44 protein-coding genes (2 of these 44 cut by a window edge) are annotated in these 57,671 nt (G+C 36.5%); 35 read left to right on the top strand and 9 right to left on the bottom strand.

Annotation, left to right across the window (positions count from 1 at the left end):
• On the top strand, positions 1 to 1,089 hold the 3' portion of the coding sequence (bglB, locus tag J5J05_RS07350) for a beta-galactosidase BglB (RefSeq protein WP_208560035.1). The gene continues 18 nt to the left of window position 1, outside the view; the window shows 1,089 of its 1,107 coding nt (coding positions 19-1,107); its start codon lies beyond the left edge, outside the window; it ends in the stop codon at positions 1,087 to 1,089.
• Positions 1,090 to 1,205: 116 nt separating this feature from the next.
• Here bglB and J5J05_RS07345 read toward each other — a convergent pair whose 3' ends face one another.
• Positions 1,206 to 2,192: an AraC family transcriptional regulator gene (locus J5J05_RS07345; RefSeq protein ID WP_208560034.1), complete on the bottom strand. Its 987-nt coding sequence runs from the start codon at positions 2,190 to 2,192 to the stop codon at positions 1,206 to 1,208.
• 253 nt (positions 2,193 to 2,445) lie between these two features.
• Between J5J05_RS07345 and J5J05_RS07340 the strand changes: the two genes are divergently transcribed.
• The 10 genes from J5J05_RS07340 to J5J05_RS07295 all read left to right on the top strand — a co-directional run bounded on the left by J5J05_RS07340 (position 2,446) and on the right by J5J05_RS07295 (position 13,628).
• Positions 2,446 to 3,441 (top strand): TRAP transporter substrate-binding protein, encoded by a 996-nt coding sequence (locus J5J05_RS07340; protein WP_208560033.1) that lies wholly within the window; start codon positions 2,446 to 2,448, stop codon positions 3,439 to 3,441.
• 16 nt (positions 3,442 to 3,457) lie between these two features.
• On the top strand, positions 3,458 to 3,985 hold the full coding sequence (locus J5J05_RS07335; protein WP_208560032.1) for a TRAP transporter small permease: 528 nt from the start codon (positions 3,458 to 3,460) through the stop codon (positions 3,983 to 3,985).
• Positions 3,975 to 5,264 (top strand): TRAP transporter large permease, encoded by a 1,290-nt coding sequence (locus J5J05_RS07330; RefSeq protein ID WP_208560031.1) that lies wholly within the window; start codon positions 3,975 to 3,977, stop codon positions 5,262 to 5,264. Before J5J05_RS07335 ends, J5J05_RS07330 begins: the two co-directional genes overlap by 11 nt.
• Positions 5,265 to 5,302: 38 nt before the next feature.
• Positions 5,303 to 6,712 (top strand): rhamnulokinase, encoded by a 1,410-nt coding sequence (gene rhaB, locus J5J05_RS07325; RefSeq protein ID WP_208560030.1) that lies wholly within the window; start codon positions 5,303 to 5,305, stop codon positions 6,710 to 6,712.
• 13 nt (positions 6,713 to 6,725) lie between these two features.
• A complete protein-coding gene (gene rhaA, locus J5J05_RS07320) occupies positions 6,726 to 7,985 on the top strand; it encodes an L-rhamnose isomerase (RefSeq protein WP_208560029.1) in 1,260 nt (419 codons plus the stop codon).
• A 26-nt stretch (positions 7,986 to 8,011) separates the two neighbouring features.
• Positions 8,012 to 8,833, top strand: coding sequence for a rhamnulose-1-phosphate aldolase (gene rhaD, locus J5J05_RS07315; protein ID WP_208560028.1), 822 nt, complete (start codon positions 8,012 to 8,014; stop codon positions 8,831 to 8,833).
• Between the two features lie 29 nt (positions 8,834 to 8,862).
• Complete coding sequence (rhaM, locus tag J5J05_RS07310) at positions 8,863 to 9,180, top strand: L-rhamnose mutarotase (RefSeq protein ID WP_208560027.1); 318 nt, start codon at positions 8,863 to 8,865, stop codon at positions 9,178 to 9,180.
• Between the two features lie 539 nt (positions 9,181 to 9,719).
• The gene (locus J5J05_RS07305) at positions 9,720 to 11,300 is read left to right on the top strand and encodes an extracellular solute-binding protein (protein WP_208560026.1); all 1,581 of its coding nucleotides are present in this window, start codon (positions 9,720 to 9,722) and stop codon (positions 11,298 to 11,300) included.
• A 222-nt stretch (positions 11,301 to 11,522) separates the two neighbouring features.
• Complete coding sequence (locus J5J05_RS07300; RefSeq protein WP_208560025.1) at positions 11,523 to 12,926, top strand: M24 family metallopeptidase; 1,404 nt, start codon at positions 11,523 to 11,525, stop codon at positions 12,924 to 12,926.
• Positions 12,927 to 12,938: 12 nt separating this feature from the next.
• Positions 12,939 to 13,628 (top strand): N-acetylmannosamine-6-phosphate 2-epimerase, encoded by a 690-nt coding sequence (locus J5J05_RS07295; protein ID WP_208560024.1) that lies wholly within the window; start codon positions 12,939 to 12,941, stop codon positions 13,626 to 13,628.
• 40 nt (positions 13,629 to 13,668) lie between these two features.
• Here the strand turns inward: J5J05_RS07295 and J5J05_RS07290 are convergent, their stop codons facing one another.
• A complete protein-coding gene (locus J5J05_RS07290; RefSeq protein ID WP_208560023.1) occupies positions 13,669 to 14,457 on the bottom strand; it encodes an AraC family transcriptional regulator in 789 nt (262 codons plus the stop codon).
• Positions 14,458 to 14,762: 305 nt separating this feature from the next.
• Here J5J05_RS07290 and J5J05_RS07285 point away from each other — a divergent pair, with 305 nt between their 5' ends.
• From J5J05_RS07285 to J5J05_RS07255, 7 genes are all read left to right on the top strand, one after another.
• Positions 14,763 to 15,599, top strand: a complete 837-nt coding sequence (locus J5J05_RS07285) for a hypothetical protein (protein WP_208560022.1) — start codon at positions 14,763 to 14,765, stop codon at positions 15,597 to 15,599.
• 34 nt (positions 15,600 to 15,633) lie between these two features.
• Positions 15,634 to 17,457: a DUF2264 domain-containing protein gene (locus J5J05_RS07280; RefSeq protein ID WP_208560021.1), complete on the top strand. Its 1,824-nt coding sequence runs from the start codon at positions 15,634 to 15,636 to the stop codon at positions 17,455 to 17,457.
• Positions 17,458 to 17,467: 10 nt separating this feature from the next.
• Positions 17,468 to 18,592 (top strand): glycoside hydrolase family 88 protein, encoded by a 1,125-nt coding sequence (locus J5J05_RS07275; protein WP_208560020.1) that lies wholly within the window; start codon positions 17,468 to 17,470, stop codon positions 18,590 to 18,592.
• Positions 18,593 to 18,811: 219 nt separating this feature from the next.
• On the top strand, positions 18,812 to 19,597 hold the full coding sequence (locus J5J05_RS07270; protein WP_208560019.1) for a glucose-1-dehydrogenase: 786 nt from the start codon (positions 18,812 to 18,814) through the stop codon (positions 19,595 to 19,597).
• 178 nt (positions 19,598 to 19,775) lie between these two features.
• The gene (locus J5J05_RS07265) at positions 19,776 to 20,624 is read left to right on the top strand and encodes an aldo/keto reductase (protein WP_208560018.1); all 849 of its coding nucleotides are present in this window, start codon (positions 19,776 to 19,778) and stop codon (positions 20,622 to 20,624) included.
• Positions 20,625 to 20,909: 285 nt separating this feature from the next.
• Positions 20,910 to 22,835, top strand: coding sequence for a beta-glucoside-specific PTS transporter subunit IIABC (locus J5J05_RS07260; RefSeq protein WP_208560017.1), 1,926 nt, complete (start codon positions 20,910 to 20,912; stop codon positions 22,833 to 22,835).
• Positions 22,828 to 24,231 carry a glycoside hydrolase family 1 protein gene (locus tag J5J05_RS07255; RefSeq protein ID WP_208560016.1) on the top strand — a complete coding sequence of 468 codons (1,404 nt, stop codon included), beginning with the start codon at positions 22,828 to 22,830 and terminating at the stop codon, positions 24,229 to 24,231. The genes J5J05_RS07260 and J5J05_RS07255 overlap by 8 nt, the downstream gene beginning before the upstream one ends.
• A 95-nt stretch (positions 24,232 to 24,326) precedes the next feature.
• Here the strand turns inward: J5J05_RS07255 and J5J05_RS07250 are convergent, their stop codons facing one another.
• From J5J05_RS07250 to J5J05_RS07230, 5 genes are all read right to left on the bottom strand, one after another.
• Positions 24,327 to 26,207, bottom strand: a complete 1,881-nt coding sequence (locus tag J5J05_RS07250; RefSeq protein ID WP_208560015.1) for a hypothetical protein — start codon at positions 26,205 to 26,207, stop codon at positions 24,327 to 24,329.
• A gap of 17 nt (positions 26,208 to 26,224) precedes the next feature.
• Positions 26,225 to 28,510, bottom strand: a complete 2,286-nt coding sequence (locus J5J05_RS07245; RefSeq protein ID WP_208560014.1) for a glycosyltransferase family 2 protein — start codon at positions 28,508 to 28,510, stop codon at positions 26,225 to 26,227.
• Positions 28,503 to 29,615: a bifunctional glycosyltransferase family 2/GtrA family protein gene (locus J5J05_RS07240; protein WP_208560013.1), complete on the bottom strand. Its 1,113-nt coding sequence runs from the start codon at positions 29,613 to 29,615 to the stop codon at positions 28,503 to 28,505. The genes J5J05_RS07245 and J5J05_RS07240 overlap by 8 nt, the downstream gene beginning before the upstream one ends.
• Before the next feature lie 442 nt (positions 29,616 to 30,057).
• Entirely contained in the window at positions 30,058 to 31,161 is a 1,104-nt protein-coding gene (locus J5J05_RS07235; RefSeq protein ID WP_208560012.1) for a glycosyltransferase, read from the bottom strand.
• Between the two features lie 126 nt (positions 31,162 to 31,287).
• Complete coding sequence (locus tag J5J05_RS07230) at positions 31,288 to 32,100, bottom strand: aldo/keto reductase (protein WP_244244659.1); 813 nt, start codon at positions 32,098 to 32,100, stop codon at positions 31,288 to 31,290.
• A 117-nt stretch (positions 32,101 to 32,217) separates the two neighbouring features.
• Here J5J05_RS07230 and J5J05_RS07225 point away from each other — a divergent pair, with 117 nt between their 5' ends.
• Positions 32,218 to 32,562, top strand: a complete 345-nt coding sequence (locus J5J05_RS07225) for a hypothetical protein (RefSeq protein WP_208560011.1) — start codon at positions 32,218 to 32,220, stop codon at positions 32,560 to 32,562.
• 339 nt (positions 32,563 to 32,901) lie between these two features.
• Here the strand turns inward: J5J05_RS07225 and J5J05_RS07220 are convergent, their stop codons facing one another.
• Positions 32,902 to 33,792 (bottom strand): SDR family oxidoreductase, encoded by an 891-nt coding sequence (locus J5J05_RS07220; protein WP_208560010.1) that lies wholly within the window; start codon positions 33,790 to 33,792, stop codon positions 32,902 to 32,904.
• A 513-nt stretch (positions 33,793 to 34,305) separates the two neighbouring features.
• Here J5J05_RS07220 and J5J05_RS07215 point away from each other — a divergent pair.
• From J5J05_RS07215 to J5J05_RS07205, 3 genes are read left to right on the top strand one after another with little or no spacing between them, the layout of a single operon-like run.
• The gene (locus J5J05_RS07215) at positions 34,306 to 36,240 is read left to right on the top strand and encodes an Ig-like domain-containing protein (protein WP_208560009.1); all 1,935 of its coding nucleotides are present in this window, start codon (positions 34,306 to 34,308) and stop codon (positions 36,238 to 36,240) included.
• Positions 36,241 to 36,288: 48 nt separating this feature from the next.
• Positions 36,289 to 36,900: a WxL domain-containing protein gene (locus tag J5J05_RS07210; RefSeq protein ID WP_208560008.1), complete on the top strand. Its 612-nt coding sequence runs from the start codon at positions 36,289 to 36,291 to the stop codon at positions 36,898 to 36,900.
• Complete coding sequence (locus tag J5J05_RS07205) at positions 36,893 to 37,933, top strand: WxLIP family cell surface protein (protein WP_208560007.1); 1,041 nt, start codon at positions 36,893 to 36,895, stop codon at positions 37,931 to 37,933. The genes J5J05_RS07210 and J5J05_RS07205 overlap by 8 nt, the downstream gene beginning before the upstream one ends.
• A 57-nt stretch (positions 37,934 to 37,990) precedes the next feature.
• Here J5J05_RS07205 and J5J05_RS07200 read toward each other — a convergent pair whose 3' ends face one another.
• Positions 37,991 to 39,793 (bottom strand): DUF4153 domain-containing protein, encoded by a 1,803-nt coding sequence (locus tag J5J05_RS07200; protein ID WP_208560006.1) that lies wholly within the window; start codon positions 39,791 to 39,793, stop codon positions 37,991 to 37,993.
• 260 nt (positions 39,794 to 40,053) lie between these two features.
• Between J5J05_RS07200 and lacZ the strand changes: the two genes are divergently transcribed.
• The 13 genes from lacZ to licT all read left to right on the top strand — a co-directional run.
• Positions 40,054 to 43,116 carry a beta-galactosidase, LacZ type gene (lacZ, locus tag J5J05_RS07195; RefSeq protein ID WP_208560005.1) on the top strand — a complete coding sequence of 1,021 codons (3,063 nt, stop codon included), beginning with the start codon at positions 40,054 to 40,056 and terminating at the stop codon, positions 43,114 to 43,116.
• A 30-nt stretch (positions 43,117 to 43,146) separates the two neighbouring features.
• Positions 43,147 to 44,448, top strand: a complete 1,302-nt coding sequence (locus J5J05_RS07190) for an ABC transporter substrate-binding protein (protein ID WP_208560004.1) — start codon at positions 43,147 to 43,149, stop codon at positions 44,446 to 44,448.
• Positions 44,449 to 44,527: 79 nt separating this feature from the next.
• Positions 44,528 to 45,436 (top strand): carbohydrate ABC transporter permease, encoded by a 909-nt coding sequence (locus tag J5J05_RS07185; protein ID WP_208560003.1) that lies wholly within the window; start codon positions 44,528 to 44,530, stop codon positions 45,434 to 45,436.
• Entirely contained in the window at positions 45,433 to 46,266 is an 834-nt protein-coding gene (locus tag J5J05_RS07180; RefSeq protein ID WP_244244658.1) for a carbohydrate ABC transporter permease, read from the top strand. Before J5J05_RS07185 ends, J5J05_RS07180 begins: the two co-directional genes overlap by 4 nt.
• A 13-nt stretch (positions 46,267 to 46,279) precedes the next feature.
• Positions 46,280 to 48,475 carry an alpha-galactosidase gene (locus J5J05_RS07175; protein ID WP_244244657.1) on the top strand — a complete coding sequence of 732 codons (2,196 nt, stop codon included), beginning with the start codon at positions 46,280 to 46,282 and terminating at the stop codon, positions 48,473 to 48,475.
• A 196-nt stretch (positions 48,476 to 48,671) separates the two neighbouring features.
• On the top strand, positions 48,672 to 49,760 hold the full coding sequence (locus J5J05_RS07170) for a glycerol dehydrogenase (protein WP_208560002.1): 1,089 nt from the start codon (positions 48,672 to 48,674) through the stop codon (positions 49,758 to 49,760).
• Positions 49,761 to 49,985: 225 nt separating this feature from the next.
• Positions 49,986 to 51,839, top strand: coding sequence for a beta-glucoside-specific PTS transporter subunit IIABC (locus J5J05_RS07165; protein WP_208560001.1), 1,854 nt, complete (start codon positions 49,986 to 49,988; stop codon positions 51,837 to 51,839).
• Between the two features lie 3 nt (positions 51,840 to 51,842).
• On the top strand, positions 51,843 to 53,300 hold the full coding sequence (locus tag J5J05_RS07160) for a glycoside hydrolase family 1 protein (RefSeq protein ID WP_208560000.1): 1,458 nt from the start codon (positions 51,843 to 51,845) through the stop codon (positions 53,298 to 53,300).
• Positions 53,301 to 53,338: 38 nt separating this feature from the next.
• Entirely contained in the window at positions 53,339 to 54,187 is an 849-nt protein-coding gene (locus tag J5J05_RS07155; protein ID WP_208559999.1) for a PRD domain-containing protein, read from the top strand.
• 119 nt (positions 54,188 to 54,306) lie between these two features.
• Positions 54,307 to 55,044: an SDR family NAD(P)-dependent oxidoreductase gene (locus J5J05_RS07150; protein WP_208559998.1), complete on the top strand. Its 738-nt coding sequence runs from the start codon at positions 54,307 to 54,309 to the stop codon at positions 55,042 to 55,044.
• A 162-nt stretch (positions 55,045 to 55,206) separates the two neighbouring features.
• On the top strand, positions 55,207 to 55,680 hold the full coding sequence (locus J5J05_RS07145) for a hypothetical protein (RefSeq protein ID WP_208559997.1): 474 nt from the start codon (positions 55,207 to 55,209) through the stop codon (positions 55,678 to 55,680).
• Positions 55,681 to 55,819: 139 nt separating this feature from the next.
• Positions 55,820 to 56,923, top strand: coding sequence for an NADH-dependent flavin oxidoreductase (locus tag J5J05_RS07140; protein WP_208559996.1), 1,104 nt, complete (start codon positions 55,820 to 55,822; stop codon positions 56,921 to 56,923).
• A gap of 218 nt (positions 56,924 to 57,141) precedes the next feature.
• Positions 57,142 to 57,671: the 5' portion of a BglG family transcription antiterminator LicT gene (licT, locus tag J5J05_RS07135; protein ID WP_208559995.1), read on the top strand. Its footprint extends 328 nt past the window's final position; the window shows 530 of its 858 coding nt (coding positions 1-530); it begins with the start codon at positions 57,142 to 57,144; its stop codon lies off the right edge, out of view.

Below are 57,671 nucleotides of genomic sequence, written 5' to 3'. Positions count from 1 at the left end.
ACTGAATTGAACAAAGAAATTATTGTTGAACAGATTGATCGACTAGCGCACAATCTGTCAAATATCAACGACGTAAACGGAGAGTTCTTATTTGAACTTGATGGGATGATGATTGATGATAAAAGCTGGCACGTATGGAATTGGCCTCAAGGTGTAGGACTCTATGGATTACATGCTTACTATAAACTGACAAAAAATAGCCAAGCTAAGGAAATATTAGATGAATGGTTTGAGCAACGATTATTGGAAGGCTCTCCTCCAAAAAATGTAAATACAATGGCGCCGTTGCTTACGATGGCCATGATCTATGAAGAAGAAAATAAAACAGAATTTAAGCCTTACTTAGAACAGTGGGCTGAATGGGTTATGTATGATATGCCACGTACGGACGAGAACGGCCTACAACATATGACCTATGGTCCACCGAACACAAATCAGTTATGGGCAGATACATTGATGATGACGGTACTGCCGTTAGCTAAAATTGGTCTATTATTAGATCGTCCAGATTACGTTGAAGAAGCGAAAAAACAATTCTTATTACACATCAAATATTTATCTGATCGAAAAACAGGTTTATGGTATCACGGTTGGACATTTGAAGGACACCATCACTTCGCAGAAGCCCTATGGGGACGGGGGAACTGTTGGGCAACGATTGCAATTCCAGAAATCATCGATATCCTGAATCTAAAAGCGGGAGATCATTTCTATGAATTTTTAGTAGAGACATTGAGAAGACAAGTGGAAGCATTACACGAGTATCAAGATGAGAGTGGCCTATGGCCAACGCTAATCAACGAAGCGGATTCCTATCTTGAAGCATCAGCCACAGCAGGATTCGTTTTCGGTATTTTGAAAGGTGTTCGTAAACGTTATTTATCAAAAGACCATCTACCAATGGCTGAAAAAGCCATTAAAGGTCTGTTGAATAACATTAATGAAGAAGGCGAGCTAGAAAAAGTTTCTATCGGTACAGCGCTTAAAGATGACTTGGATTATTACCGTAATGTTAAGATTACAACGATGCCATATGGCCAATCGCTGGCGATTCTTGCTTTATCTGAGTATCTTTACACGTATGCATAAATAAAAGATGAAGAAATGAGTATTTCAATAACTGACGTTTAGACTTGATTCAGCATGAATACGTGATTGAAAATCTGATTTTGATCGAGACAAATAAAAAAGCACAAGCCTTGCTCTTAAAGGTCTTGTGCTTTTGATTTTCGATAAGCTCCAGGGTTCACAGCATACATATCTCTGAAGATACGATAGAAGTAAGATTTGTTTTGAAGTCCAATTGCTTGGCAGATTTCTTCAATCGGCAAGTTTGTACTTTCAATCAAGAATTTAGCTCTTTTGAGTCGCTCTTCCGTAACGAGGCGGACGAATGTTTTGCCTGTTTTTTCTTTGATGATTTCAGATAAGTAATTGTTACTGTAATTTAATTGGCTAGCTAGTTGTTCTAAGGAAATCGTTTTAAAGTCTAGCTTAATTTTCTTGAGGACTTCAATGATGACCTTATTTGTGTGATCATCATTAGGTGTGACATCTAAGCGGTACTTTGTATTTCCAACAAGTTCCATAAATAAGATAGGTAAATAGTAACTAATGATTTCATTTGAAAATGTTGATTCAGTAAAATACTTGTTCAACATTTGGATCATAATGAATCTGATGGACTGATTATGACTACTTTCAAAGATAATATATTGACCTTTTGATTTTTCAGAAACTGCATGTACTAAAAATTGAAATAAACTACTATCTTGCGTGTTTAACTGACTAAGCCAGTTTAAGTCAAATCGGGTTTGCGGAAAGATAATATTGATCAGGATATCTTCATTTCTTAACGGTTCGATGGCATGCGTGGAGCCATAATCTAATAATAGTAGTTCGCCTTCTTTTAATATTTTTTGTTCGCCATTGATTGTCTGGCGACATTCTCCTTTAAGCATATAATTGACCTCTAGAAACTGGTGAGTGTGTTCAGGATATTTGGCGAAGCGATTGTGTTTACTTATGTATATCTGATCATTTTTTAAAAAGTATTGGTCTTTGAGAACCATTTTTCCATCCGTATAAAGAAAAGATTCTTCTGGAAGATCAATAATGAAATCACCATTCAAACGTTGTTTTTTTTCAATTGAATTGTAATTATATAAATACTGATAAACAATTTCCTGCATATTTAAAACCTCCTGTATCTTTAATTATAAATCAATTGTATACGATTTCAACTAATGCTATTGATTTTCTATCAAATGAAAATATCACGGAATTTCATCTGAGAATTGGTTACTTTATATCGAGGTTTTCGTCATTTAGGACACGATAGCTTACCTGTAAGATTATCATATAAAAGCGCTTTATTTTTATTGTCTATCTAATAACAAATCATCTTGACTAATAAAATTGGTCTGGATAAATGGAGGGAAAACTGTGTTAAAGAAAATAGGATTATGTTTACTTTTTTTAGCAGTCCCAGTTCTAAATGGCTGTAGTGCAACAAGTTCGGCTAAAGATGTAACGGTGTTTAGATTTGCTTATGCGAGTAATAGCCAACCCGTAAAAGATTCAATGGCATTGTTTGGGGAATTAGTAGAAGAAAAATCCAATGGCGAGATGGTCGTTGAATATTTTCCTGATAGCCAATTAGGTGGAGAAACAGATTTGATTCAACTGACCCAAACAGGGGCTATCGACTTTACAAAAGTCAGTGGTGCAGCATTAGAAGGATTCTCAGAGACCTATTCCATATTTGGTATACCTTACTTATTTGAAGACGAAGAAAGTTTCTTTAAGGTGATGGAAGATGAAAGTATTACAAAAGAAGTTTATGAGTCAACGAGTAATTTAGGCTTTAGTGGAATTACTTATTATGATGGTGGTCAGCGTAGTTTTTATATGGCGGATGGGCCTGTAGAATCACCTGATGATCTCGTTGGTAAAAGAATTCGTACAATGGAAAGTGAAACAGCTGTTAGAATGATGAGTTTATTAGGAGGATCAGCAGTTCCCATGGGAAGTGATGAAGTATATGCTTCGCTTCAATCTGGACTGATAGACGGTTCTGAAAATAATGAATTTGTTCTTGTGACAGCAGGACATGGTAACGTGGCAAACTATTACAGTTACGATCAGCATACTAGAATTCCTGACATCATTATCATGAATGACAAAACGAGGGAAAATCTTAAACCTGAACAACAAGAAATCATTATGTCCTCTGCTAAAGAATCAACAGAATATCAAAAAGAAGTATTCAACGAAGCCATTGAGAATGAAAAACAACAAGCAATTGAACAATATAATGTTCAATTTAACGAAGTAGATAAAGCTCCTTTCAGAGAACTAGTTAAACCGATTGCAGAAGACTTTGCGAATGATGAACGATTTTCTGAACTTTATCAAGCGATAATCGATGCTCAAAATTAATATAAGGAGATAAACTATGCAGACCTTTAAAAAGTATTTAAATAAATTTTTAGAAATGATATGTAGTGTTTTACTTTCTTTTATGTTACTGCTTGTGCTTTGGCAAGTTTTTACTAGGACCGTATTAAATAATCCTAGTACAGTGACAGAAGAAATTGTTCGATTTTCACTAGTTTGGCTATCAATGTTGGCAGGCGCTTATTCTGTCGGAAGAAATGCCCATGTAGTCGTGACATTTATTCAGGATAAATTTAATAGAAAGTTTCGTTTTTGGATTGCACAAGGTATTCATGCATTCTTTATGATTTTCTCAGTTACAGTCTTGATATATGGTGGTATTAGAGGTGTCATGATTTCCGTAGCACAAACGTCACCTTCACTAGGTATTTCAATGGCTGTCGTCTATCTAGCGGTACCCGTATCCGGTATTTTTTTCTTGTTATACAGTCTGATTAATTTAATTGACTTGAGAAGTGTCGGCGAATTAGTCGATGAGAATACAAGAACTGAACTTGAAAAGGATGTGAATAATCGTGGCATTTGAAGCTGGACTTATTTTAATCGTAACCTTTATGCTATTGCTGATTATTGGTGTTCCAATCGCCATCGCCATCGCTGTTTCTTCACTTTCTATTATCGTCTTGAATCTACCGCTTGATATCACGATGTTTACGGCGGCGCAAAAAATCGTAACGAGTTTAAATAGTTTCACACTGATTTCCATTCCGTTATTTATTATGTCCGGTATTATCATGAATAATGGTGGGATTGCCACGCGGCTCATAAAATTTTCTATGTTGCTAGTTGGTCGAATTCCAGGTGCGCTTGCGATTACGAATACGATTGGTAACGGATTATTTGGTTCGATGTCGAGTTCTGCCATTGCTGCTTCTACAGCAATTGGTGGTGTATTGGTACCGCAACAAATCGAATCTGGTTACGACCGAGGATATGCTGCAGCTGCAAATATTGCGTCAGCACCATCTGGTATGATCATTCCACCGAGTACAGCTTTTATCATGTATTCATTAGTTAGTGGGGCATCTATTTCTGCACTGTTTTTAGGTGGATATGTTGTCGGTGCACTTTGGATTCTGATTGTTTCATTGATTTGCTATATCTTAGCGAAGAAAAATAAATATCCAATTGTTGAAATAGAGCAGACAGAAAGCAAAGTGAAAATTATTCTGGATGCAGTACCAAGTTTATTGTTGATTTTTATCGTCATTGGCGGAATTTTGACTGGATTCTTTACAGCGATTGAAGCTTCAGCTGTCTGTGTAGCATACTCGTTGTTGCTATCAATGATTTATAGAACCATTAGTCTAAAAGACTTCCCTAATTTATTTAGACAAACGATCGAAACATCTGGAACGATCATGTTACTACTAGCAACATCTTCGTTAATGTCCTTTGGTATGGCATTGAATGGCATACCAGCTGCAGTTAGTGAACTTGTATTAGGCGTATCAGCTAATGCTTTCTTTACCTTATTGATAATCAATATTATTTTCTTATTTGTTGGTTGTTTTATGGACGTTGGACCAGCGATTTTGATTTTTACACCCATATTTTTACCGATTGTTCAAGAAATCGGAATCGACCCCGTTCACTTTGGCTTATTTGCGATCATGAACTTCTCAGTTGGTTCGATTACACCGCCAGTAGGAACAGGATTATACGTCGGAGCAAGTGTGGCACAAGTCAAGTTTGAGAAAGTGATCAAACCGCTGATACCATTCTATATCGCTATTTTAGGGTTACTTCTTGCCATCACTTATTTCCCAGACATAATTATGTGGTTCCCGAATTTATTAGGTTAATCAACTAAAAACAATTAATAAGATCCGAGGTGAAAACGTTGAACAATTATATTGCTGTTGATATCGGTGCTAGTAGCGGTCGTTTGATACTCAGTCGGTTAAATCAAGGGAAATTAGAAATAGAAGAGATTCATCGATTCGAAAATGGGTTTCAAAAAATCAACCATCATGATCGTTGGAATATTGATGCTTTAGTCAGAGAGATTTTTATAGGTCTCGAAAAAGCCAAAGCTATTGGGATAGACCAAACCTATTTAGGGGTCGATACATGGGCTGTAGATTACGTAATGGTCGACAAAGACGGTGAAAAAATAGCTGATCCTATCAGCTATCGAGATCGTCGTACGCAAAATAGCATTGAAGCACTGACAAGTCAGATACCAAAAGAGAAAATCTATGAAAAAACGGGCATACAGTTCCTAGAGTTAAATACATTGTATCAATTACACGCTGAAAACAGATCACTGTTAAACAAAGCTGATAAATTACTATTTATACCTGACTACATTGGCTTTGTGCTGACCGGTAAGCAAGTTACGGAAGTGACGAATGCTTCGACAACTCAAATGCTTAATCTAAGTAGTTCACTTTTTGATGAAGACTTACTCAATATCGTAAAAATTACCAAAGAACGATTTGCACCATTAGTTGATCCTGGTCAAAGGTTAGGTAAAGTGCTTGATAAATGGTCAGATCAGTTTGATATTCCAGCAGTTGAAGTGATAACGGTCGCCTCTCATGATACTGCAAGTGCAGTTGTTGGTGTTCCAGCAATTGAAGATAAATCATGGGCATATTTATCTAGTGGCACTTGGTCATTGATTGGGATAGAATCGACTGTTCCAATCAATTCTAAACAAGCCTTAGAACATAATTTCACAAATGAATGGGGTGCTTATGGTACGTATCGATTCCTGAAAAATATTATGGGACTCTGGATCATACAAGAAATAAAAAGGTGTCACCATGAAGACTTGTCATTTGCGGAATTGGCAGAACGAGCAGATCAAGTACCTTATTTCCAATCATTCATCCCAGTAAATGATCAACGTTTTGTGAACCCTGAAAATATGATCAATGAAATACGATCAGCCTGTTTGGAACTGAATCAACCGGTTCCACAAACGATCGGAGAGCTAGTGAATTGTGTCTATTCTAGTTTAGCTACAAGTTACGATAAAGAATTAAAGAATATCGAAGCGATTACTGGTAATAGCATTGAAACGCTCTATGTAGTTGGTGGAGGATCAAACGTTGGAAAATTAAATCAGTTGACAGCTGACTTGACGGGTAAAAATGTCCAAGCTGGTCCAGGAGAAGCAACGGCCATAGGGAATGTGATCGTACAAATGATTGCAACAGGAGAAATCAAAGATATAAAAGAAGGTCGAAAACTCCTATCAAATTCATTCGATATTAAAAGGTATGAACCAACAACAAGTCAATAAAGGAGAGAAGAAGATGAATACGGAGCAAGTGAGCAACAGATATGCTGAAGCCAGCGAGCGTTATAAAGAAAGAGGGGTAGATGTTGAAAAAGCACTTGAAAAATTACAATCAGTTAAAATTTCAATGCACTGTTGGCAAGGCGATGACGTTATTGGTTTTTTAAACCCAGATGGAGAACTGTCAGGTGGAATCATGTCGACGGGAGATTATGTTGGAAGGGCGCGTAACCCCGAAGAGTTAAGACAAGATATCGATAAAGCACTTTCGCTGATACCGGGTAAGCATAAGTTGAATTTGCACGCAATGTATGTCGATACAGATGAGGTCATCGATTTAAATGAAATTGAACCAAGACATTTTGAGAAGTGGGTCGGTTGGGCTAAAGAAAATGGATTAGGTCTTGATTTTAATCCCACTTTTTTCAATCATAAGATGTTCAAGGATGGTTATACGTTGGCACATCCTGATAAAAAAGTCAGAGATTTTTGGATTGAACATGGGAAGCGTTCTAGAAAAATCGCCGAGTACTTTGGGAAAGAGCTAGACCAAGTCAGTTTTAATAACTTTTGGGTTCCGGATGGCATGAAAGACAACCCAATCGATAGACTTTCACCTAGAAAACGGTTGATGGAATCTTATGATGAAATCTTCGAAGATAATGTCAATCCAGAATATACTATCGATACTGTTGAATCAAAACTTTTTGGCATTGGGGCAGAAGCCTACACAGTCGGTTCTCATGAATTTTATATGGGATATGGTATTTCAAGAAACAAAACGATTTTAATGGATGCCGGACACTACCATCCAACGGAAGTGATTTCCAATAAAATTTCTTCGCTTGCGCTCTTCAGTGATCAGTTGATGTTGCACGTCAGTCGTCCAGTTAGATGGGATAGTGATCATGTCGTCATTATGGATGATGAACTGCAAGAAATCATGAAAGAGATCGTTCGAAATGACTTATTGGATCGCACAGCGATTGGTCTTGATTTCTTTGATGCGACAATTAATCGAATCGCAGCATGGGTCGTTGGGGTCCGTAATGCCCAGAAAGCTTTGTTAAAAGCTTTGTTGGAACCGATTGAAGAGCTCAAAGAAGCTGAATTGGCATTTGATTTCACAAAACGCTTAGTGTATACGGAAGAAATGAAAGATTTACCTTTTGGAGATATATGGAACTATTTTTGTATGAAGAATAATGTACCAGTTGGCTTAGATTGGTACGATGACGTTAAAGCATACGAGCAAGAAGTATTGTCAAATCGTTGAAATTGTTAGTTGAAGGAGTTTGCTAAATGAAGAAAGCATCTATCAAAGAAAGTTATTTTGTAAAAGAAATGTCTGAAATCACGCAAATCATGTACAAACGAAACTGGGATGAAAGAAATGGTGGCAATATTACGTTGCTCCTTAAAGAATCGGAAGTTTCTCCCTATCTTGATATTACGAATATTAAACGAACGATCTCTGTTTCGTTTGATGCCAAGCCACTCGCTGGTAAATATTTCTTAGTTACAGGATCAGGTAAGTATTTTAAAAATGTTGAAAAAGATCCAGAAAATAATCTTGGCCTTATTCGTGTAGGTGAGAAAGGTGATGCAGTCGAACTGTTATGGGGATTTGAAGATGGATCAGTTCCTACAAGTGAATTGCCTAGTCACTTCCAAAGTCATATCGCTCGTTTAAGTGTGGATCCAGAGAATAGAGTAGTTATGCACTGTCATGCAACGCATCTATTAGCAATGACTTTTACACATTCCTTAAACGAAAAAGAACTTAGCCGAAAGTTATGGCAATTATGCACGGAATGTATCGTCGTCTTTCCAGAAGGTATTTCAACCATTCCTTGGATTGTACCGGGGACGAATGAAATCGGAAAAGCGACAGCTGATAAAATGAAAGAAACAAGACTAGTCGTTTGGCCATACCACGGTATTTATGGAGCTGGTAAGAATATGGATGAAACATTTGGATTGATTGAAACAGTTGAAAAGGCTGCTGAAGTCTATACACATGTTCAAGCTCAAGGCGGAATGAAAGCTTCTATCACGGATAAGAACTTGAAGGATCTGGCAGATAGTTTTGGCGTTGTACCAAGAGAAGGCTATCTAGATTAACTATCTTCATGAAAATAGGAGGTGTCAGGTTGATTAGACAGGCAATTCGAATGAAAGTTTATCCAGACAAGCATGAAGAATACAAAAAACGGCACGATGAAATTTGGCCTGAACTGGAAAAAGCGATTAAAGCATATGGTTGTCATTCTTATAGTATTTGGCTGGACGAAGAAAAGCATTTATTGTTTGGCTACTTAGAAATAGAAGACGAAAAAAAATGGGCGCAGCTACCCCGTACGGAGATCAACCGGAAATGGTGGACGTATATGCAAGACGTGATGGAAACGGATAAGGATAATTCCCCTTTAACTGTTCAGTTAAAGAATGTATATAACTTGTCGGAATGAACTCAAGATGATCAAAAAATAGAGAATGGAATAAAGTTAAATGTATACTAGTATAAAACGTACATTGACGGTTCTCTTTTTGTAGAGACACTCAACCAGTTCCGTAAAGCTTCGATAGTCAATTTAAAAGTGGTCTTGAAAGCGAGAAAGTATATGTTAATAAAAAAACTTTCTAATCGAATCAAAGCTTCCATGCTGGTTGGAAGAAATCTGGTATTGGCGGAGCTGATGGTCGTCATGGACTAGAAGAATTCTTAGCTTAACATCATCTGTAGTTTATATTGACTAAGATGATAAAATATTACTTAAATAATCACCATAATGATAAAGTAGCTATTGCTTATCATTGTGGTGATTTTTATTTAAATAGGGTTCCACCCACTGTATATGATTAAAGGTTAAAATCAGTAAAAGAATTTCTTAAATATATAAGAACCATTAAATAGGTTAGTAAAAAACTATTTATGATATTGTAGCGCTTACATAGTTTGGTTATGATTATTTCATCAGTAAAAATACTATTTTTAGGAGGGGAAATGATGTTGAATAAAAAGTATCGTAGTCTATTATTTTTAAGCGTGGTTGGGTCTTTGTTAATTGCTGGGTGTGGAGATGGAAACGGAAGTAACGAAACAGAAGGTGACACAATGGCAGAGCCAGATCTTGATGATGACTCTTTATGGGTCTGGGGAGGCGTACCACCACATTCTTCTATTGGATCAGCGGAAGAATCTCCATTTCACACCGGTTTAGCTGAGAATTTAGATTTAAACTTAGAATGGCAGTTTCCTACCGAGGGAACAGATACAGAACAAGCATATAATTTAATGATTACGCAAGACGTACTACCAGACTTGATTTGGCATAATTGGATGGGTGAAGCTAGTCGTGCGATCGACGAAGGAATCATTAGAGATCTAACCGATGACCTTCCTGAAAAAGCACCAAATTATTGGAAATTCTTACAAGATAATCCAGAGATCGATAGAGCGATGAGAACGGACGACGGTAAGTATTATATGATTGGTTTTTACAGGGAAGAACCTTTCCAAACTGTTTTTCATGGTCCGATGGTCAGACGTGATTGGCTAGAAGAGCAGAATTTGGCTATTCCAGAAAATATAGATGAATTCACTGCAGTTATCGAGAACTTCTACGAAAATTATGGCACTCAATTCTCTATACTTTCTAACTGGAGAATGAACCTGGGTATGGCTGGTTCATTTGGAGCTCATGGATCGTTTGAAGCAAGATTTTTCCTAGAAGATGGTGAAATCAAAATGGCTCAGACTCAGCCTGAATGGTTAGACTATATGGCTTGGCTAAATGATCTATATGAAAGAAACCTACTAGATCCTGATTTTGTTACAATGGATGATCAAGCGCTTCATACAAAAGCATTCCAAGACGAAATTGGATTGACTTACATGAATAGTGGTACATTGTTAGCATTCAATAATCAAGCAATTACAGAAGATACAGGAGCGGATTGGATAGGAATTCCTTATCCTAAACAAGCAAATGGGGAAATGGCAGCTTCAATATTCGTTGAGGACATGTACGTAACAGATGGTTTTGCGATCTCAACTAGTATAGATGAAGAAAGACTAGATAATGCTTATAAGTTTTTAGACTGGGTATTCACCGAAGAAGGATATAATTATTGGAACTATGGTACTGAAGGCGAAACTTGGGAAAAGGTAGATGGAGAAGTTGAATTCACAGATTTTATAGAAGAACATGATCTAGGAAAAGATGCGGCTCTGGCACTTTATACTGGGAACTTAGGATATGGTCTAGGTGAGCAAGCAGCAAGATTCATCGAGCTTAGATTGGATGAACCAACTTATGACGCGATGTTTGAATGGTCAGAAGGTCAAGAAGAGGCGATAGCAGCCAAGATTCCTGCGGCCATTACAATGACTGCTGAGGAAAGAAGAGAAGATGCTAATTTAAATAATGTTATGAATACTTATGTCTTAGAAGAAGCAATCAAGTTTGTTACTGGAAGCAGAAGCATGGATGAGTTTGATGAGTTCATTAAGGAATTGAATGATATTGGATTAGATCGAATGCTTGAGATTAGAAATGATGCTTACCAAAGGTATCTTTCTAGATAATAAGCAGAACATACTAAGTGCAAAGAACGAGATTGGGGGAAATACCTAGTCTCGTTTTTGTCATTTTCTTAAATGGTCTAGTAGTTTTCGGACGTATCTCTCGTTTGCGTTCGATTTAAGCGAACAATTAAGGTCTTTTTTTACTGTATTGAATCTATTGCTTCTTCAAATCAAACATGTGTTAAACTAAAGACAGATTGTTAATTGAAGAGGAGTTCAAGTATGAGTGAATTAAAAGCTACCCTAGCAAATGTACAAGCACCTGAATATGAAAATAACATTGAGCCAGTAACCCTATCAGATCAAACAATGAAAGAACGTTATGATCGTATTCTTGCTAAAATGAAAGCAGAACAATTATCTACACTAGTGATTTACGAAGATCTTGAACATGGATCGAATTTCGAGTACCTTACAGGATTCTTGACTCGCTTCGAAGAAGCTTTATTGATCCTTCACGATGATGGTCGAGTCATCTATGTACTTGGAAATGAGAATCTAAAACTAGAGAAACATGCAAGGTTAAAAGGTGAAGTGATTCATTGCCCACATTTCTCATTACCGAATCAACCATTATTTGATGACCGGCCTATCTCGGACTATTTGAATCGTTCCTTATTTAAAACAGAGGGGACTATTGGATTGGTTGGTTGGAAACTTTTCACTGGTCAGAATGAAAAAGCTGAGAAACTATTTGATATGCCTGCTTACATTGTCGATACGATTAGAGAACAGGTCGGCAATGAACATTTGGTAAATGCAACTAAGCTATTTATTGGCGATAATGGTGTTCGCACCACTAACAATGTCAATGAAATCGCCCATTATGAATTCGGCGCTTCACTCGCTTCTGCTCAAATACTAAAAGCACTAGAAGCGGTTGAGATTGGTAAAACTGAAATGGAAATAGGTCAAATACTGAATGCTCAAGGTCAGCCAAATAGTGTAGTCACAATCGCGGCGACCGGACAACGATTTGAACAAGCTCGTTTGTATCCTGGGCACAAACCCATTGCTATAGGAGAACCCGTATCTTTGACTGTTGGCTATAAAGGTGGTCTGCAAAGTCGAAGTGCATTCGCTGTGCACGATGCATCAGAGTTACCTGCTGGACAAGAGAACTACCTTGAAGAAGTTGTCTATCCATATTTTAAAGCGATAGCTACTTGGTTATCGTCTGTCAAAGTTGGTTTGTCTGGTAAAGAAGTTTATCAACTAATTGAGAATGTATTACCAAAAGAGCAGTTTGGATGGCATCTTAACCCTGGCCATTACGTTGCAGATGAGGAATGGATGGCTTCACCGATTTATGAAAATTCTGACGTTCTTTTGAAAAGTGGTATGTTATTTCAAGTTGATATTATTCCATCAATTAAAGGAATGTCTGGCACAAGTGCAGAAGGTGGCATACTTCTCGCAGATGAAACGCTTAGAAGAGATATTCAACAGACATATCCTGAAATGTGGGAGAGAATGTGTGCGAGAAGAGAGTATATTGAGCATACATTAGGGATTAAAATCCATGCGGATATGATGCCGTTAGGTAATGCTTTCCCTTATTTGAGACCCTTTTTATTAAACAAAGAAAAAGCAATTGTAATAGAATCGAATGATACTAAAAATTAAAGGAGTAAACTGATGACAGTTCTAGAGAAAATTAAAGGTGGACTGATTGTTTCCTGCCAAGCTTTACCAGATGAACCACTGCATAGCTCTTATATTATGAGCAGAATGGCAGTAGCTGCAGAACAAGGCGGAGCAATAGGAATCCGTGCGAATTCAAAAGAAGATATCGCTGAAATCAAATCACAGACAAGCTTACCAATTATTGGGATTGTCAAAAGAGACTATGATGATTCTTCGGTCTATATTACGGCTACTATGAAAGAGATAGATGAATTGATGGCAGTTGGTTGTGATATTATTGCGCTCGATGCTACGAAGCAAACGCGACCAGGTGGAGTCACTTTAGAAACCTTTATCAAAGAAATTCGCTCAAAATATAAAAATGCAGTGTTGATGGCAGATGCCTCTACGGTTGAAGAAGTCGTCACTGCTGAAAACTTAGGATTTGATATTTTGTCTACTACGTTGATGGGGTATACAACTTATTCAAATGGGTTGAACATTGCGGATAATGATTTTGAAAAATTAAAAGAGATTCTTACTAAAGTACAAACCCCTGTTATTGCAGAAGGGAAAATTGATACACCTCAAAAAGCTAAACGCTGCCTAGAATTAGGCGTTCATGCTGTCGTTGTCGGTAGTGCGATTACAAGACCCCAGCTGATTACACAAAAGTTTACCGATGAAATAAAACATAAATAAAGAAGCAGTCGATTTATTTCAATATAAATCGATTGCTTCTTTATTTTTCTAAATTTTTATAGGCTGATGGCGTCAGACCGGTTACTTTTTTAAATTGACGATAAAAATGGACTTCTGAAGCGTAACCACAGACTTCAGCTATTTTGCTTAAGGGGTAGTCAGTCAAGATCATCAATTGTTTCGCGTAGTCGATTCGCATAAGAATGAAATCTTTTCTAAAGGAAATGCCAAATAGATTTTTATAGAGATGTTGAAAATAGGAATTGCTGATTCCGATTTTCTCCGCTATTTCTTCAGAAGTATAATTGATTTCTGGGTTCGCTTGGATTTCTATACGAAATTTTCTTAGTTTCTTATTATAGGGGCTGTAATTTTTTTTGAAATCTTTTGATTCGTAAGAAACAAGGATATTATTCAAGATTAATTGAATCAGTAGGGAGATATTTTCGCTTCTAATGCGGTGAGCCGTATAATTATATTCCCATAGTAATTCTTGGACCAATAAATGAATATTTGTCTGTTCAATAATACGGATAAAAGTATTTGTTGGAAGGCCAATTTGTTCTAACACCACCTCTTTTGTATCAAAATGGATCCAATCGTCTATATAACTACCTTCAGGATTAAAATAACTATAAGAGGTTCCAGGTTCAATGATGATCACCGTATTCGGTTCTACACGTTTTTTTCTACCATTGAGCGTAAAAAGAGCCGGTGTTTTAATTAGAAGTAAAACATAATTTGGAACGCCAGAAGGCCGATCCATTTTATAAGAAGGTACATGATATGTATTAAGACCGCCAGTGATAAATTCAAATGATAGCGTCATGAGCATCTTCCTTTAAATTTATTTTTGATTCGATTAAACCGATTAAATAGTGAAATAAGTTAGTAAAAAACAGAATGCGTAATTGTAACGCTTACATAAAGGTGGTAGGTTTATTATAACAGTTAATCAACAAAAATTCTAAATTGATTAGGATTGTTTTAAAAACAAACTGGTAACAGTATGTTTGATTGTTTTAGAGAACATTTTCATGTGATTAAAACAGAAAATAGCTAAATAGGTTAGCAAGCAATAGGCTACAAATAACGGATGGATTATAGCAGAAATTATAAAAGGGGTATTATTTTATGACAATTCAACTCGTACTTTACGATAAAAATGGCAGAATCAAACAAGCCTCAAATACCTATGAAGATTTTTGTCATTCTATGATGGCCGAAGATGATGAAAGGGTTTATTTATCTAATCAGATGATGACTTTTGAAATTGGTGATTACTTTGAGATAACCCTCTCCAAAGAAAAACAGTATGTGATTGTACAGTTAGATAAAACGTTAGCACCGAATATGATCTTTATAAAAGATAAGAAATTTCGTTACGATGTTCCACTTGAGAAAAATTGGATAGAATCTTCTGCTGATATTGCTTTTAAAGGATATAACCATTACATTTCTGCTCGATATGCTATGAAGCATGAGATTGAAAATTATCAGAATTTATCTCGTAACACGCATGATTTAAAGGATGAGACAGGCGCCTTTCCGCATGCTTCTGCTAATGTGGAAACGAGAAATGATGCGACTTTCTTTGCACGTAACGCGATTGATGGCATCTATGCGAATAATAGCCATGGTAGTTACCCTTATCAATCTTGGGGAATCAACCAGCAAGATGATGCGATGTTAACGATTGATTATGGACGAACTGTCAGGATTAATAGAATTGATCTAACGTTACGAGCTGATTTCCCTCATGACAACTATTGGGTTTCGGCAACTGTTGTATTTTCAGATGGTAGTGAAGAAAAACTCGGTTTAGAACAGACCGCACACACACAGTCCTTCAGTATAAATGAACGAAAAACGTCAGTAATCATACTTAAAAATTTAATCAAGTCATCTGACAGTGCTTCGTCATTTCCTGCCTTAAGCCAGATTGATACTTATGGTAGAAACATCCAGTAAGAGTAAAAGATTACGTAAGAAGAGAGGTCAACCTATGCAAACCTTGAAAGATAACCCACTTAAAACAAGAAAAGATATCGTTGATGCGATGAATCAATTTCTTGCCCCACTAGAAGATAAATATACGCAAGATCATACTGGACTAAATCTTGCTTTCACCAGTGCCATTTATGGACAAAAAACTGCAGGAGTAGAAGCAATGTTGCGACTACTTTGGGGACTTGCACCGCTTGAAGCAGGTGGCAGTAAACATGCTCAAAGCAGTAAAATACTTGAAGGCATGATTAGAGGAACGAATCCAGCACATCCTGAATATTGGGGAAAGCTAAAAGACTTTGATCAATTGATCGTCGAAATGGCAGCGATCGGTTATATGATGATAGTCGCTCCTGACACATTCTGGGAACCATTGACCAGCGATCAAAAAGCAGCGATCGTCAAATATATCAAACAAGTTGATGAAGTAGAGGCAGTAGATTGTAATTGGTTATTCTTTGCTGTCATCGTTAATACCGGATTAAAAAAGGTGGGCGAACCTTATAATCAAGAACTCATTGAGCGAAACTTGAATAGAATTGAAGATTTTTACCTAGGCGACGGTTGGTATAGTGATGGCGTAGGGATGCATGTAGATTACTACGTAGCCTTTGCAATCCACTTTTATAGTTTGATATATGCGGCTGAAATGGAAGAAGATGATCCGAAAAGAAGTAAGCTTTATAAAGAAAGAGCTGCGATTTTTGCGAAGAAGTTTATGTATTGGTTTTCAGAAGAAGGTCAAGGGATCCCTTACGGAAGAAGTATGACGTACCGCTTTGCACAGGTAGCTTTCTTTAGTGCTTATATTTATGCTGAAGTTGATAAGAATGATTTTGGTTGGGTCAAAGGAATGATACTCAGACATTTCCGGTACTGGTTCAAACAACCGATGTTTAATGGGGATGGCACGCTCTCAGTAGGGTATACTTATCCGAATCTTCATATGAGTGAAGACTACAATGCACCGGGTTCACCTTATTGGTCTTTTAAAAGCATGCTTATCTTAGCCTTACCAGAAGAGCACTTATTCTGGGCGGCAAAAGAAGAAGCTTTCCCTGAAGTGCAACCGTTGACGCATGAATGGATTACCGAACAAACGATTGTTCGAAAAGATGGACAAGTTGTGATGTTTCCAAATGGCTATGAATATCTAGATATGCATAACCATTCGGGTGCAAAATACGAGAAATTTGCTTATTCTACCCATTTTGGCTTTAGTGTACCGCGCTCTAATCTGACTTTAGGTGAAGGCGCCTTTGATTCGATGCTTGCACTAAGTAAGGATGAACTGGATTATAGAGTGAAAAGGAAAGTCATCAAAAAAGTGTACACAAAATCGTTTCAATACATGAAGTGGCGCCCTTGGGACGATGTTACCGTTCATACGTGGATCATACCAGGAGCACCAATGCATATTCGAGTTCATAAAATCGAAACAAATACTCGATTATTCCTATCTGATGGGGGATTTGCATTGGGAAATCAACCGAATAAATCACTTGAAACAAAGCAATCCCATCAATATGCAATCAACTTGCAGAATGAGAACGGCATCGTAGGAGCGATCGATGTACTTGAGAATGGTAACCTTGTTGAGATTAGAGCGAATAGTAATACCAATCTCCTTTACCCAAATACCATCATTCCATCTATTCAAGAGATTGTAGAACCTGGAGAACATACACTGGTCCATGGCTTTTATGGTTCTCCAAAGCAAGAAAAAGGGTTTCCTAAAGAGATGAATGATCTTTCGTATTCTATAGAAGATCATACAGTACAGTTTAATGGAAACACGATTAAATTAAGTGAGAAAGAATAGGAGAATCAGGATGACTGAACTGTATAAACGAGCAATTGAAGAAGCATTAGAAAAAGTAAAAATGAATATTGAGCGATTTGGACGCGCTTTCCCCCACACCAGTACAGAAGGGGTTTATAGTCTAAATGACAACACAGACTGGACAGATGGTTTTTGGGTAGGTGTTATATGGCAAGCGTATGAGTATAGTAAGGATGACGTCTTTTTAATAGCTGCACGTGAGAAAACAGCACAGATGAAAGAACGATTATTAGCAGATAAGCATTTAGATACGCATGATATTGGCTTTTTATATACGCCCACTACTGGAGCGAAATGGCAAATTGAGCAAGATAAAGAAGCTAAGGAACTGACAGTGAAAGCGGCAAATCGCCTGATGGAACGGTATCGTGAAGATTTAGGGATTATCCAAGCATGGGGGCCCTTTAAAGATCCAGCGTTAGGTGGAAGAATCATTATTGATTGTATGATGAATATGCCTTTACTATTTTCAGCAAGTGCATTAACTGGTGATGTGAAATATAAAAAGGCTGCAGTAGCCTTCGTTGATAATGCGAGAAAATATCTCGTTAGAGGAGACGACTCTACTTACCATACTTTTTATTTCGATCAAAATACAGGACAACCTGAAAGAGGGGCAACACATCAAGGCTATGCTGATGGATCGACTTGGACACGCGGACAGGCTTGGGCTGTGTTAGGGTTTGCACTAGCGTATCATTATACGGGTAATCCAGACTATTTAGAAACTTCATTGAGAACAGCTAAATATTTTATCAAACATCTTCCAGATAATTACGTAGCTCATTGGGACTTTGATGCACCCATAGACGAGCATATCAAACCGGATAGTTCAGCTTCTGCCATTGCAGCATGTGGGTTTCATGAATTACTACAGTCATTAGAACCTTCATCTAAAGACTATCAATTAGTAAAAGAAGCACTTGAAAAATCAATGAAAACAATGATAACAGAATATGCATCAAAACCCGACGAGCAAGGTTTGTTGGATCATGGATCTTATAGCGTTCGGGATAACAATTCTCCTGACGATTTTGTTATTTGGGGAGATTATTTCTACATGGAAGCTTTACTAAGAATGGAGAAAGATTTACGTGGTTATTGGTACAACTAAGTAAGTAATATAGAAAAAAAGCTGACTTAATTAAAGTTAGTTTTTTTTCGTGTCAGGAAAAACTAAGAGAATCGCTTTATGATTTTCGTATCAAAGAAGTAATAAAAGGAAAACTGAAGGCAATAAACCTATTTGAGCGTCATTTTTGAGGTTTCTTCTAGACTAAGGTAAGGTTAAGCTAATGAGTTAAATCGAATCAAGTCTTTGAGGAGGAAAAATATGTATACGGATTTAAAAAATAAAGTAGCCGTTGTAACAGGCGGATCTAAAGGAATCGGAGAAGCGATCGCGATTCGATTAGGGCAAGAACGAATGTCCGTTGTTATCAATTATCACAGCGATGAAGAAGGCGCGAATGAAGCCGTTGAAAAAATAGAGAAGAATGGTGGAAAAGCTGTCGCTGTTCAAGCGGATATTGGAGATGAAGAAGGGGCTGCTACTTTGTTAAATGCCGCTTTAGACAATTTCGGTACACTTGATCTGTGGGTCAATAATGCTGGTATGGAAAATAAAGCTTCTACACATGAGTTGAGTTTTGATGATTGGTCAAAAGTGATGAATGTTAATTTAGATGGGGTATTCTTAGGATCAAAAACGGCCTTAAATCAATTTTTGAAAGAAGATAAAAAAGGTACGATCATCAATATGTCTTCTGTACATGATAAGATTCCTTGGCCAACTTTTTCCCATTATGCTGCTAGTAAAGGCGGTGTCAAACTTTTTACTGAGTCGATTGCATTAGAGTATGCCCATAAAGGTATTCGAGTCAATATGATTTCACCTGGTGCGATCAATACAGCGATCAATGCAGAAAAATTTGAAGATGAACAAGCGAAACAAACCACATTGAATATGATTCCAATGGATTATATCGGTAAACCAGAAGAAGTATCTGCAGCAGCAGCTTGGTTAGCTTCAAGTGAATCTAGTTACGTAACCGGTACAACGCTCTATGTAGATGGTGGAATGACATTGTATCCATCATTTGAAAAAGGTGACGGTTAAACGTTACTTTACCTTGTTCTCAGTAAACGGAGGACAAGGTTTTTATTTGATTAATGATAAGTAGGTATAGCATACTAGATACAGATATCTCATTAACGTGATAGACATCATTCCTGTGATTTTGGATCGTTTTCGATATACTAGGTAAAGAGAAAAATAAGAAAGGATGTACGTAAAAATGACATTAATTGAACACTATGAACTCAACGACGGATCAAGTTTGCCAAAGATAGGGTTAGGAACAGTCAATATTCAAGGTGCGACAGGTGTCAATAGTATTTTAACGGCTATTGAAGCAGGGTACCGTGTGATTGATACATCTACGAACTATATGAATGAAGGGATGGTCGGTGAAGCAATCAGGCGATCTTCTGTACCAAGAGAAGAATTGATCATCAGTTCTAAACTTCCTGGAATGGCTCATGATTATGATAAAGCGATCAAGATGATTCAAGAATCACTTTATAGATTAGGTATCGACTACTTTGATAAGTATTTGATTCACTGGCCACTTCCCAAAAGAGGAAAATATGATCAGGCTTGGCAAGCCCTCGTAGATGCACAAAAATTTGGCCTAATCAAAACGATTGGTGTATCTAACTTTTTAGAAGAGCATCTAGAGACGATTATTGAAAAAACTGGTGTCACGCCAGCTACCAACCAAATAGAGAGACATCCTTACTTCAATAACAAAGAACTGGTTGAAACCAATAAACGTTTAGGTATTTTAACAGAAGCTTGGAGTCCCTTTGGTAGAGAGATCAATGACGTCATCGAGCATGAGACGATCGCTACAATTGCCAAAAAATATGATAAGTCACCAACCCAAGTGATTTTAAGATGGAATTTACAAAATGGTGTGATGCCCATCGTGAAAGCTTCTTCGTATAAACATCAAAAAGCTAATCTTGATGTGTTTGATTTTGAATTGACACAAGCAGAGTTGGAAACGATTGATGGATTGGACAAAGGTGAGCCCGGAAGAGTAGAAGGTCAACATCCTAATGAATACGAAGAATTCGGTTAAAAAATAGTCTATGATGACTAAGGCAGTTCCTGTTTTCGGGAACTGCTTTTTTTGATGATAATAGCAACTTACTTTTCTAGCATGAATAAGATGAGAAATGAATCATCTTGCTTTATATCGTTTTAACCAGAAAAAACTTTTATAATCATACGTTAAACTGATTGAAATTTTTGATAGAGTTTACTATGATTAAGTTCTGAATCAAAAATAACACTAATTTTATATAAGTATTTTTTTATTTAGGTAAGACTGAATCAAAAGGTATTTTAAAGCGAGGGATAGCTATTGAATTACGATAAAACAGCCAAAGCCATACTCCAGAATGTTGGAGGGAAATCAAATGTAGATGATTTGACGCATTGCTTCACTAGACTAAGATTTGTTCTTAAAGATCAAGATAAAGTCGATAAAACTGCATTGAACAATATGAGTGAAGTATTATCAGTTGTAGAAAACGGTGGACAGACACAAGTCGTCGTTGGAAATGAAGTACCAAAAGTATATGAAAAAATCGAACCGCTTTTAGAAGATAAAAGAAATAGAGAACATACCAAATTAGATAAAAATGAATCACTAGGAAATCGTGTGCTAAATACGATTGCAGCCATTTTTACGCCAACCATACCGGCCATAGCAGCTTCAGGTATGATAAAAGGTTTGTTAGCGATAGCGGTGATGTTTGCCTTGCGCTTTTATGATGTAGATATTAAGACCTTTAATACTTATGTGATTTTAAGCGCTGCTTCCGATGCGGTCTTTTACTTTATGCCGATTATCCTTGCCTATACTTCAGCTAAGGTATTTAAAGCGAATGAATTTATTGCAATGGTCATTGGTGGAACGCTTGTTTATCCTACACTTATAGAATTAATGACTGGTGATGCAGCAGTAACCTTGTTTAATGTTGGTGTCACGCAAGCAAATTATGCCTCTTCGGTTATCCCGATCATTATTGCAGTATTTATTCTTTCTTATGTACAGCGATTCTTTGAACGGATCATACCGGAAGTCTTGAAAATCATTGTTGTACCTACTTTATCTCTACTCGTGATGATTCCAGCAACGTTATTGGTTTTTGGGCCGATCGGTATTTACATGGGTAATGGTGTCAATTGGGTGTATTACTATATCATGGACTTTAGTTCCATTCTTTTGGGTGCATTTGTGGGTGGCTTATGGTGCGTTTTAGTCGTATTCGGCGCGCATAGAGCGATCATTCCTATTGGTATACAAGACGTGGCTCAAAATGGCCGCCAAAACTTATTAGCATTTGCTGGTGCTGCAAACTTTTCTCAAGCAGGTGCAGCGTTAGGTGTGTTCTTCAGAACTAAAAACAAAGCACTTAAAACAGTAGCCTTATCTGCCTGTGTAACAGCTCTTTTTGGTATTACTGAGCCCGCAATATATGGAGCGAACTTAAGGCTTAAAACACCAATGATTTATGCTGTAATTAGTGGTGCACTAGGTGGCGCGATCATGGGGTGGGGAGGTTCTTACGGAAATGCTTTTGCAAACCAAGGAATCTTAACGATTCCCGTTTATGCAGAAGCAGGAACGACCGCTTTTCTAGCTTATCTAGTAGGGATTGCCGTAGCATTCTTTGGTGCTTGTGCAATGACAGTCATATTAGGTTTCAAAGATTTACCAAGTGATACAGAAGAAGCTGTCGCTACTGAAACAGATCAATTGACGATGAATACAGATGTTCAAAACGCGCCTACACTATTAGCATCAGAAGCAGATAAAATCCTTGGAGCACCAGTAGAAGGAAAATTGATTCCGCTAAATGATGTAGAAGATGAAGTTTTTGCATCTGGAGCTATGGGTAAAGGTTTCGCCATCCTTCCTAGCAAAGGTGAGGTCGTCGCTCCAGATGACTGTACAGTCACCGCGTTTGCGCCTACGATGCATGCCATTGGGCTAACGTTAGATAATGGATTGGAAGTATTGATTCATGTAGGGATAGATACTGTAGAATTGAATGGTCAGTATTTCAGAAAATTTGTTACAATAGGTGATAGATTGAATAAAGGGGATAAAATCCTTGAGTTTGATATTGATGCTATTCACTCAAAAGGCTACGATATGACTACACCAGTCGTCGTTACAAATACGAACGAATTTAAGGATATTCAAAGTGTCAGTAGAACGAACACACTGAAATTAGAAGATATTTTAATGATTAAAGACAAGGAGACCAGTTATGCGTAACCATTTTCCAAAAGATTTTTGGTGGGGTGCTTCCTCATCGGCTTTTCAAATAGAAGGTGCTTGGGATAAAGACGGTAAAGGAATGACCGTTACTGATTTCAATTCTTTTAAGAAATCAGACAAACAAGCTGACACCAAAGTAGCCAGTGATTTTTATCATCATTATAAAGAAGATATATTGCTGATGAAAGAACTCGGTATGAACACTTATCGTTTTTCTATCTCGTGGGCGAGAATCCTACCCGATGGTGATGGAGAAATCAACCAGAAAGGAATCGATTTTTACAATAAAGTTATCGACTTTCTTTTAGAACAGGATATCCTACCGTTTGTCACGCTTTACCATTTTGATTTACCTTTTGCGCTAGTAGAAAAATATAATGGTTGGGAAGACCGCCGAAGTGTTTATGCATTTGAACGCTTTTCTAAAATCTGTTTCGAAGCTTTTGGCGATAGAGTAAAAAATTGGCAAGTAAACAATGAACAGAACTTGATGATTCGAGTGAATGAACGGATGAATATGTACGATGTATCAGAAGAAGATGCTGAACGCGTTCGTGCTCAAATGGATTATCATATGTTTGTAGCACATGCTTTGTCTACGAATGCTTGCCATGAATTAGTTGAAGGCGGAAAAATTGGTCCCGCAGTATCTTCAACCGTTACCTATCCAGCTTCCAACAAACCAATGGATGTTTGGGCAGCAAAAATGAATGACAACTTTAAAACTAATTATGCGTTAGATATGTATTGTTATGGAGATTATCCAGGGTATTATAAAGCTTACCTTGCTAAAGTTGGAATTGAACCCGTTAGAGAGCCAGAGGATGCAGCGATTTTGACACGCGCAAAACCTGACTTGATCGCCTTGAATTATTACCGTACGCTAGTAGCAAGTTATCTTCCCGAAACAGAAGAAAATCCTTACGGTACAAAAGTGAATGAGATTGATTACGACTTATATGGTTATTTTAAAATCGAAAAAAATCCTCATTTAGAATCAAGCCAGTACGGTGCTCAAATTGACCCAATGGGTCTCAGACTAGTATTGAATGATTACTACGATCGGTACAGATTACCATTAGTGATCACTGAAAATGGTTTAGGTACACCAGATACATTGACGAAAGATGGAAAGATTCATGATGACTATCGTATCGATTATATCCGAGATCATATTGCGGCTTGTAATGATGCCATTGCTGATGGTGTAGACTTGATTGGGTATTGTCCTTGGGCTGTTATCGATATTTTGAGTTCTCATCAAGGCTTTAAAAAGCGTTATGGGTTTGTGTATATCAATCGTGAAGATCATGATTTAAAAGATATGGCTCGAATCAAAAAAGATAGTTTTTACTTCTATCAAAAAGTCATTAAAAATAATGGGTTATCATAAACAATAGCATCATCACAAAAAGCCGTCACTACAAGGGGAAATCCCTCAATGTGACGGCTTTTTGTGATGAACTCGTTAGTAAACGGCTCTTAATTTTAGTTATTGTTTTCTTTTGAAAGAGCAGAAGTTACTCTTGTTAATTGGTGCTGATTTATTTCATAAACGCCTTTAACTGGTTGTTCTGGATCAGCTGCGCTGATCATTTCGGATAACTGACTATTCTCATCTAACAGAATAACATAATCATATGAATCAATAGAATCTAATGTCTCCTCAGTTAACGTTGAAAACGTATCGACATTTGGTGAAAATAAAAAGTATTTAGCTGCATATTCTAATGCATAGCTCAAAACTTGCTGATCTGTATTATTTGCATAGATGAAATAGCGATTCTTGGTATCTAATGTCGTTTGATCACCGACAACTTTTTTCACTTGTCCAGGTACACTTTCTGCGTAAGCTGAATTCATACTATTCATTCCATTAATCTCAGATAACAATATAGAAAGCGCTATGGCAGTACATATCATTGCACTATTTTGATAAATCTGTTTAGTTTTTATTGTTTTAAAGGCTTTATAATCTCTCGTATCTCCTTGCTGGATATAAAAACTATTTTCAATATTATAAACAAGATTGATTGAAAGAATCCCAATACTGAATAAAATAATACTCGATAGGTAACGTTCTAGTCCTGCTAAAATCAAGGCTTCTTCAGTTGGCATCGTATAAATGAACATAGCAAGATTTCCTAAATAATAGAGCACAACAATCAAGTCTACCAAAGCAAGTATTCTTAACGTATTCCAACGTTTTTTTAAAAGGAAAAACGCAATAAAAAAGCTGATGATACCAAAAAGATTAATGAGTAATAATCCTCTGGTAGATAAACTATCTAATGAAAAAATTGCTTTAAAAAAGTGATGAATAATTAATTGAATCGTATCAGCAGATTTTTCTGAACTGACTTCCTGAAAGTTCTCTACAGATAGTGTGTGTTTGGAAACCGTTCCTTGTAAAGCGTGTTTCGTATGATAATTCCAGAAGAGAAACGGTGATATAGACAACACAACAATCAATAAATAAGTAACCGTTAATTTGATTTTTTCTTTGATGGATTGGAATCTAGCAGATCTATAAACATAGTAGGCTAGATAAATCATACCTATAGCATAGAAGAATAAGCCGCTGTTTTTGACAATACTAAGCAAACCGAATATTGGTAATGTTAAAATGAATGACCGATAGAGGTGGTCTTTATGGGCAAAGATTATTGCGATAATTGCTAAAGTCAGTAGGGGTAGAATGAAATCTACCAGTAAGTTGTTGATTCTAATAGAGATATTGAATATCGTCATCGTAGAAAAGGAAACACCTAATACACTGATGAGTAAATACCGTTTAGTGTCTCTTATCACACCAAATAGGGCATAAAAGCAAGATAGAATTAGAAAGGATTGCGCTACTAGTACCGTTCCTTCAGTGTAACCTACGATTCTACTCACATAATATAAAAAAGAACTACTACCTAACGGATAGGTTTTAAAATCAATGATGGCTGAACTAGCAGTGGGGAAAGCATCTAAATTCACCATATATTTAACGATCAATGCCCAATGAGAGAAATTGTCATAGTGGATCATCTCTGTATTGATTAAAGAACCGAACAAAACAATCGCTGCGAATAGAAAACTAACATTTATAATCGTAAAATGTTTTATAAGACTTATGAAAGTAGGTTTGTTTCTTAATAGCTGATGAATAAATAGAGCTAGTCCAACCAGAAAAACAGTCAGTGTAGTTGGATATAGGATATTGAGCAAGCCAGAAAAATAAACCACACAACTAATTGAAGAAAAAACAGTTATCCAAGAGAAATAAGGTTTTGAATGGATTTTTCGCTCAACTAATTGGGTATAACCTAAAAATGAAATGAGCAGTGCGAAAAATTTTAAAAGTGTAAAAAGTGTATCCAACGGTAGTATCTCCTAACTTAACTCAAGCCTTCAGGGCTCAAAGATGTTTTGTACTCGGTGACCCATTCATCTAAAGTTGCAATAAAAACAGGATTTTTAACGAGATAATCATGATTCTTTATGGCATAAAGGTGTTCAGATTTTTGTGAAAAAGATTTACCTTCAACGGGTTCAAAAATCATTTCAACGATAGCATTATCAACATTCAATGTATAGATTTTGGTATCAATGGATCCATTCATATTAGAGAGCATCACGTATTTATAATTGAAATCTTTAATGGTTCCTTTAGTGCCATCATCAAACTGAATCGGTTTATCTAAAGGGATTCTCGCTAAAGTTCTCATATCCGGTCTTTGTTTTTCTATACGATGCGATAAGTTGTTGATCAAATCATCAATTGCTGTCATCCACACATCCAGTTTTACCGGTAGCGAATGGTGACGATCATAAATCAATTGGGTATATTGTCGTTTATCATCATCTGAAATCGTCGTTAATTTAACACCATATAACCAACGATTTTCATTTTCTTTTACGTATCGAATTTCTCCTTCAAATTCCGCATGGTACTCATCATTTGAAATGATAATAGAAATCTCTTCATCATCAGGAATGTATTCAGCTCGGTCAAGTTCGAGTAAGAATCCACCTTCAGATAGATTTAAGGTTTTTCCAGTGATTGCTCTATCTTCAAATTTGATTTGAACCGTCTCTGAAGCAGAGATTCTCTCTGATTTGCGATAGATTTTTCTACCCAACAAAAAGAATACAGCGTAAAGCAGGTTAATCACATTGTAAACCAGCCAGAACAATATAATGCTTCCAAAGAATAATTCGCTACCGTATTTACCGACAGTAAAACGTATGAGCGCAGCAATAGATAAAAATAATAAAATCATGTGTGGAATGGCATAGAGAACTTGTTGTTTAAAAGAGTCGCCTTCTATTTCTTTTTCAGTTACCTTAAATTTCATCTGTTTTAAACCGATACTTTCAAGAATCACTGGAATGACCATATAAGGTGCTAAAATCGTGTCAATAATCTGGCTCCAACGTTGATTACGTGTAGCGCTAGATAAGCTACGCATAGACAAACTATAGAATAAATGGCTTGGACCCCAAAAAAGGAGTAAATCCCAAAAACCACAAACGGCTATACGAATATTGAATAAAGCAAATAGAATAGGGGAGATCGTAAAAATTAATCGTCTAGCAAATGACCACCAGTAAGAGTGGCTGACCATATAACTCATACGAGAAGAAAAAGTCAATTCTTTATTGAAAGGCAAGCGTGTATTTCGAACACTTTGAATAACCCCTCTAGCCCAACGAACTCTTTGGGAAATCAGGTTTTTGATTGAAGTCGGTGCCAGACCGTTAGCGACAACTTCGGTAGTTGCTATGGTACGGTAGCCTTTACTTTGAATAAGAATACCTGTTTCAAAATCTTCCGTGATCGTATCTGTAGGAAAACCACCGATTTCTTCAAGTGCTTTTCGAGATAAAACAGTATTTGATCCAGTATAAGTCGCTGAATTCGAACTGTTTCTCATGACATTGATTTCTTTTGTAAAAAAATCTTGTTCATTGGGAATCGTTGTTTCGGCAAATAAGTTGAATTGAAATAAATCTGGATTATAAAAACTCTGAGGCGTTTGAACGAAGCCGATTTCTTCTGAATAATGAGCATCATCTTTACCCTTGATCCAGTTGTCATTCTCATCTTTCTTGTATTTAGGCAATAAAAAATACGGAACAGATTCCATTAAAAAATTGTTTCTTGGGATCATATCTGCATCAAAAGTGACGATCAATGGCGAATCAGTCATTGATAAAGCGTAATTAAAATTACCTGATTTAGCATGTTGATTATCTTTAACGCCAAGATAATGAACGCCTAAATTTTTAGCAAGAGTAGCTACCTCTTCTCGGTTTCCGTCGTCGCATAGATAGATGTGTACTTTTGATTGGTCTGGATATTTCATGAACGTACTAGCGTTTACAGTGTTATAAAGCAAATCGGTCGATTCATTGTGTGTAGCAATAAAGATATCAATATTTGGATAATCTTCATCTAAAATCATTGGTTTTTCTATAAGCTCTTGTTTGTTTTTTCGCCAAAACAGTTCAAAGGTTCCTAAAGTAGCAGCTGTTTCACTGGCCAAAAGCAAAATGCCCATTACGATGGCAAACCAACCTTCTTGGAAAGGTAACGTGAAGAAAAGCCTCCAGATTAAATAAAGGGTCATAAAAAAGAATGTTACAGAAAATAATATTTTTTGCTTTTGCTTATTACTCAAAATGTAAGTTCCTTTCTTTGTTAGATTGATTAAAGATCCAGTTCTTTTGTATTTGGAAACTAATGATGAATAGTGTCAAATCGATCATTAGCTTAATGAATAAAGGTGAGTTTATTGGTGATCGCTCAGTGATCAACTGAACTAACAATCCTGAAGCGCTCATCTGTAATAAAACGAGGGCAAAGTATTTTATTAAAGTAGACCGTGTATAAGCAGATTTAAAGACCAATAGTTGGTTTGTAAAATAGTTCGTGAGTGATGAAAGGATTCTCGCGCCGACAGTTGCTATGAAAATCGCTGACGGAATCATTCCCGAATTTAGAATATGAAATAAACAATAAAAAACAACGATATCGACAATAAAAGAAACGAATGAAGAGAAACCATATTTAAAAAAGACCGCATAGATTCGTATAGAGTCTAACAAGGGATTGAAATGAGAAGATTGATTATCATTAAGATAAATCGTTTCTATCTTAACTTCTTTAAAATAATAGTGCTGCTTGTGTAAGGATAGAAGCATATTCATTTCGTATTCATAACGATCTCCAGGTAATGAAAGAAGAGTGGGAATCGCTGAAGATGGGATAACGCGTAGACCCGTTTGAGAATCAGATAGCCGGATATGATGAATGGCTTTTAAAAAGAAATAAGTTAATTGATTACCGAATTTACTTCTTAAGGGTATATTCGATTGCTTGAATGAGCGAGACCCCATGATGATATGACTAGGATTTTCTTTAAAGGCAGTCATACATGCGATAATATCTTCAGGGCTATGCTGTCCATCGGCATCAACAGTTGCGATACCTGAAATCTCATTGAGTTGAGTAAGAATATACTGAAAGCCTGTTTTAAGTGCTGCACCTTTTCCTAAATTTGTCGAATGTCTTAATAAAGTACAACGATCGATTGATTTAATTTCATCCCATATAAATTCATTTACTATATTGCTGCCATCATCTACTACAATGATTGAAAGTTCAGATTGAGCATTTAGCAGTGAATAGATTAGATTCAGTAATTTCGAATCCGGGTTTAAAGCAGGTATAACAATGGGTAAGTCTTTAAAAATTTGTTGATTACCTTTAGATTTATTTTTCATAATGATGTATTGTTCTCCTAGACTTAGAGTAGTGTTTACTACTGTTTCGAAATTTCCTGATTCAAACCATTATAGAATTTTTTGGCTTTTTTGACTACCGAATGTCTTTCGAATAAAGGTGCTACTCATTTCCTTGCATCTTTTATATTTAAAATAGTGTTAGTGAAGGATGTATTATAATTGGTAAATCAAATATACCGCTTGAAAATAAACGAAAATACAAATAAGACACTTTATATTATGAAATCATTAACACGAAAATAACATTTTGCGAATATGTCATAAATATGACAAATTATAAAATGAGATTTATAAGGATTGAGATAAAACAACTATTTAGTAAAAGAACAAATAAAAAAAGCGAAGTTTGTACAGCTAATGTCGTACAAGCTTCAACTTTTTTAAATAAAATCATTTAAATTTGTAGATTATCCTTATGGATTCATTTAACAACTTTAGGAAGCTTGTCTTTAAAAACCCAATTCTTTTGAACATAATAACCAGCACAAAAAATGAATAGGTCAACTAGCATTTTCACTACCCATTCTGCATCAAACAAGAAGATATCCACAATGGACTCCACTAAAAATGCTGAAGCAATCATTTGAATTAGAAATAAGGTTACATATCGTATAAAAGCCTTAGAAGAATGCTTACTATTAAATACAAGATGTTTATTTGATAGATAGTTAAAGCAACCAGAGAGTAACCTAGCGCATACTGTAGCGATAATGATGTAGTAAAAAGGTGTCAAACGCTCCAATAGATAAACAAATAGTGCAAATAAAGAAATATCAAGCAAAAAAGAAATTACTGAAGAAAAACTGTATTTCAAGAAAATGGAATAAATTTTGATTGAATCAATCAAAGGATTAAAATGAGAAGATTCATTTTCGTTGAGGTAGATGGTTTTAATGGGAACTTCATTAATCGGTATTTCTTGTTCTTTAAAAAATAATAGCATATTCAATTCATATTCATAACGATCCCCAGGTAAAGCTAGAAGCTTTTTTAAGGTGTAAGTTGGAATAACACGTAAGCCAGTTTGTGTATCCGTTAAGTCAAGACCGTTCATTCCTTTGATGATCTTACGGGTGAGTATATTACCAAATCTACTTCTAAGGGGGACCTTTTCTTTATCAAAGTGCCTACTACCGAGAACAATACTGCGCTTATCCGTTTTAAAAGCCGTCATACATTTTTTTATGTCACTGGTGGAGTGTTGACCATCACCGTCTACCGTGATAACACCCACGTAATCTGACATGTTTTTTAAAATGAAGTCAAAAGCCGTTCTTAATGCTTGTCCTTTTCCCTTATTAATGTGATGGGTCAATAGATAGGTGTTTGAGTACGTTGAGAGGGCTGAAAAGATGGCTTTGCTCTCAGGATTACTTCCATCGTCCACTAAAATAATTGGAATAGATTCACTGATCTCCATTCGAATAGCATTTACGAGGTCTTTTAATTTCTCATCTGGATTTAGAGAGGGAATAATAATGGCTGTTGCATTGTCATTGTTTTGATTGGACGAATGCTGAATCACTGAAAAACCTCTTTTCATTAAAAATATAATAAATGAATCATTGTCTTTAAAATTTTATCATTTTATAGTACTTCTCGTCAAAAAAAGCCGTTATCAGTTGAATGATAACGGCTTAAAGAGATCATTTTATTTTCTAACGTCTTCCATTTCCATCAATTTTTTCAAATCATCTTCAGAAATATTAAAGTCGATTTCTTTATTTTGCACGATTCGTTCTTCATGCGTTGACTTAGGAAGTGGCAAAGTGTCTCTTTCTATACAATATCTAATTAATAGTTGGGCAGGTGTCACTTCGTATTTATTCGCCATCGCTTTGATATCGTTATTATCCAACAATTCACCTGTTGCTAATGGTGAGTAGGCTTCGACAACGATATTGTGCTCTTTACAGAAAGCTAATAGATCCTCTTGGTCTCGTCCAACATAAAACGGTATTTGGTTAGCCATTGGAACAATATCACAATGATCTAACAAAGCTTGGATGTCTTTGATTTCGAAGTTTGATACACCAATCGCTTTGATTTTTCCATCGTTATATAATTTTTCCATTGCTTTCCAAGACTGAATGTTTCCTTCAGTACAGTCTTTACCCATATCATCCCATGGCCATGGGGCATGGATAAGATAAAGGTCAAGGTAATCAACATCAAGATTAGTAACAGTCTCTTCAAAAGCTTTTAATGTTTCTTCATAACCTTTGATTTGAGCTGGTAGTTTACTAGTAATAAAGATTTCTTCTCTTGAAAGGTTATAGTCTTTTATTGCTTTTCCGACATTTTCTTCATTTTTATAGGCTAGGGCAGTATCGATATGGGTATAGCCATTTTTCAAAGCCATTGTCACCGCATCATAGGCTTCCTCGTTAGGAATCTGCCAAGTACCGAAACCGATTTTAGGTATTTCAACATCATTGTGGAACGTAAAGTTTGCTTTATTCATAATATAAACAATCCTCCATTGTGATTTTTGACTACAATAGATAGTTTACCGTAAAATAGAATGTAAGTCTTTACATTTAACTTAGGAACTGAAAATAAACAGTTAGGGGTGTTTCAAATGATTATCAGTTTTATTATTTTCTCAACCATCATGACGATTTTTTATGTGTTTGCTCTTTTTAAAATGTGGAAGGATGATATTGGAAACAGATTTATAAGAATTTTTATTATTAGTGAAATTGCTTTGCGATACTCAGAAAAAAGTACAGGAGTAGTTAAAAAGCAGATTAAGGGGTTAATAACGATTGGAACGATTCTTCAATTAATCGTCATCTGGTTGTATGTTTCAATAGTCTTATTAGAACCTTCACCATATTCATTATTAACATTACTGGCCGTTTTTTTAATTCCATTGATTATATCTATACTGGCTAAGATGATATTCAAGCGTTCTGAACTTTAAGAAGTGGCTTGTACAAAAGTCCCAAACGCAGTTTTGGTCGGTTTTTATAATGTTCGACGGTTGCGTTCAAAATTTATGGAGTGTCAAAGTGGCTTTCGTACGCATCACTCCAATCTCTTCGACTTTATAGTATAGATCTAGCATAGAAAATAAAATGAATCTGATCTTCACGTTGAATAATTCATTAAACACAATAAAAATTAAGAAGAAAAAATCCTTGAACAATAAAAGCCCCTTAGAACATTGTCAAAAGACAATTCTAAGGGGCTTCTTTGTAGTTGAATTTTTTAAGTGACTGATTTCACAGTCAGGGATAGTATAAGTGGTTAGTCTATGATCTTATGATAATGGAATACCACCAGTGATACCATAAATCTGACCAGTCACATAGTTTGCTTTTTCTGAAGCGAGATAAACATACATATCCGCAAGTTCAACTGGTTGGCCTGCACGTTTTAAAGGTGCCTGTTGACCAAACTCTGGAATAGCATCCGCAGGTTGTCCACCTGAAACTTGTAAAGCAGTCCATACTGGACCTGGCGCAATAGAGTTCACTCGAATGCCTTTTGGTGCTAGTTGATCAGCTAAACCGATCGTAAATCCTCTAATAGCATATTTAGTTGAAGCGTAATCCAGTAAGTTAGAAGAAGGCGTATACCCTTGAACTGAAGTGGTCGTAATGATAGAAGCACCTTTTGGTAAATGTTTCAATGCTGCTTGGATAGACCAAAACATTGAATAGATATTGATTTCAAAAGTGCTCGTTAGTTGCTCAGTCGTAATGTCTTCTATATTTGTTACTGCTTGTTGTTTACCTGCGACTAAAGCTAAAACATCAAGCCCGCCTAATGCTTCGACAGCTTTGTCTACCATTCCTTTTGAGAATGATTCACTTCTTAAATCTCCAGGAATCAATACTGCTTTTTTACCCTCAGCTTCAATTAATGCTTTGACTTCATCAGCATCAGGTTGTTCTTCAGGAAGATAGTTAATCGCTACATCAGCACCTTCTCGAGCGTATGCGATTGCTGCGGCACGACCGATTCCAGAGTCACCACCGGTTACCAAGATGCGTTTACCCTTTAATTGGCTAGTACCTACATAAGAAGTCTCGCCACAATCTGGTACGGGATTCATGTCTTTTTGAAGACCTGGTGCTTTTTGCTGCTGTTTAGGAAAATCATCATTGTAATACTGATTTAATGGATTGATATTTTGTTCATTACTCATATTAAAAAATCTCTCCTTTAAGTTTTAAGATATTCATATACTACCTCCCTGATTGAAATTATCCAAATAAAAAGGCTTCCCTGTAAAATTCGATGATCTGCTTAAATTTTTAGCCTATTACGTTTTGAATGAATCGTTTAATTTAATGAGGGAACTAAAGTGGTGAAAATAACCTAGTTTTTTTAAAATGTGATTTTAGTTGGTTCAATCGTTAGTTAGATAATATTATTTATACATATTTTATAATTTGTTATTTTTTTATATTAAGAAATTTAGAATAAAAAAGACAAATAAAGGGTTTTATATCCTGTTTTGATATATAATATGTCACAAATAGTTCATAAAGTTCGATGTTATGATAATGTTATTTATGGTAATGTTTTCTCAGATGAAGAGACGATGTCCGTTGGAAGTTAATAGAAGCGTTATGAATCTATTAGCTCAAGGTTAAAAGCACGTTGAAATGCTTTGGGGGTGTTCAAAATCATTAAGTACAAGCAAGTGGGTATTATGTTGAGCTTAGTTATTCTTCTAATATTACTTGTTCAAGTTGTTTCTCCTGTATTAGCTTCGAGTCTAACAGGTGGAGAAGATGAAGTTGAAGAAAGAGTAGTCACGGAAAACAGAAAGGATGCATCGGATGAAAGTGAACATAGTGAAATTACTGAAGATGAGATAATAGAAGTGAAAGAAACGAATGAGGAAGCTGATGTCGAAATTACTTCTGAGAACGATACAGAAAACGAATTGGAGGAGACAGAAGACGCCAATTTAGATGAGGATGCTAAACTTCCAGTTGAAGAAATCGTTGAGGATGAATTAGAAAAAGAAGTGAGTCCTGAATTGGAGCCACCATCAACTTCGCCTAAAGAGGAAGTGATGGATTCAATTGACTTGGAAGAAATCATTGAGGCAATTGAAGAAGAGGAAGAAACTGCCGAAGGACCAAATAAAGAAGAAAGTGAAGAACCAAATATAAAAGAAAGTGAAGAACCGTTAATCGGTTCAGATGAAGAAACTTCTGATAGTAAAAAAAACTCATTTAGAATCATGGCTGATCCAGTTCCTGAGGCCTCCATATACACTAACGGCACTTTATCAGCAAGCAATACACGTATCAATAATCAGAATAGAGTCACTTTGACCTATACTGGCTCAAGCGCTATAAACCTTAATAGCGTAAGGAATTCTACAATAATATTCGCCATTCCTAAAGCCTTGATGAATAACATTCAAAAAAAAGATGCTACTCATCGTATTGCAGGTTTGCTAGGTACTACATTGACAGGTGGGACTAAGACGTATACAGATGCAGAAGTTAAACTGGATACTGTAAATAATCAAATTTATTTCAATGTAAATTTAGCTGGATTAAACAACTTGTCTTTAATGGGGACATATACGTTTACCGTTAATTTATACTACAATACGTTACCACTAATAAGTAATGGCGTGTATAACTTTCAGGCAGCAGCCATTGCTGGGACTCAATTGGTTCCGATGAGTTCGATAACAGGTGTACGTCCTACCGCAAGTTTTTCTACTGTTAATCCAGTTGTACCACCATTAACTTTTTCTACAACAGTTTTTTCTACAGACAGTTCCATTCGTGGTACAGGTATACCAGGAAATACCGCTAGAATTACAATTAATGGAGAAACATTTACAACGATTATTAGACCAGATGGAACATTCATAGTGGAAGTAGGTGCAAGACCACCGGGAACGATTATTCGCGGTGTTCAAATAATGGATGAAGTGCTCCTAAGTACCGAAACGACGACTACCGTTATAGATCGACCAAATGTACCTGTTATATCGGAGGTTCACAGTAAAGACACAGTGATTCACGGGACTGCCGATCCAAATGTAACGATTCTATTGACGATCAATGGTGAAGTTTTTACGGGCAAAACGCTTAACGATGGGACATTTTTAATTGATACCAGAAAATCATTTCCAGCGGGTACGAACATTACGGCAGTAGCGATCAATAGTCAACAGCACACTAGTTTATCTGGGGGTACAGTTGTCTTAGAAAGTGAATTGAAGCTGATTACAGTTCCAACGGCAATGACATTCGGAAAGCATAAACTAGGAGAGAAAAAAGGCGTCATACCGATTCCTAGTCAAGATTGGGAAATATTAGTCCTCGATACTAGAAGTGTTGGGAGCGGGTGGAAACTAGACGTCCGGTTGGCGCATCCTTTGAGAGGCGAGAAGACTGCTAATGAATTACCTGGAGCACTGGTTTTTATTGATAATCATAATCATACATTGCCATTAACTGAAGAAGCTTTAACGGTTCAAAGTGGTTCAAGTTTAAAAAAAGTTCCAGTAAGTGTATCTTGGCCTGGGAACAAAGGACCTCATCTTAAAATGGTTGAAATTGCTGTAGCTGATACGTATAGCACGAGTATGACATGGACGTTATCAGATACACCTTAACGATGGATTTATATATTAAAAAGGGATATAACTTTAGGAGGAAAAATGATGAAAACTAGTAAAAAGATATTTGGCTTATTGGGAGTAGGATTACTCTTGGCCGCGCAATCTATCCATGCCACTGCAGCAGTAAACGAAGAGGGTACAGCAGGAACAACTGATGTAAACGTTACATTTGAAGGCGGAGATATTTCTTTAGTAAACGTACCAGATCCAATCAACTTTGAGTCATCGACTGTTTCTGTAGATGCTGTAAGTTTAAATGGAACAATAAGTACCGCTGAGTTTGCAGAAAGTTTACAGGTTGACGATGCTAGGGGTACTGGAGCTGGTTGGCAAGTAACTGCTGCGCTATCACCCTTCACAGATGCAGTAACCGCTCAGGAAACATTACAAGGAAGTGTGCTGAATTTTAGCGCACCTACTCCAACAACAAATAATACTCAGACGGTCGCACCTACTACGAATGAGTTCACATTAAACAGCGAAAACAGTGCGACCCCGATCACAGCGAATGAGGGACAAGGTATAGGTAGCTGGTTGTTCAGCTGGAGTGGCGTTGAAGATAATATTACCCTAGATGTACCAGCAGGTGTGGGTTCTTTAGGTGAGCACGCTGCGACAATAACATGGACGTTAGTAGCAGCGCCAAATGAATAAAGTCGTTTTGATAGCTAGATGGCTACTTTTACTTGTAGTTATTTCGTTGATTGGAAGCACTAAGGTTGTTTTTGCTGAAGAAGGTGTTGCTTTTTCTGTGAGAGCTGTATTGCCAGATAATCAGCGCGATTTAAATCAATCATATTTTGATTTAAGAATAGAACCTAGACAAGTTCAAGAAATAGAAACACAGATTGAAAACAGTAGCGATGAGGAAATCGTGGTAGAAGTGCAATTGAATGATGCTACCACAAATAGTAATGGGGTTATTGTGTATGACGATCCAGAGGCTATAGCTGAAGGAGAACATCCTCTAACTTCTATTGCAGAATTAAATGAAAAAGAAATAGCCATCAAGCCTGGCGAAACAGCTTCCGTTTTTACCAACATTAAAGCACCGGAACAGTCATTTGACGGTGTGATTTTAGGCGGTATTCGTTTTCAAGAGAAAAAGCCAGCAACTGTTGAAGGCAATGAAGGGGTCGCGATCATAAACGATTATGCTTATATAATTGGACTGCAGCTATCAGAAAATGATAATGAAATACAACCTTCTGTCGAATTAAAGAGTATCGAACCGGGCTTATCTAATTACCGAACAGCTGTCATTGCTCATTTGCAGAATGTTGAGCCAATGATTTTAAAAGATTTGATGGTATCGGCAGAAGTTTATAAAGGGGATACATTGGTTCACAGTGTGGAACAAGAAGATGTACGGATAGCACCCGAGACATCTATGCCAATCGTTATTGATTGGGAAGATAAAGCAATAGAAGCTGGAGACTATCGGATGGTCATTTCAGCAAAAAATGATTCGGATGAATGGACTTTTGACGAAGATTTTACAATCTCTTCAGAACAAGAAGATGAAGTAAATGAGGAAGCGGTCGTTATCGTTGAAGATGCTAATGATCAGATGAAATTGAATCCTACCTTACTCTACGTAATCATTATCGTACTGTTTATTGCCATCGCTCTTCTAATCGCATATATTTTGAGGATGAGAAGAAGCACTGGAAAACATGCAAAATAAAGAAACTATGCAAACTGTCAAGTATTCGCTTGAACAGTTGCATAGTTTTTTTGCCGTTTATTTTAAATCTATAAATAGATATAGTTGCCCAGTGAAGCTATCATGGTCTTGAATTTCAATTTGCTTGATGACTGTAGTTAATTTAAGCAGACTGTTTTCTTTGGAAAAAGTTAATGCTTCTATTGGTAAATCGCTCGTTGTATCTCGATACTCGTAAGAAGCTTCTAGCAGAAAAGAAAGGTCAAGGGTGATGAGCGGGTCTTCTTTTTCATCGAGTATACTTAGATTAAACAAATCATTACTAGTTGTTACCTTAAGAAGATAATCAGTATCATTTAATTTAATTGGTTGAGTAAGGTTTTCTTCATTTGAATCTGGGGAAATATTTTCAGAAGAAAAAGGAACGATTGTAAATAAATCACTTCCTGAAACATCTAATGATAAAATCACATAATCTTCTAAGCTTAAGCTAGTGTAACTGTAATCATCTATTTCATCTGATTCGTCGTCATTCTCCCAGGCATATTGACTAAAACCAAATAGATTTTTGAATTGTTGGTCGCTATTAGAAAAGTTCGCAGGTAACCAATCTAACGTATCAAGTGCATCCATCTCGTATAGATAACGCATACTATCGATAATGTCTTCACGATCAGTCTTATCGATCACTACATCCTGAACAATATCATTTTCTTTTAGCATGTTATTTGCTGAAAGAATCGATTCGAGTCGATTCTTTTGAGAGTGAACGCCGACAGTTATCGCATCAATCGGCGGTATGATGGATAAATAAGTTAAACCAATAAATAAAACAGGCACGAGCCATTTTTTATTTTCAAAAAAGCTATATAACGCGCTTGATATAATAGAGAACAAGCCGAACATTATGACATAATATCGCCCATGTGTTACACCAAATTGCTGAATCCTAAGAATAGATGCTACTGTTTGAAACGCACTGATAAAGAGTAATAATTTAGGGAAGTAAGATTTAAAATATTTCGTTAAACGATTATTTATATTATGGGCAACAAATAATGTGATGATGCCTACTATTGCATAGCCAATCAGCAGCGGTTCTAATAAATTGTCAGACCAGAACTGTCCTGTTAAATTTGGAAAGATGTACATAATCAAAATAAGCGTATATATACTGAGTAATGGAATAACGATATACGTAATCAAAATCTCTAACAATTTTGGTATAGATAATGCGACGATTTGATCCGCTTTAAGTTTATCGTCGTTTGTTTCATAAAAAGGAAAATAGGATAGAAAGTAGAGTGGTGCGAATAAAGAAAAAATGACTGCAGCAATATCACCAAATAGAACGAAATCAATTTCAGTAATCAAGAATGCATAAGTCGCAACAATCGAGTAAAACCCCAATAGTAAAACGATGGAAAAAAGTAAACTAGTGAAGAAAGCTTTTAAAGCAACCGTAAATACTTGTTCAAACGATAGATTCCTCTTGAAAGAGGGTAACCATACATAAGCTACTATACTAGCAACGATGAATGCACTGGTTCGAATAGAAATAAGGTAATAGTGATCCCAATGTCCCTTTAAAAAAATATAATAATAGCAACCTGTGATAAGTATGGCACCTAAATAAAGTACTAAACGAAAAATGCGTTTATGAATGAAAAATCGCTCGAAAATTGCTTGAGCTAAGCTAGCCAGAATCCCCCCTAAGACCGATGCCAATAGTTCATTTCCTAAAAATGACTGAGTATAAGTGTGATTCATTCTTAATATGAGATAAGTGCTGAAGATAAAAAAGATGAAAGAAAGTGGGTATCGAAGTATGGCATTGAAGAAATTAGTTAATTTTAAAGAGCTTCTTTTGAAAAAAGTCATCAATTACTCCTCCAGTAATCCCTTATTTGTTACTGCTATCATAATGTAAAGTAAGATTTTAAACAATCTATTTCAGTTTTTTGTCGATGGTATCCAAAGTAAAATTTTAGTAAATAAGTAAATTTATTTTGTTAAGCGCTTGCATTTATCTGTAAATTGATATAGAGTAATCGTAGGAAGTAGAAAAAAGACTGTTAAAACAGCAAGCGCGTTCCTTTAAACCAGCTAGTAAACTTTAGTAAAGAAAAGAGGACTGATGAATGAACAAGTACGAACATTATCACGAGCAAGAGACGATTGAGGTAAACCGTAAAGCAGAACATGCATATTTCTTTTCTTATGATACTGTTGATGCCGCGTTAACTTATAATAAAGAATTTTCACAACGGGTGACATCTTTAAATGGGAAGTGGCGATTCAAATTCGCAGATTATCCTGAAGGCATTGAATCAAACTTTTATGAGGATGACTTCGATGATGCACGTTGGGATAAGATTTCTGTTCCATCAAATTGGCAAATGGAAGGATATGAGTATCCTCATTATACCAACGTACAATACCCGTTCCCAGTAGATCCGCCAAAGATTCCATCCAAGAATCCTACAGGCGCATACAGAAAAATGTTTGCCCTTTCAAAACAAGAAGCTTTAGCGTCAACGAGTCTTCGCTTTGAGGGTGTCGATAGCGCTTTTCACTTATGGGTGAATGGTCACTTTGTTGGATATGGTACAGGTAGTCGTACAGCCTCTGAATTTGATGTATCACAGTATATTAAAGAAGGTGAGAATCAACTCGCTGTAAAAGTGTACAAATATAGTGCACAAAGTTATCTTGAAGATCAAGATATGTGGTGGCTCAGTGGTATATTCCGAGATGTTCTTCTAGTTAGTAAACCAACCGTTGCTATTGAAGATATAACCATACAAACAGCATTAGATCAGCATTATAAAGATGCGACACTACATTGTAAAGTGGACCTTAACGCTTTTGAAGAAGGGTACACGATCAAACATATACTTATGAATCAACAAAACGAAGTGATCTTATCGGGTGAGCATCCAGCAAGCCAAGCGTACAAATTGCGTTTAGATATCGAATCACCACGAAAATGGTCTGCGGAAGATCCATACTTGTATCACCTATTACTAGAGTTAAAAGATCCCTCAGGTGGTACCGTAGAAATTATCCCAAATCGAGTTGGTTTTAGAACCATTGAGTTAAAAGATGGCCTGATGTTAATTAATGGTGAGCATATTATTTTCAAAGGTGTTAATAGACATGAATTTCATCCGGAATTAGGAAGAGCCGTTCCTATTGAAACAATGATAGAAGACTTGAACTTGATGAAAGTTCATAATATAAATGCCATACGCACATCTCATTATCCGAGTGATCCGGTGTTTTATGATTTATGCGACGAATATGGATTTTATGTGATTGATGAAACTGATATCGAGACACATGGCTTCGTTTTCGTTGATGACTGGAGTCAATTAAGTAAAGATCCTGCATGGGAAGCAGCGTACGTTGATAGAATCAGGAGAATGATTGAAAGAGACAAAAATCATGCATCTATTGTTATTTGGTCACTTGGAAATGAATCCGGTTTCGGAGGGAATCATCAAGCGATGGCAAATTGGGCGCGCGAGAAAGATCCGACTAGATTGTTACATTATGAAGGCGAAACAAGAGATATCTTGGAGCGCACAAATAATCAACCACAAGAGATCAACCAAACAGCTGATATGTTTTCGACGATGTACACAGATGTTGAGACAATGGAACAACTTGGAAAAAGAACAGAACTAACTCAACCGCACATCTTATGTGAATATGCACATGCGATGGGAAATGGTCCAGGGGCATTCAAAGAGTACGTAGACTTATTTTATCAATATCCGAGACTTCAAGGTGGCTTCGTGTGGGAATGGATCGATCATGGTATAAAAATCGATCGACCAGATGGAAAAGAAGCTTATGCTTACGGCGGAGACTTCGGAGAAACACCGCATGACGGTAATTTTGTTATCGATGGTCTAGTGATGCCTAATCGTCAACCATCACCAGCGCTTATAGAGTACAAGAAAGCTATTGAACCGATACAGGTTAAAGCATCAGATTTGAATGATGGACAAATCAAAATTTTGAATCGTTATGATTTTATTGATCTTTCTCATGTATACGGTATCTGGGAGATTAAAACAGATGGTAAAGTGATTGAATCTGGAGGAATAAACTTAAATGATATTAAAGCCTCTAGTTCAAAGACAATTCAATTACCGATTAATGGTAAAACGGTTATTGAAGACAGTCATTTAACCATTCGTTTTATACAGAAGCAACCGACTCGGTGGGCTGAAGCAGGTCACGAAATTGCATGGGCACAATTTGAAATAGGAGAAGTAAAACGTCAGACAATCAAGGGTGCTGTCCCATCGATTCTTTCAATTAAAGATGAAATAGAAGGTATTCAGATAGATGGTAGACGATTCACTGTTAACCTAAATAAATTTACGGGTAGAATCAGTAAGTATACGGTCTGTGGGGAGACGGTCATCCTAGATGGTCCGAAACATCACTATTGGAGAGCTTTAACAGACAATGATCGCCTTGGAATTGAAGAATTTGGTACATTTCCAGTTGCAGATACTTGGAAAGAAGCAGGCGTTGACCTCATGCAAGAACACGTAGAGAGTGTCAAAATTCTTAGTGAATCCAGTCAATTACCTGTAGAGATAGAAGTAATATCTACACTTGCGCCTGCAGTATATAACTGGGGATTTAATATCAAAACAATTTATCGTATTGATGGAGATGGCAATATCGATGTCCAAGTAAATGCTGATAAATATGGTGAGGGTAGTAAAACGCTTCCTAAGGTTGGCATGCGAATGGCGATCAATTCAGACTTTGAGAAGGTCACTTGGAAAGGGAATGGCCCTGGAGAATCGTACCCAGATGTGCAACTAGCTGCAAAAGTTGATATTTATCATAAGACAGTGGATGATTTGTTTACTCCTTATATCATGCCGCAAGAAAATGGTAATCGATCTCAGACGAGATGGATAGAGATTAAAAATGGCAGAGGAAACGGAATTAGAATCGAAGGGAAGCCATTCAACTTCAGTTTGAGACGATTCTCAACTGAACAGTTGGAACGCAAACAACATCACGTGGAGCTTGAAAAAGAAGGACAACTAGAATTAAATATTGACCACCAACTGAATGGGATCGGGTCAGCAAGTTGCGGGCCGGGTGTCCTTGAACAGTATCAGTTGAAGAATACTTCTTATCAGTACCACTATCAAATTAGTCCATTGTAATTAAAAAAATAGAATATTGGAGGAATACACATGTTTAACAAAAAGACAGCTTTAACTTTAGGTGCTTCAGCTTTGCTAGTATTAACAGCTTGTGGGAATGGAGATAGCGCGAATGAAGGGGAAGAATCCGAAGGCGCAAGTGGAGAACCAAATGAATTAACTGTCTGGACTTGGGATCCTAACTTTAATGTTCGTGCATTAGAAATCGCTGAAGAACACTATAAGCAAGATAATCCGGACTTTGAATTAGAAATCGTGGAAAATTCACAAGATGATGTTATCCAAAAATTGAATACAAGTTTGAGCTCAGGTGTTGAAACCGGTCTACCAAACATTGTGTTCATTGAAGATTATCGTGCGCAAAGTTTCTTAAGCTCTTATCCAGGTTCTTTTGTACCACTAGAAGAATATTATAATACTGATGACTTCGCAGATTACAAAATAAAAGCGGGTACGTACGAAGATGAAGTCTTTAATGTACCATTTGACAGTGGTGTAACGGGTCTCTACGTTAGAACAGATCTTCTTGAAGAAGCTGGGTATACATTAGAGGATGTTACAGACATCACTTGGGATGAGTACGTTGAGATCGGTAAAGATGTAACAGAAAAAACAGGCGTTAAATGGATGACAAATGATCATAATGACTTAGGGATTATTCGTGTCATGATGCAATCCAGTGGCGTTTGGTTGACAGAAGAAGATGGTGAAACACCTTATATTACTGATAATGAATCGTTGAAATTAGGTTTTGAAACATACAAAGAATTGTTTGAGTCTGGTGTTATGAACGTTCACAATGATTGGGATCAATTCTTACAAGCCTTTAATAATGGTGAAGTTGCGACTGTTCCTACTGGTAACTGGATCACGCCTTCAATCACAGCAGAAGATTCTCAATCTGGAGACTGGGCTATCGCACCGATTCCTCGTCAAACGATTGAAGGTTCTGTTAATGCTTCAAACTTAGGTGGTTCTTCTATCTATGTATTGAATATTGACAATAACGAACTAGCTGGAGAATTTCTTGGAGCAACATTCGGATCAGATGTAGATTTCTACCAAGATTTAGCTACTGAAATCAATGCCATTGGTGCATACGAACCAGCAGCTGAAGGAGAAGCTTATCAAGTTGAGAGCGAATTCTTTGGAGGGCAAATGGTCAATAAAAACTTTGCGGAATGGACTCAAGAAATTCCAGAAGTCGAATTTGGTGGAAGCACATACGAAATCGAAGATATTTTAGCAGTATCTTTACAAGATTATCTTAATGGTGCAGATCTAGATGAAGTTTTGGAGAAAGCACAGCAACAAGCTGAATCAGGAATGTAATACAGGGATTATTAAGAGCCAGACTCCTTTCCGTGTATGATGCGAAAGGGGTCTGAATCTTTTTAGAGGAGGAATATTGATGACAGAACAACCTACAGTTAAAAAGAAAAAAGCTGGTAAATTAGAAAGGAAACGTAAAGTCATGAGTTGGGCTTTTGTAATTATTCCAACATTTTTTATCGTCGTCTTTTATTTTTATCCAATGATACAATCGCTTTGGTTGTCACTTCACTCAGGTGCAGGAATTGGATTAGAGTTCGTTGGTATAGACAACTATAAAAGGTTATTTAATGATCAGGCCTTTATAACGGCTGTTAAGAATACCTTTATATTCTTTATTTTCCAAATACCAATTATGATCTTCCTTGCGTTAGTGTTCTCAGTTGTATTAAACAACAAATCATTAAAGTTTAAAGGTCTATTTAGAACATTGGTCTTTTTACCATCTATTACGTCACTTGTTGCATACTCACTGATTTTTAAATATCTATTTGCAAATGGTGGTATCGTCAACCAAGTCTTGATGTTTCTGAATGTGATCAATGATCCCATTTTGTGGTTAGGTGATCCATTCTGGGCTAAAGTATTGATTGTTATTGCTATCACTTGGAGATGGACTGGCTACAATATGATATTCTACTTATCTGCATTACAAAATGTCGATCCTAGTATCTATGAAGCTTCAACGATTGATGGGGCGTCTGTAATCCAACAATTTTTCAAAATCACCATTCCAATGTTACGTCCGGTTATCTTATTTACTTCTATTACATCTACCATCGGAACACTACAATTGTTCGATGAGCCTATGAATTTAACCAGTGGTGGACCGGGTAACGCTACGACTACCATTTCTCAATACATTTACAACTTATCGTTTGAATATACACCAAACTTTGGTTACGCTGCTGCTGTTTCATATAGCATTGTATTCTTTGTTATTATTCTGACTGTTATTCAATTTAGACTGGGGAGAGAGAAAAAATGAAAAACAAACTATTAATGAAAAAGATTTTGATGTACGCATTCATTATTGTCACTTGTGCGATGTTTTTCTTCCCATTTTACTTCTTAATAGTCAGTGTGACGAATGCATCAATTGATGTTACAAGAGGACAACTTTTACCAGGCAAGCAATTTTTTGAAAATTTGAAGACTGTATTTGACACAACAGATATTGTAAACGCGATTGGTAACTCTTCCATTGTTGCGATTGGTCAAACCTTTATTGCCATCTTTATCTCCTCACTAGCGGGATATGGCTTTGAAGTACATCCGACTAAAGGGAAAGAAATCGTCTATACTTTAATACTAGGGTCAATGATGATTCCTTTTGCTGCTCTAATGGTGCCTCTATTCAGATTGTTCGGTGTCATCTCTGGTTTTGCGCCAGGTTTTGGTATCGATACCTTACTGGGGGTTATGCTGCCATATTTCTCTACAGCATTTTTGATTTTCTTCTTTAGACAAAATGCAAAAATGTTCCCTAAAGAACTGTTAGAAGCTGGGAGAATTGATGGATTGTCAGAGATTGGTTTATTTACGAGAGTTTTTATGCCGACTATGAAAACGACTTACGCCGCTGCCGGTATTGTTACCTTCATGAATTCTTGGAATAATTACTTATGGCCGTTAGTTATCCTACAAAATCCAAAAAATTACACGGTCCCACTAGTTATCTCCGCACTTGGATCAAGTTATACACCAGATTACGGCGCAATCATGTTAGCGATTTTGATTACTACTATCCCGACAGCACTAATCTTCTTTTTACTACAAAAATACTTTGTGGCCGGAATGATTGGATCAATCAAGTAAAGGAGCAGATCAATTGCCGATTAAATTTAACGAAAATACACGCGTTTTCAATTTGACAAATGATAGCATTAGTTATCAGATTTCTATTGAAGAGCAGAAGTTTCTTGCGCATCGTTACTTTGGTAAAATGCTGAGAGAGAATACATTTAAAGGGGATTACCCTATTATTGGACGTGCTTTCGGAACAAATCCGATTGATGCACAACAACGGGCCTTTTCTTTAAATCACCAACTACTAGAATACTCTGGAAATGATAATGGAGATTTTAGAGAATCAAGCTATCAGATCACATTTTCTGATGGTTCATATGTCAGTCAATTCAACTATAAAGGACATGAAATCATTCAAGGCAAACCTGATCTAAAAGGCTTACCACAATCGTTCGTTCAAGAGATTGATCAAGCACAAACGCTAAAAATCACTTTAGAAGATAGTGTAAATCAAGTACAAATCATTTTAAACTATTCTATTTTTTCTGATTATAGCGTAATCGTGCGTTCGACTGAGTTTGTCAATTTAAATAAAGAGAGTATTTTTTTAGATAAAGCATTGAGTATGTCGATGGATTTTTCCCATTCGAGATTTGACTTGATCCAGTTATCTGGATCTTGGGCTAGAGAAAGAGAGATGATTCGCCATAAATTGAACAGAGGGGTGACGAAAGTCGATTCCAAAAGAGGGACGACAAGTCATAACTATCAACCTTTTGTAGCCTTGGCTGATCCCGACACCACGGAACATACTGGTGAGGTATACGGTGTCCACTTCGTCTACACAGGAGAATTTGTCAGTAACATTGAAGTTGATGAATACAACCAGACGCGTGTTCAAATGGGTATCAATCCAGAGCACTTTAATTGGGAAGTGAAAGCGGGAGAGACTTTTCAAACACCTGAAACAGTCCTTGTTTATAGTTCGGCTGGCTTAAACGGCATGAGCCAAGAATACCACCGCTTCTATCAAAACCAGCTTATCCGTTCCACGTATAGTAAAGAAGAAAGACCTGTACTCATCAATAACTGGGAAGCTACTTATTTTGATTTCAATGAAAACAAACTCCATGCACTAATTGATGAAGCAGCTTTATCCGGTGTCGAATTATTTGTTTTAGATGACGGATGGTTCGGCAAGCGGGATGATGATACGACTTCCCTTGGTGATTGGAAGGAATATGAGCAGAAGCTACCGAATGGTCTAAAAGGTCTATCTCGTTATGTTCATCAGAAAGGGATGAAGTTCGGCCTCTGGTTTGAACCTGAAATGATTTCTGAAGACAGTGATTTATACCGAGAACATCCTGACTGGATCATCGGTGCGAGAAATAGAAAATCTTCTGTTAGTCGTAATCAATATGTGCTTGATTATAGTCGCGCTGAAGTCAGAGAAAATGTACTGAATCAAATCAGAAAAGTGCTCAATGAAGTACCGATCGATTATATTAAATGGGATTTTAACCGCAATATGTCAGAGATTGGATCTAGAAATGCTTCTGTAAGAGATGGTGAGGTTTTACATCGATATATCCTAGGTCTATATGAAGTCTTAGAGACATTAACGTCTGAATATCCAGATATTTTATGGGAAAGTTGTTCTGGTGGTGGCGGAAGATACGATCCGGGTATGCTTTATTACATGCCTCAAACATGGACGAGTGATAATACAGATGCTGCTTCAAGATTGGAGATTCAGTATGGCACGAGTTTAGTGATGCCAATCAGTAGTATGGGTGCCCATGTTTCTGCAACACCTAACCATCAAGTTGGTCGCTCGATCTCAATGGAAATGAGAGGACACGCAGCCATGGCAGGAAATTTGGGCTATGAACTAGATCTGACTCAATTAACTGATAAAGAAAAAATAGAAATGAAAGATCAAATTCACTGGTATAAAAAACATAGGAAATTAATTCAATACGGTCGCTTTTCAAGATTAATCAGCCCATTTGATAAAAACCATAAAGCCGCATGGATGTTTGCGAGTGAAGATCAAAATCAAGCTGTCTTATTTTTCTATCAAACCATGGCTAGAGCAAATGACTCTTTTGATCAAATCAGAGTTGTTGGATTGAATCCGGATAAGAAATATCTGTTGAGCCATAATGGAGAAACCTACTACGGTGATGAGTTGATGTATAGAGGAATCTATATCAATCATGATTTGCATGGTGATTACCAAAGTAAAATGGTAGAATTAACTGCCGTAGATTAGTTATAAATAACACACCTTCAGTTAAAGTGAAGGTGTGTTATTTGTTTGTGAAAAAATATTTTTGAAAGATCTTTTTTAGAAAATTGATGATTATAACAGTTTAATTAAAAAAACATTTTTTCACAATAGAAACGCTTTTAATCTTTTTTTGGTTCTGGTAAAGTGAAACTAACATAAAATAGAAAGGGGTAATCATATGACAAAATATGTATTTAGATCACCAAGTAGATATATTCAAGGTGCTGGGGTTATGAAGGAACTGGCCAAAGAAATTGAATCGATTGGTCAATATCCTTTACTAATGGCAGATGAGGTCGTTTGGGACATAACAAAAGAAGTGATAGAAGACAGTTTTGATGCTACGAATACCAATTATCATTTTGAAAAATTTAATGGTGAATCTTCTACAAATGAAATTGAGCGCATTTCAGATAGCGGAAAGAAACAGTCAGTTGATCTAGTCATTGGTGTTGGCGGCGGAAAAACATTGGACACGGCTAAGGCAGTATCAGACAAATTAGCTGTACCAGTGGTCATTGTACCAACAACTGCTTCAACGGATGCACCAACAAGTGCACTTTCTGTTATTTATACTGATGAGGGTGTGTTTGAAGCGTACGAGTTTTATGATAAAAATCCTGAGCTCGTATTAGTGGATACGGCTACTATTGTCAACGCACCTATCCGTTTATTTGCGTCAGGCATTTGTGATGCAATGGCAACCCTGGTAGAAGTTAAAGCTACCATGAAACGCAATGGGAATACGATGGCAGGCGGAAAACCGACTTTAGCTGCTCAGGCAATAGCAGAAATGGCAGAAAAAACATTGTTTGAACAGGGTGTTGCTGCTTATAAAGCTGCAAAAGATGGTATTGTAACGCCAGCAGTTGAAGCAATCGTAGAGGCGAATACGCTTCTTTCTGGATTAGGATTTGAAAACGGCGGCTTAGCAGGTGCTCACGCTGTTCACAACGGATTTACAGCTCTAAATGGGGATATTCATCATCTGACACACGGTGAAAAAGTTGCGTATGGAACACTGGTACAGCTCGTATTGGAAGGGAAAACGGAAACGGAAATTAAAGAATATATTGAGTTTTATCAACAAATCGATATGCCCACGACACTAGAAGACATGCATTTAACAAGCGCTTCATTTGAAGATTTAGTTGAAGTCGGAAAATTAGCGACTGCTGAAGGGGAAACGATGGAAAATCTTGATCCTGAAATAACTGCCGAACAAGTTGCCTATGCGATACTCGCTGTGGATACTTTAAGTAAATAAGTAGATTGAAATATGGTTAATGGTTAAAAATGCGAAAATAATGTTGACGTTTCCAAAAGTGAATGATATAGTAGGTTTAAATAACAGGCATGTGACTGGTAATGCAGGCAGGACCTAATGATTTAGATACCCGAAGTTTATCTTGGGGATATTCTATCATTAAGTCCTGTCTTTTTGTTTGCCCAGGCCAGGTAAACAAAATTTAAAAAATAGGGAGATGTCACTATGGATTATAAAAAGACTGCTAGTGAAGTTGTCGAAAATATAGGTGGTAAAGAAAACATTAATCACCTAGAACATTGTTCAACGCGATTAAGATTCACGTTGAAAGATGATTCAAAAGCTAATATGGATAAATTAGAATTGATTGACGGCGTTATGGGTGTTCGAAAGAATGCACAAATGCAAATCATTATCGGTAATGAAGTTGTTGAGGTATATGATAAAGTTAAAGAAATCGTTGGAGACGTTGGTGGTTCTGGAGAAAAAGCAAATGGACCTAAACAAAAATGGACAGCCGTTCTATTAGACTTTATTGTAGGCGTATTTCAACCAACCGTTCCAGCAATAGCTGGTGGGGGAATTTTAAAGTCGATTCTTTTGCTTTTATCCTCTATAAATTGGATAGATTCAACTTCGCAAACTTATCAAATTTTAGATTTGATCGGAACTGCACCGCTCTACTTCTTGCCAGTGATTGTAGCTATTACAACGGCTAACAAATTAAAGGTAAACGCAGTCGTCGCAGCTTCAGCTGTAGGTGCACTATTATTACCGGGGATGTCGACACTTATTACAGAAGGTGTAAGTCTTTTCAGTATTCCAATACAAGACATCACTTATTCTTCTCAAGTTTTTCCAGCTATCTTATTAACACTATTATATGCATATCTAGAAAAACTTTTTACAAAAATATCACCAAAAGCGATTCGTATTTTCTTTGTACCACTTATGGCAGTAACAATCTCAGTAATCGTGACGCTATTGTTCCTCGGACCAATTGGTTACATTGTCGGAGAACAACTTTCTAAAGTGATTTTGTTTGCTTATGATAACTTTGGTTGGGTTGCAACAGGCGTTCTTGCAGGTATCCTACCATTCATGGTCGTAACAGGGATGCATAAAGCAATGTTACCTTATGCAATCAGTTCAATGGGAACACTTGGAAAAGAATTACTTTATTTACCAGCTTCATTAGCGCATAATATCTCTGAGTCTGGTGCTTGTTTTGCAGTAGCGATCAAGACTAAAGATGAGAAACTTAGAGCAACGGCCTTTTCTGCAGGGATTTCTGCATTCTTTGGTATTACAGAACCCGCTCTATATGGCGTAACGATTCTTCATAAACGTGTCTTATACAGCGTTGTATTGAGTAGTTTAATCAGTGGTTCATTTATCGGCATTATGACTGTAGAAGCTTTTGCTTTAGTAGGTCCAGGCCTAGCAAGTATTAGTATGTTTGCTAATGCTGATGATCCTATGAATTTAGTTTGGGCACTTGTAACAGCCGGTTTATCATTAGGTATTTCATTTGTAGCTGTTTTGATTCTTTGGAAAGATGAAGTTAAACATGTTGAAGAAGCAGTAGATACATTTAATAGTAAAGAACGCGTACCTGCTGATATGAAAAGTCCAGTAACAGGAACAATTATTCCATTATCAGATGTTAAAGATGAAGTATTCTCTAAAGGCATGGTAGGTGCTGGGTTTGGTGTTGAGCCAAGCGTTGGAGAATTAAGAGCGCCAGCTAACGGTGTTATTGGTATGGTATTTGAAACAAAACATGCAGTTGGTATGGAATTAGATAATGGTGCAGAAGTGTTATTCCATATTGGTATCGATACAGTTCAACTTGAAGGTAAACATTTTGAAGCGCATGTTAAAAAAGGTGATGCAGTGAAAGCTGGCGATTTATTGATTACTTTTGATATTCAAGCTATAGAAGAAGCTGGATTTGATACAACTGTTATCTCTGTGGTCACCAATCAAGATGCTTATGCAGTAGCACAAAACGTAACGAACGAAACCGTTTCAACAAATGAAATGGTTATGACAGTTTCACCAATAGGAGGAAAATAAAGGATGTTAAATAAAGGATTTCCAAAAGATTTTATGTGGGGTGGCGCAATTGCCGCCAATCAAGCTGAAGGTGCTTGGAATGTTGACGGTAAGGGTTTATCAGTAGCGGATATTGCTACTTATAAACCAAAAGTCGATGTTAAAGATTACGCGACACACATGCGTATTGATTTAGAAACGGTAAAAGCTGCAGCAGCGGATGAAAAAGATGATATCTATCCTAAGCGTAGAGGAATCGACTTTTATCATCGCTATAAAGAAGATTTGGCTTTGTTCGCTGAGATGGGTATGAAAACCTTACGTGTTTCTATAGCTTGGTCTAGAATTTTCCCAACTGGAGAAGAACTAGAGCCAAACGAAAAAGGTCTTCAATTTTATGAGGATTTGTTCACAGAAATGAATCGCTTGAATATTGAACCAATCGTAACACTATCTCATTATGAAATGCCATTATCGCTTAGTTTGAAGTATAATGGTTGGGTTGATAGACGTGTAGTTGATGATTTCGTTAGATTCTCAAAAGTCTGTTTCAAAAGATACAAAAATCTTGTTAAATACTGGTTAACATTCAATGAAATCGATAGTATTCATAGACATCCATTTACTACAGCGGGGATTCTAGTTGATCAATGTACACCAGGAAAATCAGAACAGGAAACTTATCAAGCACTACATCATCAATTCGTAGCTTCTGCTATGGTAACAAAAGATTGTCACGAGATTATCGAAGGTAGTCAAGTAGGCTGTATGATCACGAAATTAACCACTTATCCAAGAACTTGTCACCCAACAGATGTTGAGCTAACGCTTAAAAAGAATCTTGAGAATAATTTTTATGCAGACGTCCAAGTTTTCGGAAAATATCCTAAATTGATTTTGAGAGACTTGGAAATTAGAGGGATCGAACTTGACTTCGCTGAAGGTGATCTTGAAATCATGAAAGCTCATACTGTAGATTTTGTATCCTTTAGTTATTACATGTCTATGGCTGAGTCTGGTGATGAAAATGCTGAACGTACACCTGGAAATACGATACTTGGTGTTAAAAATCCTTACCTCGAATCTACTGACTGGGGATGGCAGATTGACCCTGAAGGGCTGAAAATCTCATTACTTGAATTATATGATCGTTACAATGTACCATTGATGATCGTTGAAAACGGAATGGGTGCAAAAGACGAATTAGTGAATGGTGAAATACACGACCCATACCGTATTTCATATTTCGAACGTCATTTCAAAGCAATGAAAGATGCAATCAATGAAGGCGTAGACCTTATTGCGTATACCAGTTGGGGTGCAATCGATATCGTCAGTGCGAGTACATCACAGATGTCTAAACGTTACGGATTTATTTACGTTGACTTGGATGATGAAGGAAATGGTAGTTACGATAGAATCAAAAAAGATTCATTCTATTGGTATAAAAATGTGATTGAAACGAATGGTAGCGAAATATAATTCATTTCAGTAAATCATTCTGAGGAGGGGGGATTAGATTGGCAATAATCAAAAAGGTACTGAATACAAGTGTTGTATTAATTGAAAAAGATGGAAAAGAAAACGTAGTCTTTGGCAAGGGGATTGGGTTTGGCGCAAAACCAGGAGATCAAGTCGATCAGTCAAAAGTAGATCAAGTATTTTTCTCTGCTGAAAATATAAGAATGCAACAAGTACTAGAATTGCTTAGCAATATTCCAGAAATTTACTTGACAATGGTTCAAGAAATTATTGAATATTCTAAGGATCATCTAGATGCAGCCTTACAGCAAAGTATCTACTTCACGTTAATGGATCATATGCACTTTGCGGTTGAGAGAGCCCAAAAAGGTTTAAATATTTCAAACCGAGTTTATTGGGAAGTGAAGAGCTATTATCCTAAAGAGTTTTTAGTTGGAGAGTATGCAAGAAATTTAATTAATGAAAAATTGAATGTAGAGTTACCAAAAGAAGAATCAGCAAATATTGCATTTCATTTGATCAATGCACAAAGCTTGGACAATGAGCATGCAGATAGCATGAAAACTGCGAAAATGTTAGGCAGTATTGTAAATTTGGTTCGATATAATCTAAGAACCACTCTTCAGACAGATTCCATTCATTATAATCGATTTATCACACATGTTAAGTTTTTTGTAGAACGTTATCTAGCGGATAAGCTTATGGAAGAAACAGATGAAGAATTATTCGAGCAGATTTCGACGTTATATCCTGAAGCAATGAATATTGCATTCAAGATCAAAGAATATATGCAAGAAGTTCATCAAAAACCAGTTCCAAAAGATGAGTTAACCTATTTAGCAGTGCATATCAATCGACTATTAAAATATTCTGAATTAAACGAATAATAAAATGCCTGTAGTCTCTCTGACTGCAGGCATTTTGTATAATAGTTTGTTTCTTTTGATTTTTTCTTTGTAGGGCGTTAAGCTGACTTCATAGATTAAACAAAGGAGCTCGATTTAAAATGAAACTTGAAAATAAAGTAGCATTCGTGATTGGTGGTACTTCAGGTATTGGTGAAGCTACAGCTAAGAAGTTTGCACAAGAAGGTGCGAAAGTTGTTATAGGTGGTAGAAGCGAAGACGATGGTAAACGTATCGTTGAAGAGATAAAAAAAGAGAATAACGAAGCAACTTACCTGCATACAGATACAACGGATGCAGAAGAAATCAAAAATGTCGTGAAGAAAATTATCGAATTATATGGAACAATCGATATTCTGTATAATGGTGCCGGCATACATGACAGCTATAAAACGGTACTGGATACAGATGAGTCAGAATACGATAAGATTATGGCAGTAAATGTCAAAGGTCCTTATTTAGCTGCAAAAGCTGTCCTCCCTCACTTTATTGAAAAAGGAAGAGGAACGATCATCAATGTAGGTTCTCAAGGCTCATTTGTAGCGGGACCCGGTGGTTCGACCTATGTAACCTCTAAACATGCACTTGAAGGCTTTACGAAACAATTGGCTAATGACTTTGGGTCTAAAGGTATCAAATCTAATCTATTAGCACCTGGATTCGTCGTTACACCAATGACAGAAGGTATTGATGATAAGAGACTTAATGATATTCCTGAACAAAGAGCAGGTGAGCCTGAAGAAATTGCTTCAGCAGCTACCTTCTTAGCTTCTGATGAATCTAATTATATGCAAGGAGCGTCACTAGTTATAGACGGTGGATGGAATATCGGTCGTTAATAAACTTAAAAGTCGAAAGACCTTACGAGGTCTTTCTTTTTTTAATTTAATTGTGAACAAAAATACATAAAAAATAAAAAAATTTATAAAATATTATATTATAGATGGTAATTGCTATATATATTTGTTAAACTATTCACAAATAGAGCAGGAGGAATGAAAATGAAAAAAGTAATGTCAGCACTTAAGTTTATGTTTAGAAATGGTGAAACTTGGACGATTGAAAGAGAACATATTGGAGATCTTTGGATTAAACAAGTGACAACCAGTTATGGTCGTATCGGTGAAAATGATTTCCAAGAGATCCATCCATGTGAATCGTTAAAAATTGAAATTGATATTGAAGCAGATTCAGTAAATTCTTCTGATATTAATCTCGGTGGACTAGAAACTGGTATGTTCGATCGTGTAAAACAATTCCAAGATATTGAAATGATGGATATTTTATACAGAGGAAAAAATAGTGGGGAAACATCAGCTCCTTCAGAGAAAGACCGTATTTATTTCCCTTATAAAGCATTAGATAGTGATGGTCATGACAATGAATACCAATCCAGTATGGTATCAGGGAATAAATTATATATTGTGATAGACCCTGCCAAAACTGTACAAGAAGTGTACCCTGACAAAAAATAGATATCTTCTAAATAAAGAGATCAGCATCTGATAAGGATGTTGATCTCTTTTTGTAAATGAAAGCAAGAGTCTCTAGGGTTGAAATTCTTCTCTTTAAAAGTTACAATTAGTAAGTGATTAAAACTGAGAGGAAGTTTAGATGACTAATTTAGAAGAATCAATTCAACTCAAACGTGGAGTTACGTTAAAAAATAGAGCAGTGATGGCTCCAATGACGAATATGATGAGCTTTTTTGATGGAACGATTACGGACAACGAAATTGCTTATTATGCATTACGTAGTGGAGAATTAGGAGCAGTGATCACTGCTGCTGCGAACGTTCAAGCTATCGGTAAAGGCTGGGAAGGCGAATTAGGTGTTCATGATGACAAGCATATACCTGGACTAGCGAAATTAGCTGCGGCTATTAAAAAATCTGGAACAAAAGCTATCTTGCAAATTTTCCATGGTGGTAGAATGTCTCCAAGTGCTGCATTAAGAGGAGCGCAACCTGTTTCTGCAAGTGCGGTAAAAGCGGAAAGACCCGAAGCAGTTGAACCTAGAGCATTATCCGATGAGGAAGTTGTGCAAGTAATCGAAGACTTCAAAGCTGCAGCAATCAGAGCGATTAGAGCTGGTTTTGACGGCATTGAGATTCATGGCGCAAACACTTACTTGATTCAACAATTCTTTTCTCCTCATTCGAATAGACGTGAGGATCAGTGGGGCGGAAGTTTAGAAAAAAGATATCATTTTGTCGATAGATTGGTAAATGAAGTGATCGAAACAGTTGATAATGAAACACAAGAACCATTTATCGTCGGCTATAGATTTTCTCCAGAAGAATATGAAAACCCTGGTATTCGCATTGAAGATACACTTTACTTGGTTGATCATTTAGCAGATAAAAAACTGGATTACTTGCATATCTCATTGGGAGACTTCAAACAGTTTTCTAAATTTGATGAAGTAAGAGAAGAAACAATTTTACAAAAGATACATGATAAAATTGCAGGTAGGGTCCCATTAATTAGTGTTGGAGATATTAGAAATAGTGCCGATGCGAAAGAAGCTTTAGAAAATAGCGAACTTGTAGCATTAGGAAGAGTAATATTATCAGATCCACATTGGGCAAGCAAAGCGCTGAGTGGTAGAGATGATCTTATTCGTTTGGATGTAACGGAAGAAGAACGTGAAGAACTAAAATTAAACAGTGGTGTATGGATGTTCATGCAAGCAATGATGGCCGACCGTATCAAATAAGGTATTGTAACTCCGAGTTTATGACTCGGAGTTTTTTTTGAAAAACTATTGACATTTATATTGATAGTGCTTACAATATAAATGTTGAGAAAATTAAATAACAAGAGGATTGTAACTGCGTAGGCAGGCAACACCTAGCTACTTTTGAGGGGACGAGTGTGTTCTTTTATGTCAAAAGTCGTTAAGGTGTATTTTTTTTGGTTGGGAGGAGGTTGTTTGTGTGGATTAAAAAGATATTTAATAATAATATCATTCTAGCTCATGACGAGAAATTAGCTGAACGCGTTTTACTTGGTAGAGGGATCGCGTTTGGAAAAAAGGAAAACGATGAAGTAGATGAGCTTAAAATCGACAAGATATTTATATTAGAGTCTCAAGATCTAGTCGATAAATTCGTACATCTGGTCGGTGAGATTCCAACAAATCATTTAGAACTCACAGATAAAATCGTTAAAGAAGCTGAAGAACGATTAGATGTGAAATTCAATGATAGTATCTATATTGGTCTAGCCGATCATATCAATTATGCTTTGTTTCGTTTTAAGAATGGTGAACAAATACAAAATGCATTTCTATGGGAAATCAAAAAGTTCTATCCTAGAGAATATGAAGTCGCATTAGATATTTTAGAAACAATTTTTTATTATGAAAAAGTCAAACTTTCCGAAACAGAAGCTAGTTTTATAGCGCTACATTTTGTGAATGGTCAAAATGTATCGGGTGATGTAAAGCTTAAGGGAATCAATGA

Source organism: Marinilactibacillus kalidii (assembly GCF_017599325.1).
Classification (GTDB): Bacteria; Bacillota; Bacilli; order Lactobacillales; family Carnobacteriaceae_A; genus Marinilactibacillus; species Marinilactibacillus kalidii.
Note: the sequence above shows the minus strand (reverse complement) of the source record. Positions and strands in the feature narration are given on the sequence as shown.

Coding starts and splice junctions, on each gene's coding strand:
- J5J05_RS07180 (WP_244244658.1), top strand. CDS start 45,433: ATGAAAAACAAACTATTAATGAAAAAGATTTTGATGTACGCATTCATT.
- J5J05_RS07185 (WP_208560003.1), top strand. CDS start 44,528: ATGACAGAACAACCTACAGTTAAAAAGAAAAAAGCTGGTAAATTAGAA.
- J5J05_RS07285 (WP_208560022.1), top strand. CDS start 14,763: ATGACAATTCAACTCGTACTTTACGATAAAAATGGCAGAATCAAACAA.
- J5J05_RS07170 (WP_208560002.1), top strand. CDS start 48,672: ATGACAAAATATGTATTTAGATCACCAAGTAGATATATTCAAGGTGCT.
- J5J05_RS07275 (WP_208560020.1), top strand. CDS start 17,468: ATGACTGAACTGTATAAACGAGCAATTGAAGAAGCATTAGAAAAAGTA.
- J5J05_RS07210 (WP_208560008.1), top strand. CDS start 36,289: ATGAAAACTAGTAAAAAGATATTTGGCTTATTGGGAGTAGGATTACTC.
- J5J05_RS07205 (WP_208560007.1), top strand. CDS start 36,893: ATGAATAAAGTCGTTTTGATAGCTAGATGGCTACTTTTACTTGTAGTT.
- J5J05_RS07255 (WP_208560016.1), top strand. CDS start 22,828: ATGCGTAACCATTTTCCAAAAGATTTTTGGTGGGGTGCTTCCTCATCG.
- J5J05_RS07160 (WP_208560000.1), top strand. CDS start 51,843: ATGTTAAATAAAGGATTTCCAAAAGATTTTATGTGGGGTGGCGCAATT.
- J5J05_RS07270 (WP_208560019.1), top strand. CDS start 18,812: ATGTATACGGATTTAAAAAATAAAGTAGCCGTTGTAACAGGCGGATCT.
- J5J05_RS07300 (WP_208560025.1), top strand. CDS start 11,523: ATGAGTGAATTAAAAGCTACCCTAGCAAATGTACAAGCACCTGAATAT.
- J5J05_RS07140 (WP_208559996.1), top strand. CDS start 55,820: ATGACTAATTTAGAAGAATCAATTCAACTCAAACGTGGAGTTACGTTA.
- J5J05_RS07225 (WP_208560011.1), top strand. CDS start 32,218: ATGATTATCAGTTTTATTATTTTCTCAACCATCATGACGATTTTTTAT.
- lacZ (WP_208560005.1), top strand. CDS start 40,054: ATGAACAAGTACGAACATTATCACGAGCAAGAGACGATTGAGGTAAAC.
- J5J05_RS07150 (WP_208559998.1), top strand. CDS start 54,307: ATGAAACTTGAAAATAAAGTAGCATTCGTGATTGGTGGTACTTCAGGT.
- J5J05_RS07190 (WP_208560004.1), top strand. CDS start 43,147: ATGTTTAACAAAAAGACAGCTTTAACTTTAGGTGCTTCAGCTTTGCTA.
- J5J05_RS07265 (WP_208560018.1), top strand. CDS start 19,776: ATGACATTAATTGAACACTATGAACTCAACGACGGATCAAGTTTGCCA.
- J5J05_RS07305 (WP_208560026.1), top strand. CDS start 9,720: ATGTTGAATAAAAAGTATCGTAGTCTATTATTTTTAAGCGTGGTTGGG.
- J5J05_RS07200 (WP_208560006.1), bottom strand. CDS start 39,793: ATGACTTTTTTCAAAAGAAGCTCTTTAAAATTAACTAATTTCTTCAAT.
- J5J05_RS07230 (WP_244244659.1), bottom strand. CDS start 32,100: ATGAATAAAGCAAACTTTACGTTCCACAATGATGTTGAAATACCTAAA.
- rhaA (WP_208560029.1), top strand. CDS start 6,726: ATGAATACGGAGCAAGTGAGCAACAGATATGCTGAAGCCAGCGAGCGT.
- J5J05_RS07145 (WP_208559997.1), top strand. CDS start 55,207: ATGAAAAAAGTAATGTCAGCACTTAAGTTTATGTTTAGAAATGGTGAA.
- J5J05_RS07240 (WP_208560013.1), bottom strand. CDS start 29,615: ATGAAAAATAAATCTAAAGGTAATCAACAAATTTTTAAAGACTTACCC.
- J5J05_RS07280 (WP_208560021.1), top strand. CDS start 15,634: ATGCAAACCTTGAAAGATAACCCACTTAAAACAAGAAAAGATATCGTT.
- rhaD (WP_208560028.1), top strand. CDS start 8,012: ATGAAGAAAGCATCTATCAAAGAAAGTTATTTTGTAAAAGAAATGTCT.
- J5J05_RS07335 (WP_208560032.1), top strand. CDS start 3,458: ATGCAGACCTTTAAAAAGTATTTAAATAAATTTTTAGAAATGATATGT.
- J5J05_RS07295 (WP_208560024.1), top strand. CDS start 12,939: ATGACAGTTCTAGAGAAAATTAAAGGTGGACTGATTGTTTCCTGCCAA.
- J5J05_RS07220 (WP_208560010.1), bottom strand. CDS start 33,792: ATGAGTAATGAACAAAATATCAATCCATTAAATCAGTATTACAATGAT.
- J5J05_RS07165 (WP_208560001.1), top strand. CDS start 49,986: ATGGATTATAAAAAGACTGCTAGTGAAGTTGTCGAAAATATAGGTGGT.
- J5J05_RS07345 (WP_208560034.1), bottom strand. CDS start 2,192: ATGCAGGAAATTGTTTATCAGTATTTATATAATTACAATTCAATTGAA.
- J5J05_RS07290 (WP_208560023.1), bottom strand. CDS start 14,457: ATGACGCTATCATTTGAATTTATCACTGGCGGTCTTAATACATATCAT.